56 protein-coding genes, 1 tRNA gene and 2 pseudogenes (1 of these 59 running past the window's edge) are annotated in these 56,075 nt (G+C 70.3%); 45 read left to right on the plus strand and 14 right to left on the minus strand.

Features of this window, described 5'->3' with window-relative positions; translation table 11 throughout:
* The 16 genes and pseudogenes from B2K11_RS16065 to der form a co-directional block, all read left to right on the plus strand.
* A pseudogene (locus tag B2K11_RS16065) lies at window positions 1–1,394 on the plus strand (hypothetical protein); the annotation flags it as partial.
* Window positions 1,394–2,434: an HAD-IIA family hydrolase gene (locus B2K11_RS16070; RefSeq protein ID WP_163619703.1), complete on the plus strand. Its 1,041-nt coding sequence runs from the start codon at window positions 1,394–1,396 to the stop codon at window positions 2,432–2,434. The pseudogene B2K11_RS16065 and the gene B2K11_RS16070, both read left to right, overlap by 1 nt.
* Window positions 2,435–2,491: 57 nt before the next feature.
* Entirely contained in the window at window positions 2,492–2,650 is a 159-nt protein-coding gene (locus B2K11_RS20505; RefSeq protein ID WP_204260159.1) for a hypothetical protein, read from the plus strand.
* Window positions 2,647–3,447, plus strand: coding sequence for a TlyA family RNA methyltransferase (locus B2K11_RS16075; RefSeq protein ID WP_163619705.1), 801 nt, complete (start codon window positions 2,647–2,649; stop codon window positions 3,445–3,447). The genes B2K11_RS20505 and B2K11_RS16075 overlap by 4 nt, the downstream gene beginning before the upstream one ends.
* A complete protein-coding gene (locus tag B2K11_RS16080) occupies window positions 3,444–4,433 on the plus strand; it encodes an NAD kinase (protein ID WP_163619707.1) in 990 nt (329 codons plus the stop codon). Before B2K11_RS16075 ends, B2K11_RS16080 begins: the two co-directional genes overlap by 4 nt.
* The gene (recN, locus tag B2K11_RS16085) at window positions 4,430–6,121 is read left to right on the plus strand and encodes a DNA repair protein RecN (protein WP_163619708.1); all 1,692 of its coding nucleotides are present in this window, start codon (window positions 4,430–4,432) and stop codon (window positions 6,119–6,121) included. Before B2K11_RS16080 ends, recN begins: the two co-directional genes overlap by 4 nt.
* A gap of 77 nt (window positions 6,122–6,198) precedes the next feature.
* Window positions 6,199–7,914 carry a CTP synthase gene (locus B2K11_RS16090; protein ID WP_163619803.1) on the plus strand — a complete coding sequence of 572 codons (1,716 nt, stop codon included), beginning with the start codon at window positions 6,199–6,201 and terminating at the stop codon, window positions 7,912–7,914.
* 1 nt (window position 7,915) lies between these two features.
* Window positions 7,916–8,548 carry an NUDIX hydrolase gene (locus tag B2K11_RS16095; protein ID WP_239526141.1) on the plus strand — a complete coding sequence of 211 codons (633 nt, stop codon included), beginning with the start codon at window positions 7,916–7,918 and terminating at the stop codon, window positions 8,546–8,548.
* A 17-nt stretch (window positions 8,549–8,565) separates the two neighbouring features.
* Window positions 8,566–9,516, plus strand: a complete 951-nt coding sequence (xerD, locus tag B2K11_RS16100) for a site-specific tyrosine recombinase XerD (RefSeq protein WP_163619712.1) — start codon at window positions 8,566–8,568, stop codon at window positions 9,514–9,516.
* Window positions 9,517–9,627: 111 nt separating this feature from the next.
* Window positions 9,628–10,518 (plus strand): ParA family protein, encoded by an 891-nt coding sequence (locus B2K11_RS16105; RefSeq protein ID WP_163619714.1) that lies wholly within the window; start codon window positions 9,628–9,630, stop codon window positions 10,516–10,518.
* A 34-nt stretch (window positions 10,519–10,552) separates the two neighbouring features.
* The gene (locus B2K11_RS16110; protein ID WP_239526142.1) at window positions 10,553–11,359 is read left to right on the plus strand and encodes a ScpA family protein; all 807 of its coding nucleotides are present in this window, start codon (window positions 10,553–10,555) and stop codon (window positions 11,357–11,359) included.
* Entirely contained in the window at window positions 11,349–11,966 is a 618-nt protein-coding gene (scpB, locus tag B2K11_RS16115) for an SMC-Scp complex subunit ScpB (RefSeq protein WP_163619716.1), read from the plus strand. Before B2K11_RS16110 ends, scpB begins: the two co-directional genes overlap by 11 nt.
* Window positions 11,967–12,069: 103 nt before the next feature.
* Window positions 12,070–12,906: a pseudouridine synthase gene (locus B2K11_RS16120; protein WP_239526147.1), complete on the plus strand. Its 837-nt coding sequence runs from the start codon at window positions 12,070–12,072 to the stop codon at window positions 12,904–12,906.
* Between the two features lie 34 nt (window positions 12,907–12,940).
* Entirely contained in the window at window positions 12,941–14,083 is a 1,143-nt protein-coding gene (locus B2K11_RS16125; RefSeq protein WP_163619718.1) for a prephenate dehydrogenase, read from the plus strand.
* Window positions 14,076–14,870, plus strand: a complete 795-nt coding sequence (gene cmk, locus B2K11_RS16130; protein WP_239526148.1) for a (d)CMP kinase — start codon at window positions 14,076–14,078, stop codon at window positions 14,868–14,870. The genes B2K11_RS16125 and cmk overlap by 8 nt, the downstream gene beginning before the upstream one ends.
* Window position 14,871: 1 nt before the next feature.
* On the plus strand, window positions 14,872–16,425 hold the full coding sequence (der, locus tag B2K11_RS16135) for a ribosome biogenesis GTPase Der (protein ID WP_163619719.1): 1,554 nt from the start codon (window positions 14,872–14,874) through the stop codon (window positions 16,423–16,425).
* A gap of 16 nt (window positions 16,426–16,441) precedes the next feature.
* Here the strand turns inward: der and B2K11_RS16140 are convergent, their stop codons facing one another.
* A complete protein-coding gene (locus B2K11_RS16140) occupies window positions 16,442–16,867 on the minus strand; it encodes a GNAT family N-acetyltransferase (protein WP_163619721.1) in 426 nt (141 codons plus the stop codon).
* A 101-nt stretch (window positions 16,868–16,968) separates the two neighbouring features.
* Here B2K11_RS16140 and B2K11_RS16145 point away from each other — a divergent pair, with 101 nt between their 5' ends.
* The 3 genes from B2K11_RS16145 to B2K11_RS20840 all read left to right on the plus strand — a co-directional run bounded on the left by B2K11_RS16145 (window position 16,969) and on the right by B2K11_RS20840 (window position 20,157).
* Window positions 16,969–17,871, plus strand: a complete 903-nt coding sequence (locus B2K11_RS16145; RefSeq protein ID WP_163619723.1) for an NUDIX domain-containing protein — start codon at window positions 16,969–16,971, stop codon at window positions 17,869–17,871.
* Window positions 17,872–18,017: 146 nt separating this feature from the next.
* Window positions 18,018–19,640, plus strand: a complete 1,623-nt coding sequence (locus B2K11_RS16150) for a LuxR family transcriptional regulator (protein WP_163619725.1) — start codon at window positions 18,018–18,020, stop codon at window positions 19,638–19,640.
* A 112-nt stretch (window positions 19,641–19,752) separates the two neighbouring features.
* Window positions 19,753–20,157 carry a hypothetical protein gene (locus tag B2K11_RS20840; RefSeq protein WP_345770790.1) on the plus strand — a complete coding sequence of 135 codons (405 nt, stop codon included), beginning with the start codon at window positions 19,753–19,755 and terminating at the stop codon, window positions 20,155–20,157.
* Here the strand turns inward: B2K11_RS20840 and B2K11_RS16160 are convergent.
* The 3 genes from B2K11_RS16160 to B2K11_RS16170 all read right to left on the minus strand — a co-directional run bounded on the left by B2K11_RS16160 (window position 20,075) and on the right by B2K11_RS16170 (window position 21,784).
* Window positions 20,075–20,452 carry a S4 domain-containing protein gene (locus B2K11_RS16160; protein WP_163619727.1) on the minus strand — a complete coding sequence of 126 codons (378 nt, stop codon included), beginning with the start codon at window positions 20,450–20,452 and terminating at the stop codon, window positions 20,075–20,077. The genes B2K11_RS20840 and B2K11_RS16160 overlap by 83 nt on opposite strands.
* Window positions 20,449–21,123 (minus strand): lysoplasmalogenase, encoded by a 675-nt coding sequence (locus tag B2K11_RS16165; protein ID WP_163619729.1) that lies wholly within the window; start codon window positions 21,121–21,123, stop codon window positions 20,449–20,451. Before B2K11_RS16165 ends, B2K11_RS16160 begins: the two co-directional genes overlap by 4 nt.
* Before the next feature lie 73 nt (window positions 21,124–21,196).
* On the minus strand, window positions 21,197–21,784 hold the full coding sequence (locus B2K11_RS16170; protein WP_163619731.1) for a GNAT family N-acetyltransferase: 588 nt from the start codon (window positions 21,782–21,784) through the stop codon (window positions 21,197–21,199).
* A 127-nt stretch (window positions 21,785–21,911) separates the two neighbouring features.
* Between B2K11_RS16170 and B2K11_RS16175 the strand changes: the two genes are divergently transcribed.
* Window positions 21,912–21,985, plus strand: a tRNA-Pro gene (locus tag B2K11_RS16175).
* A gap of 68 nt (window positions 21,986–22,053) precedes the next feature.
* Here the strand turns inward: B2K11_RS16175 and B2K11_RS16180 are convergent.
* A complete protein-coding gene (locus tag B2K11_RS16180) occupies window positions 22,054–22,851 on the minus strand; it encodes a transglutaminase family protein (protein WP_163619733.1) in 798 nt (265 codons plus the stop codon).
* Between the two features lie 51 nt (window positions 22,852–22,902).
* Window positions 22,903–24,225 carry an NAD(P)/FAD-dependent oxidoreductase gene (locus tag B2K11_RS16185; RefSeq protein WP_163619735.1) on the minus strand — a complete coding sequence of 441 codons (1,323 nt, stop codon included), beginning with the start codon at window positions 24,223–24,225 and terminating at the stop codon, window positions 22,903–22,905.
* A 120-nt stretch (window positions 24,226–24,345) separates the two neighbouring features.
* Here B2K11_RS16185 and B2K11_RS16190 point away from each other — a divergent pair, with 120 nt between their 5' ends.
* From B2K11_RS16190 to B2K11_RS16200, 3 genes are all read left to right on the plus strand, one after another.
* Complete coding sequence (locus B2K11_RS16190) at window positions 24,346–24,816, plus strand: hypothetical protein (RefSeq protein ID WP_163619737.1); 471 nt, start codon at window positions 24,346–24,348, stop codon at window positions 24,814–24,816.
* On the plus strand, window positions 24,803–26,359 hold the full coding sequence (locus B2K11_RS16195; RefSeq protein ID WP_239526157.1) for a multicopper oxidase family protein: 1,557 nt from the start codon (window positions 24,803–24,805) through the stop codon (window positions 26,357–26,359). Before B2K11_RS16190 ends, B2K11_RS16195 begins: the two co-directional genes overlap by 14 nt.
* Before the next feature lie 102 nt (window positions 26,360–26,461).
* On the plus strand, window positions 26,462–27,166 hold the full coding sequence (locus tag B2K11_RS16200; protein ID WP_163619739.1) for a lipoate--protein ligase family protein: 705 nt from the start codon (window positions 26,462–26,464) through the stop codon (window positions 27,164–27,166).
* Between the two features lie 5 nt (window positions 27,167–27,171).
* Here B2K11_RS16200 and B2K11_RS16205 read toward each other — a convergent pair whose 3' ends face one another.
* Window positions 27,172–28,098, minus strand: a complete 927-nt coding sequence (locus B2K11_RS16205; protein ID WP_163619741.1) for an Lrp/AsnC family transcriptional regulator — start codon at window positions 28,096–28,098, stop codon at window positions 27,172–27,174.
* Window positions 28,099–28,314: 216 nt separating this feature from the next.
* On the opposite strand from B2K11_RS16205, the gene B2K11_RS16210 reads away from it, so the two are divergent.
* The 7 genes from B2K11_RS16210 (at window position 28,315) to B2K11_RS16240 (ending at window position 35,669) form a co-directional block, all read left to right on the plus strand.
* Window positions 28,315–29,637, plus strand: a complete 1,323-nt coding sequence (locus B2K11_RS16210; RefSeq protein WP_163619743.1) for an MFS transporter — start codon at window positions 28,315–28,317, stop codon at window positions 29,635–29,637.
* Between the two features lie 59 nt (window positions 29,638–29,696).
* Window positions 29,697–31,367: an amidohydrolase gene (locus B2K11_RS16215; protein ID WP_163619745.1), complete on the plus strand. Its 1,671-nt coding sequence runs from the start codon at window positions 29,697–29,699 to the stop codon at window positions 31,365–31,367.
* A 14-nt stretch (window positions 31,368–31,381) separates the two neighbouring features.
* On the plus strand, window positions 31,382–33,076 hold the full coding sequence (locus B2K11_RS16220) for a thiamine pyrophosphate-dependent enzyme (RefSeq protein ID WP_163619747.1): 1,695 nt from the start codon (window positions 31,382–31,384) through the stop codon (window positions 33,074–33,076).
* Window positions 33,073–34,071, plus strand: coding sequence for an agmatinase (speB, locus tag B2K11_RS16225; protein WP_163619749.1), 999 nt, complete (start codon window positions 33,073–33,075; stop codon window positions 34,069–34,071). Before B2K11_RS16220 ends, speB begins: the two co-directional genes overlap by 4 nt.
* 81 nt (window positions 34,072–34,152) lie before the next feature.
* A complete protein-coding gene (locus B2K11_RS16230) occupies window positions 34,153–34,605 on the plus strand; it encodes a hypothetical protein (RefSeq protein ID WP_163619750.1) in 453 nt (150 codons plus the stop codon).
* Between the two features lie 54 nt (window positions 34,606–34,659).
* Window positions 34,660–35,229: a mismatch-specific DNA-glycosylase gene (locus B2K11_RS16235; protein WP_163619752.1), complete on the plus strand. Its 570-nt coding sequence runs from the start codon at window positions 34,660–34,662 to the stop codon at window positions 35,227–35,229.
* Entirely contained in the window at window positions 35,226–35,669 is a 444-nt protein-coding gene (locus B2K11_RS16240) for a DUF2809 domain-containing protein (protein ID WP_239526160.1), read from the plus strand. Before B2K11_RS16235 ends, B2K11_RS16240 begins: the two co-directional genes overlap by 4 nt.
* Window positions 35,670–35,739: 70 nt before the next feature.
* Here the strand turns inward: B2K11_RS16240 and B2K11_RS16245 are convergent, their stop codons facing one another.
* A complete protein-coding gene (locus B2K11_RS16245) occupies window positions 35,740–36,468 on the minus strand; it encodes an NAD(P)-binding domain-containing protein (protein WP_204260160.1) in 729 nt (242 codons plus the stop codon).
* 62 nt (window positions 36,469–36,530) lie between these two features.
* Between B2K11_RS16245 and B2K11_RS16250 the strand changes: the two genes are divergently transcribed.
* Window positions 36,531–37,532 carry a L,D-transpeptidase gene (locus B2K11_RS16250; RefSeq protein ID WP_239526161.1) on the plus strand — a complete coding sequence of 334 codons (1,002 nt, stop codon included), beginning with the start codon at window positions 36,531–36,533 and terminating at the stop codon, window positions 37,530–37,532.
* 39 nt (window positions 37,533–37,571) lie between these two features.
* On the opposite strand, the gene B2K11_RS16255 is transcribed toward B2K11_RS16250, so the two are convergent.
* Window positions 37,572–38,777, minus strand: a complete 1,206-nt coding sequence (locus B2K11_RS16255; RefSeq protein ID WP_239526162.1) for an FUSC family protein — start codon at window positions 38,775–38,777, stop codon at window positions 37,572–37,574.
* Window positions 38,778–38,826: 49 nt separating this feature from the next.
* Here B2K11_RS16255 and B2K11_RS16260 point away from each other — a divergent pair, with 49 nt between their 5' ends.
* The gene (locus tag B2K11_RS16260) at window positions 38,827–39,834 is read left to right on the plus strand and encodes an aldo/keto reductase (RefSeq protein ID WP_163619754.1); all 1,008 of its coding nucleotides are present in this window, start codon (window positions 38,827–38,829) and stop codon (window positions 39,832–39,834) included.
* Between the two features lie 270 nt (window positions 39,835–40,104).
* Here the strand turns inward: B2K11_RS16260 and B2K11_RS16265 are convergent, their stop codons facing one another.
* The 3 genes from B2K11_RS16265 to B2K11_RS16275 form a co-directional block, all read right to left on the minus strand.
* Complete coding sequence (locus tag B2K11_RS16265) at window positions 40,105–40,506, minus strand: hypothetical protein (RefSeq protein ID WP_163619756.1); 402 nt, start codon at window positions 40,504–40,506, stop codon at window positions 40,105–40,107.
* A 236-nt stretch (window positions 40,507–40,742) separates the two neighbouring features.
* A complete protein-coding gene (locus B2K11_RS16270) occupies window positions 40,743–42,662 on the minus strand; it encodes a glycosyl hydrolase family 28-related protein (RefSeq protein ID WP_163619758.1) in 1,920 nt (639 codons plus the stop codon).
* A gap of 114 nt (window positions 42,663–42,776) precedes the next feature.
* Window positions 42,777–43,367, minus strand: a complete 591-nt coding sequence (locus tag B2K11_RS16275) for a GNAT family N-acetyltransferase (protein ID WP_163619760.1) — start codon at window positions 43,365–43,367, stop codon at window positions 42,777–42,779.
* 50 nt (window positions 43,368–43,417) lie between these two features.
* On the opposite strand from B2K11_RS16275, the gene B2K11_RS16280 reads away from it, so the two are divergent.
* A complete protein-coding gene (locus tag B2K11_RS16280; protein ID WP_239526164.1) occupies window positions 43,418–44,215 on the plus strand; it encodes a glycosyltransferase family A protein in 798 nt (265 codons plus the stop codon).
* A 277-nt stretch (window positions 44,216–44,492) separates the two neighbouring features.
* Here B2K11_RS16280 and B2K11_RS16285 read toward each other — a convergent pair whose 3' ends face one another.
* Window positions 44,493–44,924, minus strand: a complete 432-nt coding sequence (locus tag B2K11_RS16285; protein ID WP_163619762.1) for a DUF1294 domain-containing protein — start codon at window positions 44,922–44,924, stop codon at window positions 44,493–44,495.
* 41 nt (window positions 44,925–44,965) lie between these two features.
* On the opposite strand from B2K11_RS16285, the gene B2K11_RS16290 reads away from it, so the two are divergent.
* The 6 genes and pseudogenes from B2K11_RS16290 (at window position 44,966) to B2K11_RS16310 (ending at window position 48,782) form a co-directional block, all read left to right on the plus strand.
* Window positions 44,966–45,394, plus strand: a complete 429-nt coding sequence (locus B2K11_RS16290; protein WP_163619764.1) for an SRPBCC domain-containing protein — start codon at window positions 44,966–44,968, stop codon at window positions 45,392–45,394.
* Between the two features lie 135 nt (window positions 45,395–45,529).
* The gene (locus tag B2K11_RS20795; protein WP_275576769.1) at window positions 45,530–46,783 is read left to right on the plus strand and encodes a Fic family protein; all 1,254 of its coding nucleotides are present in this window, start codon (window positions 45,530–45,532) and stop codon (window positions 46,781–46,783) included.
* Between the two features lie 66 nt (window positions 46,784–46,849).
* The gene (locus B2K11_RS16300) at window positions 46,850–47,149 is read left to right on the plus strand and encodes a DUF1905 domain-containing protein (RefSeq protein ID WP_163619766.1); all 300 of its coding nucleotides are present in this window, start codon (window positions 46,850–46,852) and stop codon (window positions 47,147–47,149) included.
* A 110-nt stretch (window positions 47,150–47,259) separates the two neighbouring features.
* Window positions 47,260–47,376, plus strand: a pseudogene (locus tag B2K11_RS20690) (DUF2510 domain-containing protein); the annotation flags it as partial.
* 147 nt (window positions 47,377–47,523) lie between these two features.
* Window positions 47,524–48,519, plus strand: a complete 996-nt coding sequence (locus B2K11_RS16305; protein ID WP_239526168.1) for a hypothetical protein — start codon at window positions 47,524–47,526, stop codon at window positions 48,517–48,519.
* Between the two features lie 95 nt (window positions 48,520–48,614).
* A complete protein-coding gene (locus B2K11_RS16310; protein WP_163619701.1) occupies window positions 48,615–48,782 on the plus strand; it encodes a hypothetical protein in 168 nt (55 codons plus the stop codon).
* Window positions 48,783–48,913: 131 nt separating this feature from the next.
* On the opposite strand, the gene B2K11_RS16315 is transcribed toward B2K11_RS16310, so the two are convergent.
* The gene (locus tag B2K11_RS16315) at window positions 48,914–50,299 is read right to left on the minus strand and encodes an HNH endonuclease signature motif containing protein (protein ID WP_163619769.1); all 1,386 of its coding nucleotides are present in this window, start codon (window positions 50,297–50,299) and stop codon (window positions 48,914–48,916) included.
* Window positions 50,300–50,881: 582 nt separating this feature from the next.
* On the opposite strand from B2K11_RS16315, the gene B2K11_RS16320 reads away from it, so the two are divergent.
* The 6 genes from B2K11_RS16320 to B2K11_RS16345 all read left to right on the plus strand — a co-directional run.
* The gene (locus tag B2K11_RS16320) at window positions 50,882–52,345 is read left to right on the plus strand and encodes an O-antigen ligase family protein (protein WP_163619771.1); all 1,464 of its coding nucleotides are present in this window, start codon (window positions 50,882–50,884) and stop codon (window positions 52,343–52,345) included.
* A gap of 213 nt (window positions 52,346–52,558) precedes the next feature.
* Entirely contained in the window at window positions 52,559–52,966 is a 408-nt protein-coding gene (locus B2K11_RS16325) for a type II secretion system protein (protein ID WP_163619773.1), read from the plus strand.
* A gap of 93 nt (window positions 52,967–53,059) precedes the next feature.
* The gene (locus B2K11_RS16330; protein ID WP_275576770.1) at window positions 53,060–53,485 is read left to right on the plus strand and encodes a type II secretion system protein; all 426 of its coding nucleotides are present in this window, start codon (window positions 53,060–53,062) and stop codon (window positions 53,483–53,485) included.
* The gene (locus tag B2K11_RS16335) at window positions 53,473–54,039 is read left to right on the plus strand and encodes a prepilin-type N-terminal cleavage/methylation domain-containing protein (RefSeq protein WP_163619777.1); all 567 of its coding nucleotides are present in this window, start codon (window positions 53,473–53,475) and stop codon (window positions 54,037–54,039) included. Before B2K11_RS16330 ends, B2K11_RS16335 begins: the two co-directional genes overlap by 13 nt.
* Entirely contained in the window at window positions 54,027–55,706 is a 1,680-nt protein-coding gene (locus tag B2K11_RS16340; RefSeq protein ID WP_163619779.1) for a hypothetical protein, read from the plus strand. Before B2K11_RS16335 ends, B2K11_RS16340 begins: the two co-directional genes overlap by 13 nt.
* Window positions 55,703–56,075, plus strand: partial view of an A24 family peptidase gene (locus tag B2K11_RS16345; RefSeq protein ID WP_163619781.1) — the 5' end (the start) only. The gene runs 512 nt beyond the window's last position; the window shows 373 of its 885 coding nt (coding positions 1–373); its start codon is at window positions 55,703–55,705; its stop codon lies off the right edge, out of view. Before B2K11_RS16340 ends, B2K11_RS16345 begins: the two co-directional genes overlap by 4 nt.

Here is a 56,075-nt window from a genome sequence, read left to right on the forward strand (position 1 = left end):
GCGACCGCCCCTACGCGCCGCGCGACGGCGACCGCAAGCCGTACACACCTCGCGAGGGCGGCGACCGCAAGCCGTACCAGAAGCGTGACGGCGACCGTCCCTACGCACCTCGCGACGGCGACCGCAAGCCGTACACACCTCGCGAGGGCGGCGACCGCAAGCCGTACGAGAAGCGTGACGGCGACCGTCCCTACGCACCTCGCGACGGCGACCGCAAGCCGTACGAGCGCAGCGCGCGTCCGACGCGCGGTGGCGCGAATCGTCCCGATCGTGAGGTCCGCGAGGGAGAGATCCGTCCGGTCCGCGCTCGGCACGACGACCCGTTCATCCCGGACGACGTCACCCCGCAAGACCTGCCGACGGCCGCACGCAACGAGCTGAAGACGCTGAGCAAGGAGAACGCCGACGAGGTGGCGCGCCACCTGGCGATGGCATCGGAGCTCATCGACGAGGACCCCGCGCTGGCGCACCAGCATGCGCTGTCGGCGTCCCGACGTGCCGGGCGCATCGCGATCGTCCGGGAGACGCTCGCGATCACCGCCTATGCGACGGGCGATTTCGCTCTCGCGCTGCGTGAGCTGCGCACCTACCGGCGCATCTCCGGACGCGACGACCAGATCGCGCTCATGGTCGACAGCGAACGTGGCGTCGGCCGCGCCGACCGCGCCCTCGAGGTGGGACGCTCGGTGGACCGCGCAACGCTGGACACTTCGGTCCGCGTGGAGCTGGCGATCGCCATGTCGGGGGCACGTCTCGATCTCGGCGAACCCGAGCGCGCGCTGCAGGAGCTCGACATCCCTGAGTTCGACCCCGATCGCGCCTTCGAATGGAGCCCGGGACTGTTCGCCGCGCGAGCCGCCGTGCTCGAGGAGCTGGGCCGCACCGACGAGGCGGCGCAGTGGCAGCATCGCGCCGTCGTCGCCGGAGAGGCGATCGACGCGGCGGCTGGTCTTGACGACCTCGAGACGATGCTCGTCGAGGAGGTCATCGAGGAAGTCATCGACGAAGACGACGAGGACGAGGCGTTCGACGAGGACCAGTCCTACGACGAGGTCGACGAGGAGGAGTCGTTCGAGGACGACGAGGCCGACCAGGACGACGACCAGGACTACGACGACCAGGACGACGAGATCGACCCGGAAGGCCGGGTCGAGGCGTCCGGCGAGGAAGTCCAGAACGGCGAGGATCACCAGGTCGAGACGTCCGACGAGGACGGCGACGTGGCCGAGGCCGAGCTGGAGCTGAGCCCGCAGGAGGAGCTCTCGGTCGCCGCTGAGGTCGCTGAGATCCTCGTCGAGGCCGGCGTCGACACGCCGGAGCCCGGAGCCGGAGCCGAAGCCGACGCAGCCGCGGAAGCGGAGGCGGACGCCGACACCGACGAGGCCCAGCGCTGATGGCACTCTTCGGGCGGCGGGCTGTGACGCCCGCCCCGCTCGACGGTGTGGACGTCGTACTGGCCGACCTCGACGGCGTCGTCTACGCCGGCGCAGGAGCGCTGCCGCACGCGGTGGAGAGCCTGAATCGTGCGAGGGACGGCCGGGCTGCCATCGCCTACATCACCAACAACGCGGCACGCACGGATGCCTCGGTGGCGGCGCACCTGAGCGAGCTCGGCCTGGCGACGGATCCGAGCGATGTCGTGACAAGCCCTCAGGCGGCGATGCGGCTGCTCGCGGAGAAGATCGCCCCGGGTTCGACGATCCTCGTGGTCGGCGGCGACGGACTCGTGGTCGAGGTCGAGAAGGCCGGGTTCGTCGTCACGCGCAGCGCGGACGACGCGCCGGCGGCCGTCGTGCAGGGATTCGCGCCCGAGGTCGGTTGGACGCAGCTCGCCGAGGCCGCGTTCGCCCTCAAGACGCCCGAGGAGGAAGGCGGCATCCCGTGGGTCGCCACGAACACGGACTGGACGATCCCGCAGTCGCGCGGCATCGCTCCTGGCAACGGCACGCTCGTATCCGCCGTGCATACGGCGGTGGGCCGGCTCGCCACCGTGGCAGGTAAGCCCGAGACGCCGATCTTCCAGGAGGCCGTCGCGCGGTTCGGTGCGCAGCATCCGCTCTTCCTGGGTGACCGGCTCGACACCGACATCCTCGGGGCGAACCGCGCCGGCATTGCTTCTGCACTCGTGCTGACGGGGGTCGACCGGCCCAAGCACGTGCTTGCCGCTCCGGAGAATTCGCGGCCGACGTACATCCTGGGCGACCTTCGTGAACTGCACGAGCCATATCCCGAGGTGCAGGTGAAGGACGGCGTCGCCACCGTGCGCGAGGCGCGCGTGGCGATCGACGGCGCCGACGTCCGCATCCTCAGCGAGGGCGATCGCGCGATCGATCTGGTGCGCGCGGGTGCCGCAGCGATCTGGGCGAGCGGTCGGGCGATCTTCGGCTTCCGCGTGCCGGAGCGGCTGTACGCCGACCCGTTCCACCGCCCCTGACCCGTCACGCCGCCTCGAATCCGGACGACTGTCGTGCTGCCCCCGTAGTCTGGATGAATGGACCAGGCCAGCCCGCGTGACGACGAGACAGGCGACCTCCTCTCCACGCTCGAAGTGATCGAGGCGCAGCCGCTGGCCACTCGCGCCGACGCCTACGACTCGCTGCACGACACGCTCGCCCGTCGCCTCGAGGCGACCCCGGGCTCCCCGTCATGACGAGCCGGCTCGACGCCGCTCTCGCCGCCCGCGGTCTCGCGCGCTCCCGCACTCACGCCGCGACACTCATCGCCGAAGGATTCGTGAGCGTCGACGGTCGCCCGGTGGTGAAGGCCTCGACCCCAGTGGGCGACGAGACTCTCATCGAGGTCGCCGGTGCCGATCACTACGTCAGCCGCGCGGCGCACAAGCTGATCGCCGGCCTGGACGCCTTCGACCTCGACGTGCGGGGCCGCGTGGCGCTCGACATGGGGGCTTCCACCGGCGGGTTCACGCAGGTGCTCCGCGAGCGCGGCGCCGAGCCGGTGATCGCGGTGGATGTCGGACACGGCCAGCTCGCGGCATCCGTCGCCGACGACCCCGGCGTCATATCGATCGAGGGGTTCAACGTCCGCTACATGACTCCCGACTCGCTCGCCGAGGCGAGCGGCGTCGCGGAGCCGCCGTCGATCGTGACGGGCGATCTGTCGTTCATCTCGCTGTCGCACGTGCTGCCGGCGGCCCGGGCGGTGGCGGCATCCGATGCGGATCTCGTGCTGCTCGTCAAGCCGCAGTTCGAAGTCGGTCGCACCGCGGTGAAGGGCGGCCTGGTGACCAACCCGGTGCTGCGAGCGGATGCCGTCGCCCGCGTGCTGTGGGCGGCGTGGGACGTAGGGCTCGGCACGTGCGGCCTCGTTTCCTCCCCGATCGCGGGCACGCACGGCAATTCGGAGTTCATCGCGCACCTCGCGCCGGGCCGGGGGAGCAATCCGACAGAATGGTCAGGCACTGTGAACCGACTGGCGGGGAGCCGATGAACAACGCCGACGCACCGCACGACCTGCAGGTTCAGGCGCAGGCCGGGCGCAGCATCCTCGTCGTGGCGCACGCGCATCGCGCCGAGACCGTCACCGCCGCCGAGCGCGTCGTCGACGCCCTTCGCGCCGCGGGTGCGCAGCCGGTGTTCGCGGCGGACGATGCGGAGGAGCTGCTCGCCGCGGGTGCGGCGATCGGTGACGTCGCGCTGCTGGGCGTGGATGCGTCGGTCGGTGAGATCGAGCTGGCGATCGTGCTCGGCGGGGACGGCACCATCCTGCGTGCCGCGGAGCTCGTCAGGGACGGTCGCGCCCCGGTGCTCGGGATCAACATGGGCCACGTCGGCTTCCTCGCCGAGACCGAGCGGGATGACATGGACGAGGCCGTTCGCCGCGTCATCGCCCGCGAATACGAGGTCGAGGAGCGCATGGCGCTCCAGGTGAGGGTGAAGGACACCGCGGACTCCGTCATCTACGAGACGTGGGCCCTCAACGAGGCGACGGTGGAGAAGGCCAGCCGCGAGCGCATGCTGGAGGTCGTCGTCGAGATCGACGGGCGACCGCTGTCGACGTTCGGGTGCGACGGCATGGTCGTGTCGACGCCGACCGGCTCGACCGCCTACAACTTCTCCGCGGGTGGTCCGGTCATCTGGCCGACGGTCGAGGCGATCGCCGTGGTGCCGCTGTCGGCGCACGCGCTCTTCGCCAAGCCCCTCGTCGTCGGCCCGGAGCACTCGGTCGCGATCGAGGTGCTCGAGCGCACGAACGGCACCGGCATCCTGTGGTGCGACGGTCGTCGCTCGCACGACCTGCCTCCCGGCGCCCGCGTGGTGGTGCGGCGCTCCGATCGCCCCGTGCGCCTCGCGCGTCTGCACCCCGCGCAGTTCACCGATCGCCTCGTGCGCAAGTTCCGTCTTCCCGTCGAAGGCTGGCGGGGCCCCGCTGCGATCACCGGCCTCCTGCCGGTCACCTCCGAGGTGGCGCCGTGATCGAGGAGATGCGCCTGCGCGACCTCGGCGTGATCGCCGAGGCGACACTGCCGATCGGCGCGGGGTTCACGGCGATCACGGGGGAGACCGGCGCCGGCAAGACGATGGTGGTCACCGGTCTCGGCCTGCTGCTCGGCCAGCGGGCCGACTCGGGTGCCGTGCGCGCCGGCGCCTCGCAGGCCACGGTGGACGGCGTCTGGATCGTGCCCGAGGACGGGCCCGTCGCCGCGCGCGTACGCGAGGCGGGCGGCGACGTCGAGCCCATCGGCGGTGGCCGAGCCGAGCTGTACATCGGGCGCTCGATCTCGAGCGAAGGACGCGGCCGCGCCTCCGTCGGCGGGCGTGCCGCGCCGGCAGGGGTGCTCGCCGACCTCGCCGACGAGCTCGTGGTGGTGCACGGGCAGTCCGATCAGCTGCGACTGCGCTCAGCCGCGGCGCAGCGCGACGCGCTGGACCGCTTCGGCGGCGAGACCGTCCAGACCGCGCGAGACGCCTACCGGCGATCGTTCGAGCACTGGCGAGCGATCGACCGCGAGCTCTCGCAGCTCACGGACGATCGCGACGCGCGTGCTCGTGAGGCCGACGAACTGCGGTCGCAGCTCGCCGACATCGAGCAGGCCGCTCCGCAGCCCGGAGAGGACGCCGACCTCGCCGCCCGCGCTGAGCGGCTGGCGAATGCCGAGGAGCTGCGGGTTGCCGCCGCGACCGCCCACGACGGCCTCTCGGGTGAAGGCGACGAGCCCGATGCCGCCACACTGCTCGCCGAGTCGCGACGCGTCCTCGAGCGCGTGCACGACCCCGTGCTCGAAGAGCTCGCGGGCCAGCTGGCCGACCTCGGCTATCGTGTCGCCGATATCGCGGCAGCCCTCGCCGGCTATCTCGCCGATCTTGACGAGTCGGGACCGCACGAGCTGGCCGCCGTCGAGGAGCGGCGCGCGGTGCTCGCGGGACTCGTGCGCGCGCACGGCACGCTCGACGCCGCGATCGAGCTGCTCGACACGGGCTCTGCCCGACTCGCCGAGCTCGACGACGACTCCGGTCGCATCGAACGGCTGACCGAGGAGCGGGATGCCGCGGCCGCTGCCCTCGACCAGACCGCAGCCGTGCTGACCGCCGCGCGGACCGAGGCGGCCGCGCGCCTGGGCGCGGCGGTGACGGCCGAGCTGCGCGCCCTCGCGATGCCGGATGCCCGGCTCGAGGTGGCGGTCACCGCAGGAGCCGAGACGGCGTCAGGGCGCGATGACGTCGCGATCCTCCTCGCCCCGCACCCCGGTGCCGAGCCGCGCGCGGTCTCGCGCGGCGCGAGCGGGGGAGAGCTCAGCCGCGTCATGCTCGCCATCGAGGTCGTGATCGCGGCCGTCGACCCGGTGCCGACGTTCGTGTTCGACGAGGTGGATGCCGGCATCGGCGGCGCCGCGGCGATCGAGGTGGGACGGCGCCTCGCCCGTCTGTCCGAGTCGTCGCAGGTGATCGCGGTGACCCACCTCGCGCAGGTCGCGGCGTTCGCCGCCAACCACCTGACTGTCGTGAAGGCGAACGACGGCTCGGTCACGGCATCCGATGTCCGCCGCCTGGAGGGCGCGGACCGCGAGGCCGAGATGGCACGCCTGCTGTCGGGCATGCCCGATTCGGACGCCGCTCTGACACACGCCCGCGAGTTGCTGGGCCTTCGCACCGAAGTCGACTGAGATTCGGCGCCTGCTCCGCGTGTCGCCAGCTTCTGCGAAGCTCATCGAAATACAGCCTGATAGGATAAAAGCCCGTGATGCAGACTTCTGGTTCTTCCCGCGGCGACAATTCGAACGACACCACCAAGCACATCTTCGTGACGGGTGGTGTCGTTTCCTCTTTGGGCAAGGGCCTCACCGCTGCGAGCCTCGGAAACCTTCTGACGGCGCGGGGTCTTCACGTCGTGATGCAGAAGCTCGACCCGTATCTGAACGTGGATCCGGGAACGATGAACCCGTTCCAGCACGGCGAGGTCTTCGTGACCGACGACGGCGCCGAGACGGATCTCGACATCGGCCACTACGAGCGCTTCCTCGACATCGAACTGAGCCAGGCGGCCAACGTCACGACCGGCCAGATCTATTCGCAGGTGATCGCCAAGGAGCGTCGCGGCGAGTACCTCGGCGACACCGTCCAGGTGATCCCGCACATCACCGACGAGATCAAGCGCCGCATGCGCCTGCAGGCCGACGAGTCGCCCAAGCCCGACGTCATCATCACCGAGATCGGCGGGACGGTCGGCGACATCGAGTCGCAGCCGTTCATCGAGTCGGCCCGCCAGATCCGTCACGAGCTCGGCCGCAACAACGTCTTCTTCGTGCACGTGTCGCTCGTCCCGTTCATGGGTGCCTCGGGGGAGCAGAAGACCAAGCCCACGCAGCACTCCGTGGCGACGCTGCGCTCCATCGGCATCCAGCCCGACGCGCTCGTGCTGCGCAGCGATCGCCCGGTCACCGAGGCGAACAAGCGGAAGATCGCGCTGATGTGCGACGTCGACGAAGGCGCCGTGGTGAATGCCGTCGACGTGCCGAGCATCTACGACATCCCGTCGATGCTCAACGAGCAGGGGCTCGACGAGTACATCGTGCGCACCCTCGGCCTGTCGAAGGCCGACGGCGTGGACTGGTCCCGCTGGCAGCGCGTGCTCAACGCGGTGCACAACCCCAAGCACGAGGTCACGATCGGCCTCGTGGGCAAGTACATCGACCTTCCGGATGCCTACCTCTCGGTCACCGAGGCGCTCAAGGCCGGCGGATTCGCGCAGGAGACGCACGTCAACATCCGGTGGATCCCGTCCGACGAGTGCCAGACGCCCGAGGGTGCCGCCAAGGCGCTCGCGCCGCTGGACGGCATCGTCATTCCCGGCGGCTTCGGCATCCGCGGGATCGAGGGCAAGATCGGCGCGCTGAAGTTCGCACGCGAGCAGGGCATCCCGACGCTCGGCATCTGCCTCGGCCTGCAGTGCATCGTCATCGAGTACGCGCGCCACGTCGCCGGCATCGAGGACGCGTCGTCGAGCGAGTTCGATCCCGACACCGAGCACCCCGTGATCGCGACGATGGAGGAGCAGGTCGACATCCTCGACCGCGGCGACATGGGCGGCACGATGCGCCTCGGGCTCTACCCGGCCGAGCTGGCGGAGGGCTCGATCGCCGCCGAGGTCTACGGCTCGAGCCGCGCGTCGGAGCGCCACCGCCACCGCTACGAGGTGAACAACCGCTACCGCGACCGGATCGCCGAGGCGGGCCTGGTGTTCTCGGGCATCAACCCCGATCTCAACCTCGTCGAGTACGTCGAGCTGCCCCGCGACGTTCACCCGTATTACATCGCGACCCAGGCGCACCCCGAGCTGCGCTCGCGCCCCACGGATGCCAACCCGCTGTTCCGCGGACTGGTCGGCGCGGCCCTCGAGCGTCATAGCGCGAGCGAGCTGTTCGAGGTGGAGCCGTTCGACGAGCTCGCGGGCCGCTGACGTGACGGACGAGCGGTCGCAACAGCCTGTCGCTGCCGCGACGCCTGCGCCGGCGCTTCTCGCGGACGAGCCCGTCGCTGCCGCCATCCTCGAGAGCGAGCTGGTCTACGAGGGACGCGTCTGGGATGTGCGCAGCGACACCGTCGCCTACGGCGAAGGTCAGATCGTGCGCCAGTACGTCGACCACCCGGGGGCCGCTGCGGTGGTCGCGGTGGACGACGACGGCCGGGTGCTGCTGATCCAGCAGTACCGGCATCCGATCCGCCTCCGCGACTGGGAGATCCCGGCGGGGCTGCTCGACATCGCCGGCGAGGCGCCGATCGAGACGGCGCGCCGCGAGCTCGCCGAGGAGGTCGACCTGGTCGCCTCCTCGTGGGAGCCGCTGGTGAGCATCTTCACCACGCCCGGTGGAAACGACGAGATCGTCCACCTCTTCCTCGCGCGCGGCCTGTCGCCGGCCGACGACGTCCACGCACGGGAGGACGAGGAGGCCGACATCCGCCTCGAGTGGGTGCCCATCGCCGACGCTGTGGCGGGCATCTTCGCGGGGCGGCTGCGCAACGGCATCCTCGCCGTAGGCGTTCTGGCGGCGGCGGAGCGTCTTCGAGGCGCCGGGGAGAGCTCGGTCGGCTGACATGAAGATCGCCTGACATGGACATCGATCGTGCGGTGGACGCCTACCTGCGCCACGTCGCGATCGAGCGCGGCCTGTCGGAGAACACGGTCGCCGCGTACCGGCGCGATCTCGCCGGTTATGCCGGCTGGCTGCGCGAGCAGGGCATCGGCGAGACCAGCGCGGTCACATCGGTGACCCTCGCCAGCTTCATTGCCGACCGGGCGGCCGGCGACCCTCCGATCGCGGCGTCGTCGCTCGCCCGACTGCAGTCGTCGGTGCGGGGACTGCACCGGTTCCTCGCGCGCGAGGGCATCGAGCAGGCCGATCCGTCGTCGAATCTGCGTCCGCCGAAGCAGGCGCGGCGGCTTCCGAAGGCTCTCACCATCGAGCAGGTGGAGAAGCTGCTGGATGCCTCCGGCCCGGCGCCGTCGACCGATGCCGACGTCTCGGGCACCGGGGGCGGAGCGCCGGGCGACGTGGTCGGCACGCGTGATCGGGCGCTCCTCGAGCTGCTGTACGCGACCGGCGCGCGTGTGTCGGAGATCGTGCAGCTGGACGTCGACGACGTCGCCCACGGGGACGTGCTGCGGGTGCGCGGAAAGGGCTCGAAGGAGCGCATCGTCCCCGTAGGCTCGTACGCCCGCGCCGCCGTCGACGCCTACCTCATCCGCGCCCGACCCGAGCTCTCGCTGCGCGGCCGCGCCACGCCGAAGCTGTTCCTCGGGGCGCGGGGAGCGCCGCTGTCGCGGCAGAGCGCCTGGCTGATCATGCAGTCGGCGGCCGATCGTGCCCACCTCACCGCGCACGTCTCGCCCCACACCCTGCGGCACTCGTTCGCCACACACCTGCTGCAGGGCGGCGCAGATGTGCGCGTCGTGCAGGAGCTGCTCGGGCACGCCTCGGTGGCGACCACGCAGATCTACACGTATGTGTCGGTCGACGCGCTGCGCGACGTGTACGCCACGTCGCACCCGCGCGCGCGGTAGGGGTCTCCGGCGGGTCGACGTGGCGGACATCTCCTGCCGCCGCGGCGCTTTGCTGAAGGATTTCGCCTACGGCCCACTAGGATCGAGCGAGCACGAGGAAGCGGGAGCACGGTGGCTGACAGCACGGCGAAGACCAGATCGGGGAAGGCCTCGGAGTACGAGGTTCCCATCGGGCCGACCGGGCGTCCCTACCAGGGGTTCCCCACGCCGCCGAAGCTCGACGGCCACGGCCCGGCTCGCATCATCGCCCTCTGCAACCAGAAGGGCGGCGTCGGCAAGACGACGACCACCATCAACCTGGCCGCAGCCCTCGCGAGCTACGGACGCAAAGTGCTCGCGGTCGACTTCGACCCGCAGGGCGCGCTGTCGGCGGGTCTCGGCATCCAGACGCACGAGATCCCCACGATCTACGACCTGCTGCTCGACGGCAAGCGCGACCCGCACGAGGTCGTCGTCCACTCGCGAGTCCCGAACCTCGACGTGATCCCGGCGAACATCGACCTCTCGGCCGCCGAGGTGCACCTCGTCAACGAGGTCGCCCGCGAGCAGACGCTCTCTCGCACGCTGCGGAAGGTCAGCCCCGATTACGACGTGGTGCTCATCGACTGCCAGCCGTCGCTGGGCCTGCTCACCGTCAACGCGCTCACCGCCAGCCACGGCGTCGTCATCCCGCTCGAGTGCGAGTTCTTCGCCCTGCGCGGCGTCGCGATGCTGATCGAGACGATCGACAAGGTGCGCGACCGCCTCAACCCGACGATCACGCTCGACGGCGTGCTCGCGACGATGTACGACGCGCGCACTCTGCACTCGCGCGAGGTGCTCGAGCGTGTGGTCGACGCCTTCGGCGACGACGTCCTCGAGACGGTCATCGGCCGTACCGTCAAGTTCCCGGATGCCTCCGTCTCAGGCATGCCGATCACCGAGTTCGCGCCCGAGCACGCTGCCGCGCAGGCCTACCTGCGGCTGGCGCGAGAGCTGGTCGCCCGTGGCGCTGTCGCCTGACCCTTCGACAAGCTCAGGGACCGATGAGGGCTCTGTGGCCGATGAGGGCTCAGCGACCGAGCCGGGGTTCCGGGTCGCGCTGTCGAACTTCGACGGACCCTTCGACCTGCTGTTGACGCTGATCTCCAAGCACGAGCTCGACATCACCGAAGTGTCGCTGTCGCTGGTGACCAACGAGTTCATCGCGTACTTGCGCGAGCTGGGCCCCGACGAGGACCTGGACGAGGCATCCGAGTTCCTCGTCGTCGCCGCGACCCTGCTCGACATGAAGGTCGCGGGGCTCCTTCCGCAGGGCGAGCTGGTCGACGCCGAGTCGGTCGCGCTCCTCGAGGCACGCGACCTGCTGTTCGCGCGCCTGCTGCAATATCGCGCGTTCAAAGAGGTGTCGACGTGGTTCGAGCGCTGCCTCCGGCGCGAGAGCGTGCGGCACACGCGCTCGGTGCGGCTCGACGAGAAGTACCGTCAGGCCGTCCCCGAGCTGGTGTGGTCGCTCAGCCCCGACGATTTCGCCGCACTGGCGCTCGTGGCGATGACGCCGAAGGAGCTTCCGCGCATCGGGTTCGACCACCTGCACGCCCCGCTCATCAGCATTCGCGAGCAGGCCGCGATCGTGGTGACCCTGCTGAGGGATGCCGGGTCCCTGACGTTCCGCGAGCTCATCGCGGGTGTCGCACAGTCCGGTGTGGTCGTCGCGCGGTTCCTCTCGGTGCTCGAGCTGTACCGTCACGCCGCACTGTCCTTCGAACAGCTCGAGCCGCTCGGCGAGCTGACGCTCCGGTGGAGCGCGCAGCGCTGGAGCGACGAGAACCTCGCCACTTTGGGAGCCGACTATGACCGATGATGCTTCGACGAATCGCCTGGACACCACGGACGTCGCGCGGCGGTTGGAGGCGATCCTGCTGATCGTCGAGGAGCCGCAGAGCCTGGTGAGCCTGGCGGCGGCCGTCGGCGCACCCGTGCCCGCGGTGCGCCAGGCGATCGAGTCGCTCGTCGACGACTACGACGGCAAGTCGGGTGGGCCGGTGCGCGGCTTCGAACTGCGCGAGGTCGGCGGTGGCTGGCGCCTGTACGTCCGCGAGGAGCTCGACGACCTGGTCAGCGAGTTCGTCGGCGGGCAGGCGCCGTCGCGGCTGTCGCAGGCGGCACTCGAGACGCTCGCCGTGATCGCGTACAAGCAGCCGGTCACGCGCAGCCAGGTCGCATCCATCCGCGCGGTCAACGTCGACTCGGTCGTGCGCACGCTGCTCGCGCGCGGGCTCATCACCGAGCTGTTCGCGGATGCCGAGACCGGCGCCATCAACTACGGCACCACCGATGCGCTGCTCGTGCATCTGGGCATCAACTCACTGGATGAGCTGCCCCACATCTCCCCGCTCCTGGACGGCGCCGACGAGGTGTCGAGGGCGGATGAGGTCGGCGGCGGCCTGGACGAAGGGATACGGCGATGAGATCGACGGACGCCCGGTCCCCGGCATCCATGTCCCGACCCTTTGTCCATATGTCCCGATTCCGGTCGTTCCCGGCCGCGGGAGCGAACGAAAGTGGGACACGATGACCTCGCACGAGAAGACCGGGACCGGGTCTGGCGGTGACGCCGAGGGCGTGCGCCTGCAGAAGGTCCTCGCGAACGCTGGCGTCGCGTCCCGCCGCGTCGCCGAAGATCTCATCGTCGCGGGCCGGGTGCGCGTCAACGGCGAGGTCGTGACCGAGCTCGGCTCGCGCATCGATCCCGAGAACGACCTGGTCGACGTCGACGGCACGGCCATCCAGCTCGACCAGTCGAAGCGCTACGTCATGCTCAACAAGCCCACCGGCGTCGTGAGCTCCATGAAGGACGACCGCGGTCGGCCCGATCTGCGCCGCTTCACGAAGGACTGGGACGAGCGGCTCTACAACGTGGGGCGATTGGATGCCGAGACCAGCGGCCTGCTCGTGCTCACGAACGACGGCGAGCTCGCGCATGTGCTCGCTCACCCCTCGTTCGGCGTCACCAAGGTGTATATCGCCAAGGTGGAGGGGCGCGTCACACCACAGACCATTCAGAAGCTCGTGCACGGGGTCGACCTCGAGGACGGCCCGATCGCGGCCGACAAGGCCCGGCTGCTGTCATCGTCGGCCGAGGGCGGCGGGTCGCTCGTCGAGCTCACCCTTCACTCCGGGCGCAACCGCATCGTCCGCCGGATGATGGCCGCGGTGGGTCATCCCGTCGTCGAACTCGTCCGCCGGCAGTTCGGGCCGCTCCACCTGGGAACCCTGCCAGCCGGGCGCGCGCGCGAGTTGACTAAAGTGGAGCGGGGCGCTCTGCTGACTCTCGCGCGCAGTGCGACATCTTCCACGCCGGCGGAGGACGCGCCCGATACCCGCGATGGCGATCAGTCCGCGGAGTGAAGATCCCTCCCTGCGGGGCGAACAGGAGACGCAAGTGACCGACACGAGGCCGACCTCGGCGCGCGAGCGCGCCGCAGAGTCCGCGCTCGCTCCGCGCGTGCAGGGCACGGTGCGGATCGTCGGCGCAGGCCTCCTCGGGGCCAGCATCGGTCATGCGCTGACCGCTCGCGGCGTCGACGTCGCACTCGACGACACCTCGCCGTCGCAGCTGCGCCTGGCCGTCGACTACGGGGCCGGTCGTCATGCCGCCGACACCGACGACCCGTCGCTGGTCGTCGTCGCGGTGCCTCCGGACGTCACGGCGGACGTCATCGAGCGCGAGCTCGCCCGCTACCCGGCCGCGGTGGTCACGGATGTCGCGAGCGTGAAGCTCGAGCCTCTCCACATGCTGCGCGAGCGCGGCGTCGACCTCACGCACTACATCGGCTCGCATCCCCTTGCCGGGCGCGAGCGCGGGGGAGCGATCTCGGCGCGCGCCGACATCTTCGTCGGGCGGCCGTGGGTGGTATGCCGCGACGAGGAGACCCCGTCGGCCGATCTCGCCCTCGTCGAGGGCCTCGCGCTGGATCTCGGCGCGACGCCGCTCGAGATGACTCCCGAAGACCACGACCGCGCGGTCGCGCTCGTCTCGCACGTCCCGCAGCTCGTGGCGAGCCTGCTCGCCGGGCGCTTCGTAGACGCGCCCGACGGCTCGCTGCGGCTCGCGGGCCAGGGCGTGCGCGACACGACCCGCATCGCGGCATCCGCCCCCGAACTGTGGGTGCAGATCCTCGGCGCCAACGCTTCGCCCGTCGTGGACGTGCTCGACCTGCTGGCCGCCGACCTGACGGCCGTCGCCGACGCGCTGCGCGCGCCCGACGCCCCCGGCTCTCGTCGCGCCGTCGCCGACACGATCCGCCGCGGCAACGACGGCGTCGAGCGCCTTCCCGGCAAGCACGGACAGAACCGCCGCTTCGAGCAGGTCGTCGTCATGGTGGACGACACCCCCGGCCAGCTGGGCCGGCTGTTCGGCGAGCTCGGCGAGCTCGGCGTCAACGTCGAGGACCTGCGCCTCGAGCACTCGCCGGGCGCCCAGTTCGGCCTCGCCGAGATCAGCGTCGTGCCGAGCGCGGTGCGCCGCGCCGTCGACGGGCTCGAATCGCGCGGCTGGAAGATTGCGAGCACCACCAATGACTGACCCTTCGACCCCTTCGACACGCTCGGAGAGCGGGGCCGCGAACGACGCCGGCAGCGGGCCGGCTGACGCGCCACGGACGATCGTCGTCGCGATCGACGGGCCGGCCGGCAGCGGCAAGTCCAGCGTCTCCAAGCAGGTCGCCCGGCACCTGGGGTACGGCTACCTCGACACCGGCGCCGCGTATCGGGCGCTGGCGTGGCACGCCCTCGAGCACGGCATCGACACGTCGGATGCGGCATCCGTTCTCGACGTCACGAGCGCTTTCGACTACGCGATCTCGCTCGATCCCGATGCGTACTGGGTGCGCGTCGGCGCCGCCGACGTGACGGACGCCATCCGCGAGCCGCGTGTCTCGGATGCCGTCAGCGGCGTCGCCCGCGTGCCCGCCGTGCGCGAGTCGGTGAACCGGCTGTTCCGTGCGCTGGTGGACGCCTCCGGGCGTCCCGGCGTCGTCGTCGAGGGCCGCGACATCACGACGGTTGTCGCCCCCGACGCCCCGGTGCGGATCCTCCTCACGGCGGCACCGGAGGTGCGGGCGGCGCGTCGCAGCGCCGAAGTGACGACGCAGGATGCCGCGGCCGTCGCCGCGGCACTCCACCAGCGCGACGCCTCCGACTCGGCCGTCGTCGACTTCCTCACCGCCGCGCCCGGCGTCGAGGTCGTCGACTCGACCTCCCTCGATTTCGACCAGACTGTGGACGCCGTGCTCGGCGTGATCCGGGCGGCAGAGTCCGTCCCGATGATCCGGAGCACCCCCGCGGTCGACCACCAGCAGACAGGAGCCTGAGATGGCCGCTGACAACACCACCGGCACCCCCGAAGACTTCGACGAGTTCGAAGACACCGGCGCCGACCAGCTCGCCGAGAACCTCGCCGCCGTCGACGACGACCTCGCCGACCAGCGTGCCGCCGCTCTGCGCGCCGGCCTCGAGGACTACGACCTCGACGAGGAGGACGCCGAGCTGCTCGAGGGCCTCGTGCGTGGCGAGGACGGCATCGAGTTCCTCCCGGCGCTTCCCGTCGTCGCGATCGTCGGCCGGCCCAACGTCGGCAAGTCCGCCCTGGTGAACCGCATCCTCGGCCGCCGCGAGGCCGTCGTCGAGGACACCCCCGGTGTGACGCGCGACCGCGTCACCTACAAGGCTGAGTGGATGGATCGCCGCTTCACTATCGTCGACACCGGCGGCTGGGAGCCCGACGCCAAGGGCATCGACCGCTCCGTCGCCCTGCAGGCCGAGGTCGCGATCGATCTGTCCGATGTCGTGATGTTCGTCGTCGACGCGATGGTGGGCGCCACCTCGACCGACGAGCATGTCGTGCGCCTGCTGCGCAAGGCCGGCAAGCCCGTCTTCCTCGTCGCCAACAAGATCGACGATGCTCGGCAGGAGCCCGAAGCAGCCGCACTGTGGAACCTCGGCCTGGGTGAGCCCTACCCGGTCTCGGCGATCCACGGTCGCGGTGTCGCCGACCTGCTGGACGAGGTCGTCAAGGTGCTGCCCGACGTGTCGGCGGTCGCCAAGCACGAGATCGGCGGCCCCCGCCGCGTGGCGATCCTCGGGCGTCCCAACGTCGGCAAGTCGTCGCTGCTCAACAAGGCCGCGGGCGAGGAGCGCGTCGTCGTGAACGAACTCGCCGGCACTACCCGCGACCCCGTGGACGAGATCGTCGAGGTCGGCGGCAAGCTCTGGCGCTTCGTCGACACCGCCGGCATCCGTCGCCGCGTGCACCTGCAGCAGGGCGCGGACTTCTACGCCTCGCTGCGCACGTCGGCTGCGCTCGAGAAGGCGGAGGTCGCCGTCGTGGTGCTCGACGTCACGCAGCCGCTCAGCGAGCAGGACGTCCGCATCATCGACCTCGTGCTCGAGTCGGGGCGCGCGCTCGTGCTGGCGTTCAACAAGTGGGACCGCCTCAACGACGACGACATGGACGGCCAGGACCGCCGTCGCTACCTCGAGCGCGAGATCGAGCAGGACCTCGCGCACGTGGCCTGGGCGCCCCGCGTGAACATCTCGGCGCGGACCGGTCGCCACCTCGACAAGCTGGTGCCGGCGCTCGAGACCGCGCTCGAGTCGTGGGATCAGCGCATCCCCACGGGCAAGTTCAACGCCTTCCTGTCCGAGCTCATCGCCGAGCACCCGCACCCGCTCCGGGGCGGAAAGCAGCCGCGCATCCTGTTCGGCACGCAGGCCTCGACCCGCCCGCCGACCTTCGTGCTGTTCACGACGGGCTTCCTCGACCCGGGCTACCGCCGCTTCATCCAGCGACGCCTGCGCGAGCTCTACGGCTTCGAGGGCACGCCGATCGTCATCAACATGCGGGTGCGCGAGCGCCGCCAGCGCTGATCGCGGGATACCGCCGTCAGCCGCCGGTGCGGTGGGCGAACGCCGGCCGCACCATCGCGGTCGCGTCAGGCTCGGCGAAGCCGAACTGCCGGTAGAGGCCGTGCGCGTCGCCGGTGAACAGCGTCCAGCGCAGGTCGCGGCCGGGACCGTCGTCGATCATGAGCTGCAGCAGCCGCTTGCCGAGACCGTGGCCGCGGTGGGCGTCGAGCACGAAGACGTCGGCGAGGTACGCGAAGGCGACGCCGTCCGACACCGCGCGGGCGAACCCGACCTGCGCGCCGGTGTCGCGGCGATACGCGCCGACGACGCGCCAGGCGTTCCCGATCTGCGTCTCGACGTCGGCGCGCGTGCGCCAGCGTCCCCAATAGGCCTCGGTCGAGAGCCACGTCCACACGACATCGTGCTGGATGCGGGATCGGTCGTCGTCGAGGTCGTAGTCCATGGGCTCTATTGTGGCGAGTCATCGCGTGACGCCCGGCGGTCCGGTCCTCGGCCGGTGGCTCGGTGGTATGACAGGCTGGCGGTGAACGAAAGGCCGGCACAGTGACGATCGAGCCCCCCGCCCCTGGAGAGCCCCGGCGCCCCGATGGGCCGCGCGACCCGGGCGATGCGTGGGTGGTCGCACCCACGGGGGAGCGGTACTGGGGTCGCTTCGGCGCCGCCGGGCTGCTCGCGGTGGACGCGGAGCGGGGAGTGCTGCTGCAGCACCGGGTCTCGTGGAGTCATTTCGGCGACACGTGGGCGCTGCCCGGAGGAGCGCGCCACGAGGGGGAGTCCGCGTCCGGCGGCGCCCTGCGTGAGGCCGCCGAAGAGGCTGGTGTTCCCGAGGCTGCGGTGCAGGCGCGCGTGCTGAGCGTGCTCGACCTCGGTTACTGGACCTACACCACCGTCGTCGGCGATGTCATCCGCCCGTTCGAGCCCGTCATCAGCGATCCCGAGAGTCGAGAGTTGGCGTGGGTCCCCGTCGGCGCGGTCGCCGACTATCCGCTGCATCCGGGCTTCGCCGCGTCGTGGGAGGTGCTGCGCGGTCTTCTCGATGTGCGGCCGGCCGTCATCGTCGACGTCGCCAACGTCATGGGCTCGGTGCCCGACGGCTGGTGGAACGACCGCGCGGGCGCCGCCGCCCGCCTGATCTCGCGGATCGTGGGCCTCGCCGGGCGTGGGGTGCCGGCATCCGCTCTCGACCTGCCCGAGCACACGTGGTACCCCGAATGGACCGCCGTCGTCGAGGGGCAGGCGCGGTCCGTGGCAGACGCCGACGGCGTCGAGGTGGTGCGGGCAGAGGGATCCGGTGACGACGCGATCGTCGCCGCCGCACAGCTGGCGATGGCGCGCGGACGTGTCGTGACGGTGGTCACGAGCGATCGTGGCCTGGCCGGGAGGGCGACGGATGCCGGAGCCGCCGTCCGCGGTGCGCGCTGGCTGCTCGACCTGCTCGACGCCTGACTGGCCTGTCGAGCTTCCCACCCGCGCCGGGCGGAAGGTCTGCGACGCGGCTCGCGCCTTGCGGGGCCGTCTCGGTGGCGGTACGTTTCGCGCAGGATCGGCCGCGTGCCGGCCCAAGGTCGGGACCCGACCGGCGGGGGAGCGACATGATCATCTCCAGCGACCTGGACGCCGGCCGAACGGCGGCGGCGGACCGGCGCTGGGCGGACGCGCTTGAGCTGCTCGCACGTGTCGATGCGCGCGTCGGGCTGGGGGCATCCGACCTGGAGATGCTCGCGACGGCGGCGCTGCTCCGCGGCGAGCCGCGCGTATCCGTCGACGCGCTCTCGCGGGCCTACTCGGCGCACCTCGGCGTGCAGGACACCGCGGGCGCTGCGCGCTCGGCGGGGTGGCTGGCGCTGAACCTCATCGAGCAGGGCGACTTCACCAACAGCGTGATGTGGGCCGCGCGGGCGATGCGGATCGTGGGGGCGATGGCCGAGCCCGGCGCGCTGGCGGGCTTCGTCCGGCTGGCGCCGGCCGTCGGGCAGCTCGGCAGCGGAAACGCCGCCGAGGCGGTCCACTCCTTCGAGGAGATCCTCGATGTCGCCGAGCGCGCGGGTGATCGGGAGCTCGCGGCCTTCACGAGACTCGGCCTCGGCAAGTCGCTGATCGAGGCGGGGTCGCTGGCCGAGGGCTTCGCATGCCTGGACCTGGCGATGGCCGCCGTCGCAGCCGGCGATGTCCCGCCGCTGCCGAGCGGCGTGATCGCCTGTGCCTCGATCCCGGACGCGCTGCTGGCCTTCGACCTGGAGCGCGCGGACGCGTGGACCGCGGTGCTGGATCGGTGGTGCGGCGAGCAGCCGCAGCTGGTCGCCTTCAGCGGGCAGTGTCACGCGCTCGAGGCGGCGCTCCTCCTCGTGCGGGGCGCGTGGGCCGAGGCGTCGACGGCCGTCGATCTCGCCCTGGCGCGCTTCCGAGCGGGGGACTACCGGGCGATCTGGGGCGCGCCCTACCAGTCGGCGGAGCTCGCTCGGCTGCGCGGAGCCTTCCACTCCGCCGAGGAGTCGTACCGCCGCGCGGCGAACTCCGGATGGGAAGCGCAGCCCGGCCTCTCGCTTCTCCACCTTGCGCTCGGACGCACGGCGCGGGCGCAGGAGGAGATCCGCCGAAGCGCGGCCGGCGCCGACCCGGTCACCCGGCGGTCCCTCCTGCCCGCGCTCATCGAGATCGAGGTCGCGGCGGGCGATCCCGCATCCGCGCGTCGCGCGCTGGAGGAGCTGCGTCACGCGAGCGCTGACACGGCCACCCCGATGCTCGACGCCACCGTCGCCACGGCGGACGCGAGGGTGCTGCTCGGGGAGGGACGCGCAGCAGACGCCCTCGAGTCGGCACGAGCCGCCGCGCACGGGTGGGGCGCCCTCGGGGCGCCGTACGAGGCCGCCCGCAGCCGGATGCTGGCGGGGCGTGCGCTTCGCTTGCTGGGCGAGGCCGGGGACGCAAGAGAGACGTTCGAGGCCGCACGCGCGGTGTTCTTCGAGCTCGGTGCAGAACCGGCGCTCGCCGACCTCGCCGCGCTGATGGGCGATCGGCGCGCCGGCGCCCTCACCCCGCGTGAGCTCGAGGTGCTGCGGCTCGTGTCCACGGGCCTCACGAACCGGGGCATCGGCGCGAAGCTGTCCCTGAGCGAGAAGACGGTCGCGCGGCACCTCGCCAACATCTTCGGCAAGCTCGGCATCTCCACCCGCGCCGCGGCGACCGCCTACGCGTACGAGAACGGGCTGGTCTGACCGGTGGGGCCTCGGCAGCGCGGTCTACACACAATGACCCATGCGTGGCGCCCAGCGAGGATGGGCTCTTCGCCCGACGCGGCGCGCGGACCCCTGCACTTACCGTGGCGATATGGACATCCCGCTGATCGCAGGCACGGTCTCGACCGTCGTGTTCGCGGTCAGCAACCTGCCCATGCTCCGCAAGGCTCTGCGCACGGGCGACGTCTCGTCGTACAGCCTGGCGAGCATCGCGATGATCAACGTCGCGAACGTCGTCTACTCGCTCTACGTGTTCAGCCTGCCGCTCGGCCCGATCTGGGCTCTGCACACGTTCTACCTCGTCTCGTGCGCCATCATGCTGGTGCTGTGCCTCGCGAAGAGCCGTGCCGCGCGGAGGAGCGAGGTGCCGCGCCGCGTGTCGGTGATCTCCATCACGGAGGGTCTGGAGCCGGTCACTCGCGGCCGCGGAGCCGGTCGATCTCCCGCCGCTCGCGCTTCGTCGGACGGCCGGCGCCGCGGTCGCGCTGCGCCATGATCGGCGTCGGGTCGCGTGGCGGGGTACGGTCCTCCATGGCCGTGGCGACCAGCGGGGCGCCGACGCGCTTGGAGATCGGCTGCTTCACGACGAGCATCCGGTCGAAGCCGTCGATGCGCACGCGGATCTCGTCGCCGATCCGCACGGCCTGCGCAGCCTTCGCGCGCTCGCCGCCGACGCGCACGTGCCCGGCTCGGCACGCGGTCGTGGCCGCCGAGCGGGTCTTGTAGATGCGCACCGCCCAGAGCCAGGCATCCACCCGCACGGCCTTGCCGGCGGCCGCCGGATCTGTCATGCCGTCACCGGCGTCACGGCCGCGTGCCGTGCGCGAACGCTGACCAGCACGCCCGCGGCGATGAGTCCCTGGCCGAGGCAGTACGTGAACATCACGAGCGGGCTCGTCCAGCCTGGCATGGCCTCCGGCATGAAGAGGCGGAAAGCGAGCACGGAGTCGGATGCCAGGAAGAACACGCTGCCCCACACGACGAGCGGATGGCACCGGGATGCCGCGACCGCTGTGCCGCCGAGCACCAGCCCATAGGCGGCCACGGCGACGGCGAGCCCGCCGAGGTAGGGCCAGAGGACGACGAGCAGCGCGATCCACCAGACGGCGTAGATCGCCGCCCATCGGGGTACCCGGCGTGCGGCGAGCTTCCGCCAGAACAGCCAGATATAGCAGAGGTGCGCGAGTCCGAAGAAGAGCAGCATCATCGGCACGGTGGGCAGCCACGGCACGAAGACGCCCGCGCCGTCCCCGAGCCAGGAGAGCGCGATCGCAGCGACGAGGAGCGTGTGCGGCGCCGTCCATCGGGTCCCTCGCGCGCCCCATGCGACGGCGACCAGCAGCAGAGGCATGAGCGCGAGCTTGGTCGGTGCGGCGATGGCGGGGGAGTCGGCGGCGAGCGCCGACACGTGGACGACCGACACCACGATGTACGGCACGAAGCCGATCCACAGCCGATGCATGATCCTCCTCGAAACGCAGGCAGACACCATCGTCGCACGACGGCGCCGCACGCCCCGCCGGGGTCGGCGTCGGTCAGGCCGCGAGATCGAGCGAGACGATCGCGACGTGGGGCTTGGGTCGTGCGACCTCGCGGAACCCGGCCTCTTGGAAGGTCGACAACACGCCGTGGTAGAGGTCGTTCGTGGGGATCTTCCTGCCCGCGCCGGGGTCGAGCGGGTAGGCCTCGATCACACGCGCCCCGCTCGCTCGGGCGTACTCGATCGCGGCGTCGAGCAGGCGCGCATTGAGCCCCTGCCGGCGATGCTCCCGGCGGACGACGAAGCAGCTCACCGTCCAGACCGACTCGTCGTCCCACGGCTCTTCCGAGTCCGTCGCATAATTGCGCGTGCGTGCGAGACGAATCTGCCGCATGCGCGGTCCGACCCTCACCCAGCCGGCCGCCTCGCCGTCGACGTAAGCGACGAGCGCGGGCGGGGGACCTGCGTCGATCTCGTCGCGGAGCATGCCCTCGCGCTGCTCTCTCGACGTCGTCTGCCACTCGCTGTTCGGCATCATCCACCACTGGCACTGGCAGCCGTATCCATCGCCGCCGCCGCTCAGCGCGTGCTGGGCGTCGTCGAAGCGATCTGCGGTGGCCGGTTCGATGGTGATGGTGGTCATGCCGCGACGCTACTGGCCCCCGCAGACACCGGCAAAGGACGGATGCCACGCCCGGGCGCACGCCGGTTCGCGACGCCACCGCCGAGCGGGTAGGATGGGGGAGTTGTCCACGCGTCAGCGGGGCCAACGGGATGTGGCGCAGCTTGGTAGCGCACTTGACTGGGGGTCAAGGGGTCGCAGGTTCAAATCCTGTCATCCCGACGGAAAAGCCCTGATGAGGATTCGCTCCTCATCAGGGCTTCGTCGTTTCCGGCACCCGTCCGGCGCGGTCAGAGCACGCTGACCAGCTGGTCGAGGTCGTCGTTCGGCAGTTCGTCGGCGACGGCGGTGACCGAGATGTTCACGAGTTCGGCCCTGCCCGAGAGGACGTTGAGGAACGCCGTGTCGGCGGCATCCCTGCCGGTGGCGATCCGCACGAGCGTCGAGCGGGGAGCGAGAGCGCTGGCGTCGACCGCCCGCCACGCACCATCCACCCACGCCTCGGCGACGGCGTGGAAGTCCATCGGGTCCAGCCCGGGCGCGTACACGGCCACAGATCTGGCCGGCACCCCTTGTGCGCGAAGCAGCGCCACGCAGAGGTGCGAGTAGTCGCGGCACACGCCGCGGCGGGCGAGGAGGGTCCGCACCGCGCCGTCAGTCGGGAGGGAGGAGCCCGGAATGTAGCTCAGGCGCGTGCCGACCCACGATGACACGGCCGTGAGCAGCTCGGCGGCACCCCGGATGCCGCGGAACTCGGCTGCGGAGGTCTCGGCGAGCGCGTCCGACTCGGCGTATCTGCTGGGACGCAGGTACGTCAGCAGTTCGACGTCGTCGCGTGCCGTCGGCGATGCCGCGCCCTCGATGGTGGCGTCATAGCTCATCACCAGCTGGCCGAGTCCGCTCTGCACCCGATGCAGTCGCGTGGCGTGGACGTCGGTCAGCTCGGCTATCGAGACGGGCGCGCCGTCCAGGGTCGCGGTCACGTGTTCCGTGCTGAAGTCGTAGTCGCCGGCCGCCGCGATCGAGAAGACCAGGTCGGCGGGTTCGGTGATGTTGAGGACGATGGTGCTGCTGACCGTGCGCTGCATTGCCCAAGCCTGCCCTGTACGCGGCGAGAAAGCGAAAGCTTGGGCGAACGCTCAGGTCCAGGCGGTCTCGATCGGGATGTCGTGCCCCAGCACTCTGGAGGCCGCGCGGTGGCCGGAGCACATCGCGGCGGTCACGGTTGCCGGGTCGTCGGTCCACGTCGCCTCACCCGCGAGATGCAGGACACCGCCGATCGGCGTGGCGAGGTCGTCGTGGTCGGCGGTCGTCGATCCGACGGTCATGTAGGCGTATGAGCCGTGCGACCACGGGTCGTCCTGCCAGTCGGTGACATGCACGTGCGTCGGCCGCTCCACGCGATCGCCGTACAGGCGACGCAGCTGCGCAAGCACCGAGTCGACGATCTCCTCCTCGGTCCAGTCGCGGGTGTCGATGGCGGCCGGCCCCGCGGCGAACGTCAGCAGGGTCGGCGTATCGTGCAGCGCCGAGAGGTCGTACCACGAGTGCCACCAGCGGCTCTCGGGGCCCTGCTGCCGGATCGCGTACACGCCGTCGTCCCAGAACTTCGTGGGAAACCGCAGGAACACCTTCTCGAAGGCGTTCATGCTCAGCCGGGCCAGGGCTCCGGCGACCGGCTCGGGCAGGGCCGGCTCGATGACGAAGTCCTCGGACTGGAGCACGCCGACCGGCACCGTGACGATCGCACTGTCGGCGGCGAAAGCGCCATGGTCGGTCGTGACGACGACGCCTTCGGCCGACCACTGCACGCGGGAGACGACATGGATGAGGCGGATGTCGAGCCCCTCGGCGAGTCGCCGGGGGAGTCGGTCGTACCCGCCCGGGAACACCACCTCGTCACCCTCGACGACGTCATCGTCGAGGCCGTGGGCGGCGAGGTCCTCGATCCACACGCCGTACTGCTCCTCGGACCGGTGCTCGAAGTACTCCCGCACGCGCTCGGTCCGCCCAGCGTCCCAGCCCTGCGCGGCGAGCGCCACCTCGGTGACGTCGCGGTACGAGGCGTCCGGAGCGGATGCGGCGACCGCCTCGAGCAGCGCGGCATCGGCGGCGTGGATGTCGGCGATGAACGCCTGGGCTGAGGCATCCGTCAATCGCATCCCATCGGGCCCGTAGTAGGCGATCGGCCGGCTGTCGGGCTGATACCCGCCGACGGTGAACTCGACCGCGGGCATGCCGAACGCCTCGGCCGCGGCGGCGACGGGGGAGTCGTTGATGCCGTGGATCCAGGACGCACCCATGTCGGTGACGAGGCCGAAGCGCCGGTCGGTCGACACGCGCCCGCCGACGCGGTCGCGGGCCTCCAGCACGACCACATCGCGCCCGGCCTCGACGAGCAGCCTGGCCGCGGTGAGCCCCGCCACCCCGGCGCCGACGACGATCGTGTCGAAGTGATCCATGTGCACCGTCCTCCTGCGCGCAGCACCGCGCGCTCCGACGCTATCGCAGCGGTGCGGATGTATCACCGTGCCGTCGGCGTGCTCTGGAGGGTCATCGCACCTGAAAACTCTGGGGGAATCATGCGCCTCGCATACCGCATCATCTCGTTCACCATCTGCGCGCTCGTCGCGCTGCAGGCGGCGTCCCACGCGTGGGCGTCCGCCGGACTCGGCCTCTACATCGCCGAAGGCGGAGTGGTCGACGCGTCGGCCCAGGAGGGCCCGCCGCCGTTCCCCGAGGTCATGGGCTTCATGATCCACGGCATGAACGGCATGTTCGTCATCCCGCTCCTCGCGCTGGCGCTCTTGATCGTCTCGTTCTTCGCCAAGGTTCCGCGCGGCGTCGCGTTCGCGGCCGCCGTGCTCGTGCTCGTCCTGCTGCAGGTGACGCTCGGCCTGCTCGGCCACGGCATCCCGTTCCTCGGATTCCTGCACGGCATGAACGCGCTGCTGCTGTTCGCGGCCGCGCTCATCGCGGGGTTGCGCGCGTCGAAGAACCGGGTGGCCTCCGCCACGGCGGCGACCACCACCACTGCCGGTGCCGCCGTCTAGAACGGCCCCGGCGGCGAGCCGGTGGGCGTGGTTCGCCCGCCGGCTCGCCGTGGTGGTCGCGGCGATCGCGCTTGCCTTCGTCGGCTGGACGTGGTGGTCGAGCATCCTGCCGGGGACGTACTCCGCGATGGACATGGGCGTGCCGGAGTACGGCGGCGGACCCGGGTCGGCCGCGGTGCACGCCGGAACGCACGGCGACTCGGCGGTCGATGCCGATACAACCGCGGCGGCCACCGGATCCGCGGGCGACCCGACGACCAGCGTGACCGACCTCGTCGCCGACCCCGGCCGACCGGTGGACGTCCGCGTCGAGCTGGTCGCTCGCGCGGAACGCATCACACCCGCCGGCGGCGAGCCGTTCGACGGCTTTACGCTGAACGGCCTCTCGCCCGGTCCAGACATCCGCGCGACGCAGGGCGAGCTGATCGAGGTCGTGCTCCGCAACGACGATGTGCCCGACGGCGTCACGTTGCACTGGCACGGCGTCGACGTGCCGGCCGCGATGGACGGTGTCGCCGGCGTCACGCAGGACGCCGTGCGGGCGGGGGAGAGCTTCACATACCGGTTCGTCGCCGAGCAGTCGGGCACGTTCTGGTATCACTCGCACCAGACCTCGCATCCGCAGGTGGTCGGCGGACTGTTCGGCGCGCTGATCCTCGAACCCGCGGCCGAGATCGATGCCACGGCCGACGCGGTCGCGGCGATCCACACGTACCCGGGCGGGCAGCGCACGATCAACGGTGCCACCGGCGATGGGCACGTCCGGGCGGAGGCCGGTGCGACGGTGCGCGTGCGTCTGATAAACACCGACAGCACGCCGACATCGGCGTGGGTGACCGGCGCGACCTTCCGCGTGCTCGCTATCGACGGGGAGGACCTCCACAGTCCGGGCGAGGTGGAGGAGCGGGCGGTCGGGCTCACCGCGGGCGCGCGCGCCGACCTCGAAGTGGTAGTGCCCCGCCGGGGCGCGGTGCGCGTGCAGGTGCCGGGCGCGTCGCTGGTCATCGGACCCGACGGGGCCGAGGCCGACACGTCGTCCGCGCCGGGCGAGACGGTCGACCTCCTCACGTACGGCGAGCCGGCCGACCCGGGCCTGGATCCCGCCGACGCCGATCGCACATTCAGTTACGACATCGGACGACTGCCGGGATTCCTCGACGGGCTGCCGGGCTACTGGTGGACGATCAACGGCGGCATCCTGCCCGCCGTCCCGATGTACATGGTCGACGAAGGCGACACCGTCGTGATGCGCATCGTGAACAACAGCGGCGAGGTGCATCCGATGCATCTGCACGGCCACCACTTGCTCGTGGTGTCGAGGGACGGGCAGCCGTCGACAGGCAGCCCCTGGTGGGTGGACTCCCTGGACGTCGCGCACGGAGAGTCGTACGAGGTGGCGTTCGTCGCCGACAATCCCGGCATCTGGATGGACCACTGCCACAACCTGCCCCACGCGGCGGAGGGCCTGATGACACACCTGGCGTACACCGGCGTCACGACGCCGTTCCGCCTCGGTCGCGACTCGGGAAACGACCCCGAATGAGCCCGATCGACACGGGCACGCACGCGCGGGCCTCGGGACACCGAGGAACGGGCGGACCGCGCTGAGGTCACCGCCGCGCGAGACCGTGAGAGTGTGGTGCCCGTGGCATCGCCGGCTCCGCTCCCGTCGCATGGCCCGGCTCTCGTCATCCGCCAGGAGGAGCGAGCGGATGCCGAGGCCGACCTGGAGCGATCCGTCGAGCTCCTGCGGGCCGTCGCCACAGGCGTGATCGCGCACGATCGCGTGGTGCGGCTGTACGCCCCCGCGGCCACCGTCGCGATGAGCCGGCGCGAGAGCCGCCTGCCCGGCATCGCGACCGCGCGCCGGGCGTCGAGAGCGCTGGGCTTCGCGCCGGTCATCCGTCCCACCGGCGGCCGCGCCGTCGCCTACGACGAGACGTGCATCGTGTTCGACGTGATCGCTCGCGAGGAGGACGGCGCCATCGACCAGGTGCGGTTCTTCCGGCAGATCGGCGAGGCGCTCGCCGCAGCGCTGCGCGGGCTCGGAGTCGACGCACGGGTCGGCGACGTGCCGGGGGAGTACTGCCCGGGCGAGTTCAGCATCAACGCGCGCGGCGCGGTCAAGCTGATCGGCACCTCGCAGCGCGCGGTTCGGGGCGCGCGGCTGCTCAGCGGGATGCTGCCGCTCGCCGGAGTCGAGCGCTTCACCGACGTGCTCCTCGCAGTCAACGCGGCCCTCGGACTGGACTGGGATCCGGCGACCTTCGGCAGCCTCGGCGCCGAGACGGCGGTCATCCCGCGCGCCGCCGCGGAGGACGCGCTGATCGCCGCACTCGCCGGGGGCTGATCGGCTCAGCCGCCGGTGGATCCGAGCGGCTGCGGGATGCCGCCTCCCGCGGGCCGCAGGGTGCGCGCGTAGTCCTCCTTGAGTACGGCGAGGTGGAACCAGGCCTCGACGTTCGCCACGCCGGGGATCGCGCGGATGCGCTCGAGGCTCGCGTACAGGGAGCCCGCGGAGGGCTCCACGAGTGTCGTGACGACGTCGAAGCGCCCGAGGGTGCGCGCGGCGAAGTCCACGCCGCGCCAGGTGCGCAGGGCCTCCGTCACGCGATCGTCCGCCCCGGCGAGATTGAGCCCGACGCCCATGGAGAGCTGCCGGTGCGCGAGGCCGCGGGCCTCGACGGCGCTGATCTTGATGACGCCGCCGGTGACGAGTCGCTGCACCCGCGTCGTCACGGCAGAGGGCGAGAGCCGCACGGCCTCGCCGAGCGCGCGATAACTCGTGCGTCCATCCCGCTGCAGCTGTTCGATGAGCGCGGTGTCGATGGCGTCGATGGTGACGTCGCCGTGGTACTCCGAGACGAAGAACCCCTTGACCACGTCGGTGTAGATGAGCGTGTTGATGTCGGCGACCCCGGGAAGCGCGCGGATCTCGGCCAGCAGGTCGTGCAGGGCCGGCATCGAGCCGAGCCGCACCTCGGTGACGAGGTCGTGGGCCCCGCCGACGGCTGACACCAGCACCGTCTCACTGAGGCCGCGCAGGTGCTGCGCGACGGGCTCGACCCCGCCGCGGGTGCGGATGGACACGTGTGCCAGCACATGCTGCCCCAGGAACACCGGGTCGACGGCGGCAACCACTCGCACCGTGCCGTCGGCCAGCATCGCGTTGAGGCGCCCCGAGACCGCGGCGCGCGACTGACCCAGCCGGCCTGCGAGCGCATGGATGCTGGCCCGGCCGTCGATCTGCAGCTCACGGATCAGCTCTGCGTCGAAATCCATCGCGATCCTCGATTCGGCGATTTTCCCGCGAACGCACGCGGTCGCATGCAGAAGTCGAGTTTAGGTCGCGTTCAGCCGGATGTCACGTGGTGATTTGCGTAGCACCGTGTTCAAAACGCCAGTTGGATGCGTCGATGGCTGGAGTTCTGCCCTTGCCTGCGGCATCCGTCGTCCCTAGCATCGCTCCCATCCCGACACATCCGCAAAGGAGCGGTCATGACAACCACCAGCAGCAGGGCGAGGCGCGCCGGCATCGCCGCGTTCGTGGGGACCACCATCGAGTGGTACGACTTCTACGTCTACGCGACCGCCGCGGCGCTCGTGTTCGGACCGCTGTTCTTCCCGAGCGGCGATCCCCTCGCCGAGACCGCCGCGGCGTTCGCGACCTTCGCGGTGGCGTTCCTCGTCCGTCCGCTCGGCGGCATCATCTTCGGCCACATCGGCGACAAGCTCGGTCGCCGCGTCTCTCTGGTGATCACGCTGCTGCTGATGGGCGTCTCGACGGTGCTCGTCGGTCTGCTTCCGACGTACGAGACGATCGGCATCGTCGCCCCGATCCTGCTGATCCTGCTGCGGGCGATGCAGGGCCTCGCCGTCGGCGGCGAGTGGGGCGGTGCGGTGCTGATGAGCGTCGAGCACGCGCCCGCCGGCAAGAAGACGTTCTACGGCGGCTTCACGCAGCTGGGCAACCCCGCCGGCGCGCTGCTGGCCTCCGGCATCTTCGCGATCATGTCGCGCTTCGGCGACGACTTCATCATGAACGGCGGCTGGCGCATCCCGTTCCTCCTGTCGATCGTGCTCATCGCCGTCGGCTTCTGGGTGCGCTACCGCGTCGAGGAGTCACCGGTGTTCGAGCAGAAGGTCGAGGGCCGCAAGCAGAGTATGCCGCTCGCCTTCGCGCTGCGCGTCAACTGGAAGCCGATCCTCCTCGGCATCGGCCTGCTGCCGATCTCGACCGGCGGCTACTACCTCGCGACGACGTTCGCGACGGCGTACGCGACCGGCGATCAGATCGGCATGAGCTCGCAGCTGATCCTCGACGCCATGACGATCGCGTCGTTCATCGAGTTCGTGGTGACCTTGCCGGTGGCGTGGCTGGGCGACAAGTGGGGCCGCAAGAACGTCATGTACATCGGACTGGTGACGTCGGTGCTGACCTTCGTGCCGTTCATGCTCCTCCTGCCCGGCAAGATCGAGCCGGTCATCTTCCTCATGGCATCGCTGGTGCGTATCGCGATGAGCTTCACCTACGCGCCGATCGCCGCCATCCTGGCGCAGATGTTCCGCCCGCAGGCCCGCTACACCTCCATCGCGCTGTCGTACGGCGTCGGCGCGGCGATCTGGGCCGGCTTCTCGCCCTGGTTCGCGACGCAGCTGATCGCGTGGACGGGCAGCGTCTGGTCGGTGCTCGCGATGTTCACCGGCATGGCCCTTCTCGCCGGGCTCTGCACGTGGCTCGCACCGCAGCACTCCGACGAGGCGCCGGTGACGGACTCGTTCACGCCGCGCACGGACACCACGGCGTCCCGCACCGCCTGAGGGCGGCGCCGCGGCGCCCTTCAACCCCCGTCCGGCACGACCCGACCACTGAGGAAGACATGCGCAAGCTCGCCCCATTCGACCGCCCCGCGCAGCAGACGCCGCGTCTGCTGACGGCGGCCGCGATCCACACCGTCGACGCGCTCGATCGCACGGCGACCGCGATGCTCACCGATCGGGGCCGGATCGTCGCGGTCGGCACGCCGGACGAGGTGCGGGATGCCGCGGCGGCCGCGGGGCTGGACCCCGAAGTGGTCGACCTCGGCGACGCGGTGGTGGTGCCCGGATTCGTCGACGCGCACGCGCACCCGCTCATGTACGGGCAACTCATGACGTGGGTGGACTGCGGGCCCGAGAAGGCTGGCAGCATCCCCGAGATCGTCGCCCTGCTGCGAGCGGCCGCGGTCGACCTGCCGGCGGGGCGGCCCGTGCGCGGGTACGGCTACGAGCACCGCAACCTGGCCGAGCAGCGGCATCCGACCCGGTTCGAGCTCGATGAGGTCGCCGGCGACCGCGAGGTGTACCTCATGAACGCGTCGGGCCACGGCGGTGTGGTGAACTCGTACACGTTCGCGCAGAACGCCGTCGACCGCGACACCCCGAACCCCGAGGGCGGCGAGTACTTCCGGGACGCGGACGGCGAGCTGACCGGCGAGATCTCGGATGCCGCGTGCAACATGCTCACGGGCGTGCACGGCGTGAAGATCGGCCACCACGGCCCGAACTTCCATCTCGCCGACGAGCCGGAGGAGCACCTGCGGCAGCTGGATGCCGCGACGCAGCGCTTCCTCGCCGGGGGAGTGACGACGCTCGGCGACGCGCAGGTGTCGCGGCGCGAGTTCGACATGTACCTGCGGCTCGCCGAGGCCGGGCGCCTGGAGCTGCGGGTCTCGATGTACCTGCTGTCGCACCTGCTCGACGAGGCGCTCGAGATGGGCCTCGTCGGCCAGTTCGGCAACGCGCATCTGAGCTTCGCCGGCATCAAGCTCTACGCCGACGGCACCCTCGGCGGCTGGACGGCGTACTTCCCCGACGGCTACGTCGGCGACCCGTGCCGCACCGGTCAGCTCTACCACGAGCCCGCCGAGTACGCCGAGCTGATCCGCAAGGCGCACGCGACGGGGCTGCAGACGGCCACGCACGCGCAGTCGCCGACCGCGATCGAGATGGTGGTCTCGGCGATCGAGGCGGCGCTCGCCGAGCGGCCCGACGATGACGCGCGCCACCGCATCGAGCACTGCGGGCTGCCGACACCGGAGCAGATCCGGCGGATGGCGGCAGCCGGCATCCGTCCCGTGAACCAGACCCAGCACTACTTCAACTGGGGCGAGGGCGTGGAGCAGGCGATCGGCACGCCGGGGGAGCGGTTCAACCCGCTCGGCGAGTTCGAGGCGGCGGGCGTGCCCTTCACCATCTCGTCGGACGCGCCGGTCGCCGAGCCGATCCCGCTCGAGGCGATCCAGACGGCGGTCACGCGGGTCACCCGCCGCGGACACACTCTCGGGCCGGACGACCTGCGGGTCTCGCCGCGCGCCGCGCTGCGCGCGCACACCATCGAAGGCGCCGTGTCGCTCGGCCGCGAGGACGACCTCGGCTCGCTCGAGGCCGGCAAGTACGCCGACTTCGCGGTGCTCGGCGGCGACCCGCTCGCGGTCGACGCGGCTGCGATCTCGCATATCCCGGTGCTGGAGACCTGGGTCGGCGGCGAGCGCCGGTTCGCGGCATCCTGAGGCGAGGGGGAGACATGCATGTGACTGACACCGACGCACAGGGCCCGCGGGTCGACGACGACATCGCCGCGCAGTACGCCGACACGACCGGCCGGGCGGTGCTCGAGACGGTGCGCAACTACGGCGTGACGGCCGTCTTCGGCATTCCCGGCACGCACAACCTCGAGCTGTACCGGCCGCTCGCCGACCTCGGCATCCGCGCCGTCACCAACAGGCACGAACAGGGATCGGGGTACGGCGCCGACGGGTGGGCGCAGCAGACCGGACTGCCGGGCGTGGTGATCACCACGTCCGGGCCGGGGCTGCAGAACGCGATGAGCGCGATCGGCACGGCGTTCTGCGAGTCGCGGCCGCTCTTGGTGATCTCGCCCGGTGTGGCGCTCGGCGCCGAGTTCCGCGACGTCGGCACGCTCCACGAGACGAAGGACGCCACCGCCATGGTCGGCGCGATCGCGGAGTGGTCACGTCGCGTGACGAGCGGGGCGGATGCCGTCGACGCGGTGCACGACGCGTTCGCGCTGTTCCGCACCGGGCGACCGCGGCCGGTGCACATCGAGATCCCGCTGGACGTTCTCGAGTCTGCGGCGGACGTGCCCGCCGCCGCCCGCGCGGCCCGGCCCGAGCCGGCTCCCGCGCGCGGCGATGCGGCGGCGGTGCGGGCGGCCGCCGCGCTGCTCGCCGGTGCCGAGCGCCCCGTGATCGTCGCCGGCGGCGGCGCGACGCGCGCCGGGCGCGCCGTCACGGCGCTCGCCGAGCGGCTGGGTGCTCCTGTTCTCACGACGCTCAACGGCAAGGCCACGGTGGACGAGCACCATCCGCTGTCGCTGGGATCGAATCTGCGCCTGGAGGCGGCACGGGCGGTCGCCGAGGACGCCGACGTGCTCCTCGTGCTCGGGTCGAAGCTGGGCGAGGCGGAGCTGTGGGCGCCGGCGCTCGCCGCGCGCGGCGCCGTCGTCCGCGTCGACATCTCGGTGGCGCAGCTGCACAAGAACCTCGACGCGGCCGTGGGCATCGTGGGCGACTGCGGCGCGGTCGTCGAGGACCTGCTGGCCGCGCTGCCCGCCACGGGCCGGCCGTCGCGTGACCTCGAGTCGGAGCGCGCCGCGATCGCCGCCGAGACGCGGACCATCCTGCCCGAGACCGTTGCGCTCGCCGAGACGATCGCGGCGGCGCTGCCGCGCGACGCCATCGTGGCCGGCGACTCCTCGCAGATCGTCTACATGGCGCTGGCCAACGTGCTGCGCCAGTCGCGTCCGCACTCGCTCCTGTACACGCCGACCTACGCCACCCTCGGCTATGGCCTTCCCGCTGCGATCGGCGCGCGTGTCGCCCAGCCCGCCGGCGCGGGGCGCCACGTCGTCGCGGTCGTCGGCGACGGCGCGCTCATGTTCTGCGTCAACGAGCTGGCGACGGCGGTCGAGCAGCGCCTCGACCTCACCGTGGTGTGCGTCGACAACGGCGGATACGCCGAGATCAAGCAGAACGAGGTGGACCGCGGCATCCGTCCCATCGGCGTCGATCTCGTGCAGCCCGACTGGGTCGCACTCGCGAACGCGTTCGGGGCGACCGGGCGGCGCGCCGAGACGCCGGACGAGATCGAACCTGCGCTCGTCGCGGCGATCGCGGCCGGCGGCGTGCAGCTGGTGCACCTTCCTCAGACCATCGGCGCCCAGAGCGCCGCCCCCGCCACGCCGAGAGGTGAGTCATGACCGAGCACGACCCGAACCCGCAGCCCCACGAGCCGGTCGGTCCGGTCGACGCCTCGGTGAACCCGCGCTACGCGGGCATCGCGACGTTCGCGCGCCTGCCCCGCATCGAGGACGTGCCGCGTGCCGACGTCGCGATCGTCGGCATCCCGTTCGACACCGGCGTGAGCTACCGGCCCGGCGCACGGTTCGGCCCCTCGCACGTGCGCGAGTCGTCACGGCTGCTGCGCCCGTACAATCCGGCGCAGGACGTGTCGCCGTTCGCCGAGGCGCAGGTCGTCGACGCGGGCGACATCCCGGCGAACCCGTTCGACATCGGCGAGGCGGTCGCCGACATCGAGACCGCGGCGACGGCACTCGGCGCCCGCGTCGACCGCATCGTCAGCGTCGGCGGCGACCACACCATCGCGCTCCCGCTGCTGCGGGCCTTGACGAAGAAGCACGGCCCGGTCGCGGTGCTGCACTTCGACGCGCACCTGGACACGTGGGACACCTACTTCGGCGCGCCCATCACGCATGGCACACCCTTCCGGCGCGCGAGCGAGGAGGGACTGATCGACCTCACCGCGAGCTGCCATGTCGGCACGCGCGGCCCGCTGTACTCCAAGCAGGACCTCGATGACGACGAGCGCCTGGGGTTCTCGATCGTCTCGAGCGTCGACATCGAGGAGCGCGGGGTCGAAGCGGCGATCGAGCGGGTGCGGCGCCGTGTCGGCGATCGGCCGCTGTACATCTCCATCGACATCGACGTGCTCGACCCCGCGCACGCCCCGGGCACCGGAACACCCGAGGCGGGCGGCATGACGAGCCGGGAGCTGCTCCGGATGCTGCGAGCCCTGAGCGATCTCGACGTCGTCGGCGCGGACGTGGTCGAGGTGTCGCCCGCGTACGACCACGCACAGCTGACCGGCATCGCGGCGAGTCACGTCGTCTACGAGCTGGTCACCCTGATGGCGGCCCGGATCGGAGCCGGCCGGCGCGGCGGCACGCAGGGCTAGCGTGCTCGTTCCTCGTCTGCAACCCCCTGCACACGCCGCGGCGCCGGTCACAGGGTGGAAGCACATGCAGAGGAGGGCGCTATGAGCGGCTATGCAGAGGATGCGCGGAACTCGGAGCAGACGATGGGCGTCGGCGACGCGAGGACCGGCGCGACGACAGACGCGACCACGGGTGTGACGCGAGACCCGGCCAGTGGTGTCACGCCCGGTGAGACGCCGAGTGCGATGACAGGCGCGTCGACGGAGGCCCACGAGTACGCCGCGACGACGGATCACGAGCTGATCCGCAGGTGGGCCGAAGATCGGCATGCAACACCGGCGACGGTCGGCGGCGAGGAGGGCGACGGCGTCACCGGCGAGCTCCGTCTGGACTTCGACTTCGGCAACGATCTCGAAGACCTGCGCGAGGTCACCTGGGACGAGTGGTTCCGGGCCTTCGACGAGCGCGGAGTGGAGTTCGTCTACCAGGACACCACGCGCGCCGACGGGTCACGCTCGAACGACTTCCACCTCGAGCAGCGCCGCGCCGTCTGAGCAGCACGGGGCGGTGCGTGCGAGCGCGCCGTCCCTATAGGCGACACTGGGCGAATGGGTTTCACGCGCGCCGAGCTGCAGACGTACCAGGGGCGCAGCATCCCTGATCTGATGCCCGAGTACCCGCGACTCGTGTTCGCGGGGATCAACCCGGGCCTCTGGACCGCGGCGACGGGCGTGCCTTTCGCGTACCCGGGCAATCGCTTCTACCCGGCGCTGGTCGCGGCGGGCATCATTCCGCGGATGCCGCAGATCGACGCCGACGGCATGGCTGAGGCCGACCGCCGGATGATCCTCGACGCGGGCATCGGGATCACGAGCGTCGTACGCCGCGCCACGGCACGGGCCGACGAGCTCAGCCGGGCCGAACTGCGCGAGGGCGCCGAGCGGCTTGCCCGTGACGTCGCCGGATGGCAGGCCCGCGTCGTGGCGATCGCCGGACTCACCGCGTACCGGCAGGGGTTCGCGCGCCCGCGCGCGGTGGCCGGCCGTCAGACGGAGCGCCTGGGCGGCGCCGAGCTCTGGGTCGTTCCCAACCCGAGCGGCCTGAACGCCCACGCCACCGTCGCCACGCTGGCCGCCGCGTATGCCGAACCCGCCCGCGCGGCCGGAGTCATCGCGTGAGCACCGACATCGGTGAGGGCAGGACACCCGAAAGGGCCTCGCGCCCGCGGCCGGGCATCCGCCGCCGTGCGATCGCGGGCGTGCTGCTGATCGCCACCATCGGCGCCGGACTCCTCGTGTACCGTGCACTGCCCGGTACCGCGGCCACCGACATCGCGGGCGACGCGCTGTACGCGGTCGCCGCCTACCTCGCGGTGGTGCTGGTCGCCCCGCGGCTGCCGCCGCTCGTCGTCGGCGGGATCGCGGCAGCCTGGTGCACGGCGGTCGAGCTGTTCCAGCTGACCGGTCTGCCGCTCGTCTGGGGCGCGCAGTTCGCACCCGTTACGCTCGTGCTCGGCACCGTGTTCGATACGCGGGACCTCGTCGTGTATCTCGTGACCATCGCCCTGGCCACAGCGCTCGACGCCGGTCTCCACGCGGTCCGGCACGCCCGCCGCTGAGTGCTCCCGCGAGGGCGCGGTCGGGTGGTTGCGAGCGTGTGTGGTGCGGTGAGCGGGCGGATGCCGCGGCTCAGGGGGCAGCATCCGTCCCGGTGGGTGCGGCGCGGGCGCGTGCGACGACGATCCCGCGCTGCGACGTCGGGAACCGGTCGAGCATCGCGCGCAGCTCTGCCGCGTCGACATCCGCCCCGAACGCCTCGGCGCCCGGCTCGAGCATGATGCCGGCGGAGAGAGGGCCCGCGAGCACGGGGTCGAAACCCAGGTCGTCCACGAGGCGCATGACCGCGGCGACGCCGGCGGGGTCGTCGCCGGCGATCGCGATCGCCTTGCGGCCCGGTGTTCCGGCCGGCCGGGCCTCGTCGTCGAGGTCGCGGTAGCCCATGTGGTTGAACGCCTTCACCACCCGCGAGTCCGGCAGAGAACGCTGCACGGTCTCGCTGGTCGACGTGCGCAGGTCGCCGAAGTCGGACCGGAGGCCGTCGACCTCCCACCAGTAGTTCATGGCATCGATGACGAGGGCGCCCCGCAGCGCTTCGACGGGGAGGGTGTGGTGCTGGGGGAGGGGCAGCGCGAGGACGACCGCATCGGCGTCGCGCGCGACGACGGATGCCGCGGCCGCGGTCGCGCCGGGAGCAGCGGCCGCGAGGGTGGCGGTGATCCGGGCCGGGTCTCCGGATCCGGCGACGAGCACCCGGTATCCCGCGGCGGTCGCGAGGCGCGCGAGCACCAGACCGACACGTCCCGCCCCGATGATGCCCAGGACGCGGATCGTGCGCTCCCCGCCGTCGTCAGTGCTCACCGGCTCAGGCTAACCAAAGGCGCGCGGTTGCGGCATCCGTCATCGCGACCGACCATGGGGGAATGGGGGATGCCGAGACAGACGACCCGGCTGCGGTCGGGCCCGTTCCGCCGCGGGTGGAGTCGCAAGCGCCGCCGACGCGCTCGCGCCGCCCGGTGCGCGTCTGGCTGCTCGCCGCGCTCGCCGCGGTGGTGGTCGCCGGCGGGCTGGCGGCCGTGTGGCTGCTGCAGCCGCCCGTGACCGAGGCATCCGCTCCACCCGTGCCGTCGGCGACGGCCACGGCGACGGCGGATCCCCGCCCGACTCCGACGCCCACGCCGACGCCGACCCCCACACCGACGCCCGCCGGCTTCGCGGCGAACACCGCGTCGTACGACGTGACGACCCTGCCGCAGGTGAACGTGTTCGCCGTCGTCCCGGGGCTGCCCGTCGACGATGCCGCGTTCGCGGGCCCACTGCCCGCGCAGGCGACGGCGCACGGACTCGGCGCGCCGATCTGGGCCGATCCCTCCGGGCAGCCGGTGGCCTACCTGCCGCACGAGTTCCCGTACGGCGGCACCGCCGTGCCCGTCGTCGAGGAGCAGGAGCACTGGGTGAAGGTGCTGCTGACCGGGCGCCAGGCCGTGCCGTCGCAGGGCAACCCCGCGCAGATCAGCGGGTGGCTGCGCAAGAGCGACGTGCAGCTCGCCCCGAGCGACACGAGCGTCGTGGTGAGCATCTCGGGCCGCACGATCGACATCGTCCGCGCCGGGGTGGCCGAGCGGGTCGCGACCGACTTCGCCTGGGGCACGGAGCGCACGCCGACCCCCCTCGGGCGCGCGTTCATCATGACCACCCGGGTCGTGCCCGAATACGGGTACACGCGCGGGCACCCCATCGTGTACCTGTCGGTGCAGTCGCCGACCCTCGACGGCTTCGGCGGGGCGGATGTCGCGGTGACGGCGTTCCACTACCACGACGACCGTTCGGGGCCGATCTCGAACGGGTGTCTCCGCGTCGACCCCACGGCGATCACCAAGCTTTCGGAGTTGCCCCTCGGGACGCCGGTGATCGTCAATCCGTGAGCGGACGGTCCCAGATCGGTGAGAGCGTCGGCACCCCGATCAGACGAACGGTCGCGTGACGTCGATGATTCGGCGCAGGCACAGCTCGACCGCAGCGCCCGCCGCCAGCTCGGTGCGGCTTCCTGCCGTCGGGGTGCCCAGTGCGCTCTGATACTCGGCAAGCGCTTCGCTCGCGCCTCGGAACCGATCGGACGCCGCCGGGTCGCCGAGCGGAGTGGCGACGAGGTCCGCGGATTCCCGGATCGCGTGGGCGAGGCGGTCGCGCACGGCATCGGTCAGCGTGACGTCTGCGGACGCGTGCAGTTCGACCAGCAGGTCGATGAGCTCGCGGGTGAGGAACGCCGTGCGCTCGAGTGCGGCCATGCGGCGCGCGTTCTCCTCACGCTCCTCCTGGTGGCGCCGGCGGCGAGGATTCGCGCGAGCGCTCTCGTCCGCTTCGTCGACCACTTCGGTCACCGCCGACCGCGTGACGCTGAGATCGTCCAGAGCAGCGCGGAAGCGGTCCGGATCCAGCCGGTCGTCCGCCACTGCCTCCGCGGCGTCCCGCAGCAGCGTCGTGACGGCGTCGCGCAGCGCCGAGAGCCGCTCGCTCGCGCGGCGGAGGTACAGCGGAGGCACGACGATGAGATTCACCGCGATGCCCACCACGACGCCGAACGCCGTCGTGCCGAGGTAGGAGATCGAGAAGCCCTCGGGATCGCCACCCGCGGCCAGCAGCACGAAGAGCGCCGCAAGCGCCACCCAGTCGGCGCCGGCGCCGAGCAGCCGCCATCCGCCGAGCAGCACGCCGACGCCGAGCACGACGCCGAGCACGACGCCGCCGGGAACCCCCAGCCGGAGCGCGGCGATGCCGCACAGGCTGAGCGCGATGCCCATCGCGAGTCCCATCAGCACCTGCACGCCCACCTGAGCGGAGCGCGCGATCGTCGGGTGCATGGTCACGAGCGCGCCGAGCGGGGCGTAGTAGGAGTACTGGTCCTCCGTGAACGGGATGAGCGGCGCCAGATACCACGCCAGCACCGCCGCCAAAGAGGTCTTGATCGCCAGCAGCAGGCGTGGCTGATCGGCGAGTCGCGCCGTGTAAGAGACGGCGCGGCGCAGCGGCCGGGTGTGCTCGGCGATGGCGGCCTCCTGAGGTGGGTCGCAGGCAAACGTACTCGCTGCCTCGATCTGCGTACCGGACTTGCGCCCATCAGCGCCCGGAGGTAGCCAGTCGAGTGCGTCGCCGCCCGGCTCGATCCCCACGCGCCGTGGGATGCTGGAGTCGCCCCATACCGCACCTCGGAGGATCCTCATGCAGCAGCGCGCACTCGGCCGCACCGGACGCTCGGTCTCGGCCATCGGCCTCGGCACCTGGCAGCTCGGCGCCGACTGGGGCGCGGTGTCGGAGGAGGACGCGACCGAGGTGCTCGCGGCATCCGCCGACAACGGCGTCACCCTGTTCGACACGGCCGATGTCTACGGCGACGGGCGGAGCGAGTCGATCATCGGCCGGTTCCTCGCCGCACGGCCGGGTCACGGCATCACCGTCGCCACCAAGATGGGCCGGCGCCTGGCGCAGGAGCCCGAGAACTACACGCCCGAGAATTTCCGTGCGTGGACGGACCGCTCGCGCCGCAACCTCGGCGCCGAAACGCTCGATCTCGTGCAGCTGCACTGCCCGCCCACCGCGGTGATCGACGACGAGGCGACCTACGACGCCCTCGACGAGCTCGTCGCGAGCGGTGCGATCGCCGCGTACGGTGTGTCGGTCGAGACGTGCGCACAGGCGCTCGCCGCGATCTCGCGACCGAACGTCACCAACGTGCAGATCATCTTCAACCCGTTCCGGCTCAAGCCGCTCGATGAGGTGCTGCCGGCGGCAGGGCGGGCGGGCGTCGCGGTCTTCGCCCGCGTGCCGCTCGCATCGGGACTCCTGTCGGGCAAGTACACGGCGCAGACGACGTTCGCCGCCGACGACCACCGCACCTACAACCGCCACGGCGAGGCGTTCGACCGCGGCGAGACGTTCTCGGGGGTCGACTTCGAGGCCGGTGTCGCCGACGCGGCCGAGCTCGCGGGCGCCCTGCCCGACGGCGTCACGCTCCCCGCCGCGACCCTCGCGTGGATCGCCGCGCAGCCGGGCGTGACGAGCGTCATCCCCGGCGCGCGCAACGTGCGGCAGGCGTCATCGAACGCCGATGCCGCCGCGCTCCTCGACGGCTCCGGTGCCGACACCGGCTTCGACGTCGCCGCCTTCGACCGAGTGGTCCGCGACGTGTACGACCGCGACCTCCGGGAAGCCATCCACCCGCTCTGGTGAGTTCGGGACGTTTCGTCTCGCTTCGCTCGCTCAACGACCGGATCTAGCGGTCGCACGCGGGCCCGGCCGTTGAGCGAGCGAGGAACGAGCGAGACGAAACGCGCCGGACCCGGCCCATGACGGCTGTGAAGTCACGGGTCGAATCAGCGGCCCGGTCGTTGAGCGAGTGAGGAACGAGCGAGACGAAACGCGCCGGACCCGGCCCATGACGGCTGTGAGGTCGTTCGTCGCGCTTCTCGCTCTCCGTCGCCCTACGGTCTTGCCCGCGCGTCAGGTGCGCTTCAGTTCCCGGCCGTGGACGATCAGCGCGAAGATCACGATGATGTCGAGCAGGATCATGATGAGGGACCACAGGGGCTGCACGGCGAGGAGTCCCAGCTGACTGATGGCGTTGATCGAGACCAGCACGACACCGACGATCCGCGCCCAGGTGGCGCCCCGCAGCACGAAGATGCCGACCAAGACGATGGCGGCGCCGATGATCAGGTGCCACCAGCCCCAGCCCGCCGCATCGAGCAGGATCACGGCTTCATCCGTGAGGAACAGGTACTCGTTCGAAGGCAGCAGGATCGCCGTCAATCCCAGGAGGGCGTCGATCGCGCCCGCGATGATCATGACGATCCCGCCGAACATCACCCATCCGGTCCAGCTCTGCTCTTCCACATCGGTCATGGCGTTCTCCGTTCCCGAAGGCCCGCGCGACTGTGCGTGGGCGGTTGCTCGAATGCTAGATCCGAACCGCCGCCGCGCACAGGAAGACGGATGCCCCGACCCCCGCGTGTCGCGTGGGCCGAGGCACCCGTTCCGGTCGTTGAGCGAGCGAGGAACGAGCGAGACGAAACGCCCAGGGCTTGCGAGAGGGTCTTGCCGCGTTTCGTCTCGCTTCGCTCGCTCAACGACCGAGAGGGTCACGGCAGCGGGTAGTCCACCACGAACTGCGGGGTGCCCGTGTTCGTGTTGTCGGCCTGCCCGCCGATGCCGTTGACGACGTGCTGGACCGTGCCCGCCGACAGGTTCACCGTCATGATGTGGTGCAGCTGCACGCCGGGCGTCTCGGGCACCTCGAACCCGTTCGCCGTCAGGATCGACGGGTTGTTCTGGTTGAACACGTAGACGCCGGCGCCGTCGAGGCGGTGCGTGGTGACGTCGTCTGCGACCTTGTACCCGGGGTAGCCGAGCGTGCCGTTCGGCTGCGTCCAGTCGGCCTGCGTCGGCGGGTCGTACGGCAGCTCGTTCTGGTACAGCACGACGCGGCCGTTCTCGCCGTTCCAGAGCGTGTTGTACGTCTGGAAGTGCTCGACGAAGAGCCCGGTCGCGGTGACGTCGTCGCCGTTGACGATGACGCCGACGGTGCCGGTGTTGGTCGCCCAGCGCTGGTTGTCGCCGTTGACGCCGTCGTTCGGGTCGAAGCCCTCGATCCCGTGGTCGCCGCGCCACACCCACGTGTGGTCGATGAGCACGTTGTCGGCGTTCACCTCGAGCGCGGTGGTCGTCTTGCCGATGTGCGGCCCGCCGACGCGGAAGTACACGTCGCTGAGCGTGATCGGGTTCGCCGGGTCGAGCACCTTGTCGCTGTCGGCCGCGCCGACGCGCAGCAGCACCGGCGAGAGCTCGGTGCCGGCGTCGATGGTGACTCCCGCGACGACGATGCCGTCGGCATCCTTCACCTCCAGCGGAACCGCACCGCCCACGGCTGTGAGCGTCGCGTGGCCGAGGCCGAGCACCACCGTGTTCGCGCGCTTGACCTGGATCGACTGGGCGACGTCGTACACGCCGGGCGTGAGGATCAGGTGCCGGCCACGCGCGAGCGCGTTGTTGATGGCCTTCACCGAGTCGTCGGGCGTCGCGATGAAGAACTCGGTGATCGGGATGCTGCGGCCCGCGGTCTCGCCGTCGGCCCAGGTGACTCCGCGCGAGTCCTGCTGCGCGGCGGGCACCCGCACGTTGTAGCGGCCCTCGTCGTCGACGTACAGGTACGGCTTCTCGCGGCTGAGCGGAGTCTCATCGAGCGTCGTGTACGGCGGGTCGGGGAAGGCCCCGTCGTCGGGTGCGCCGACGACGCCCGAGAACACCTGGTTCCAGACGGCGTTGGACCAGCCGGCCACCTCGCTGTTGCGGATGAGCCACTGCTGCTGCGAGCCGTTGATCACGTTGGGCAGCCGCGAGTCGGCGATGAAGCCGCCGCTCGCGTACTGCGGGCCTGCGGTGCAGTAGTCCATCAGCGACAGGTTGCCGCCCGCGACGTCGAGGCGGCGCATCGACACCGCCTGCGACACGGCCCAGAAGTCCGTGCCGGTGCGGCAGCCGCGGTCCGCCGCCTGGATGTCGATCGACAGGTTCGAGATCGTCCGCCAGAAGTTGACGAGGGCCAGGCAGTTGCCCGTGCCGCCGTCGGCGAGGCAGCGGTTGTAGACCTCCACCGCGCCGTTGATCGTGACGTCCTCGGGCGAGGCGCCGAGGCCCGCGATCTCGGTGTAGTAGCCGACCTTCACCTGCAGCGGATCGGCGGCCGAGCCGTACTCGCCCGGAAGGAAGTACACCGCCTGGCGCTCCGTGCTCATCTCGGCATCGACCTGCTGCGCGTGCAGGGCGTCGAGTTCGGCACGGATGTCGGCGACCGGTGTGTCGGGGGAGTAGATCGTGACGTTGGGGCCGAAGTCCGGGTCGAAGGGATCGACCGTGCGTGGTGGCGCAGCGGTCGCAGGCGCGGCCAGCAGTGCGCTCGCGATGAGCGCGGTGCCGGTAACCACCGCGGCGATGCGCAGGGTTCGCGCGGTTCGCGCGGTGCGTGCGATCGGCGCCGCGGGGCGGGGAACGGGTGCGGGCATGAGAAGTCCTCTCCGTTGAGGGATGACCGCGGCGGATGCCGCTTACTTACCGGACTGTAACCAAACGTGGGAGCGGTCTCAACCACCAATTTCGGGAGAGCGGTTGCTGGATCGTCAGAAGTCGAGGCGCATGACGAGTCGCCGCTTCGTCGGATGAGACACCTCGCGGAAGCCGGCAGCGAGGAACGGGCCGACGGGTCCGACGTTGAGCTCGTCCCACGTGATGTCGGCGCCCCCGGTCAGCAGCGGGTAGCCCTCGACGGCCGATGCGCCGCGAGAACGGGCGTGCTCAGCTGCCGCCGCGACCAGCGGATACGTGAGACCCTCGCGGCGATGACCCTTGCGAACGACCAGGCACGTGATGGCCCAGACGGTCTCGTCGTCGGGGTCTTCGTCACGTCCCTGCCAGGGCACGGGCGACCCCCGCAGGCGTCCGTACACGCCGCGTCGGTCGACCGCGCCCCAGGCGACCGGCTCGTCGTCCTGGTAGGCGACGATGCCGATGGTGTCGGTCGCCCGCGGGTCGTCGCAGTGAGTCTCTGCGCGCAGGATCGCGGCGCGTTCCGATGCGGGCATGTACCACCAGTCGTGGTCTCCGAGGCGCTGGCGCTGACATTGGCAGCGTCCCGCGGCGCCCGTGAGAATCGCCTGCAGGTCATCCCACGACGCCTCGTTCGCGGGAGCGAAACGCAGTCCGCTGCTCATGTCGGCAGAGTAGCGCCGGGCGCCGACAGCCCGGGAGTAGGGTGGCGCTTGTGCCCCTCGCCCCTCGCGTCGCCGTGGTCATTCCGTGCCGGAATGACGCGGCTTACCTCGACGCGTGCCTGACCGCCCTCGCCGCCCAGACCCACCAGGCGGATGTCGTGATCGTCGTCGACAACGCCAGCACGGATGCCTCCGCCGCTGTCGCCCGCGTGCACGACGCCGTCGTCGTGCACGAGTCGTCGATCGGCATCTGGCCTGCGGCAGCGCACGGTTACGACGAGGCGCTGGGCGGTGCCGACATCATCGCGCGGCTCGACGCCGACTCGCGTCCGCACCCCGACTGGGTCGCGAAGCTCGTGCGCGCGTTCGTCTCCGACCCCTCGCTCGGGGTGCTGACCGGTGGCGCGGAGTTCTACGGCGGCACGCCGCTGCAGAACTACCTCGGCGAGCACTGGTACATCGGGGGTGGGCACTACTGGATCAAGAAGTGGCTCGGCATCCCGCTCGTGTTCGGATCGAACTTCGCGATGCGCGCAAGGGTGTGGGAGCGGGTGCGCGAGCAGGTCGATCGCGACAACGCCCGCATCCATGACGACCTCGACCTGACCATCCGCCTGCGGCCTTCCGACGGCGTGCGATACGACCCTCAGCTCCGCATGCCGGTGTCGGCGCGTCCCGTGCAGACCGTGTCGGGTCTGTCGCGACGGGTGTTCAAGGTCGCGTCGACCTTCGCTGTCAGCTGGCCGGAGGGCGCGGCGTGGCGTCGTACCCAGCCTTCGGCAGGCTCCGCATCCTCCGATGAATGGGCTCCCGGCGGCGACGACTGGGCGCCGGGGTACGGACGCTGACGCAGCCGAGTACGCACTGACGCCGCGGTCGAGTACCGCAGCTGACGTCGTCGCACCGGTCTGTGTCATGCGGTGCTCCGAGCGCGGTCGGCGCACACTTGTCAACCCCCAGTCGTCGCGGCTCGGCGCGGTCGTAGCCTTCCATGTGGGAGGGGTGTTCGGCGTTGACGAATCCACCCCGACGCGAGAGAACGGCGACCCGAGGGCGGAGCAACCCGAATACTCCGCCCCCGGGTCGCGTCTCGTGACGTCGCGGAGAAGCGCTCGCGCAGTGGGGTCAGAACGGGGACGTGCCGGCGGCGACGTACACGGCAGCCGCGAGCACGAGCACGTTCACTCCGACCGTGCCCCAGAACGCGCGGCGGAACGACCGCTTGCGGGTCTTGTGGCGGAACAGCTGCTGCGCGACCAGTGCTCCCGGCCAGCCGCCGACGAGTCCCAGCAGGAGCAGCGTCTGCTCCGAGATGCGTGTGGCACCGCGTCGGGCCGCCGACTTGTCGATGCCGTAGGCCGCGAACGCGACGAGGCTCGCGGCGCCATACAGAACGGGCACCCACCACGCGAGGCCGAACACGAGGTACGCGACGGCGAATCCGACGGCGAAGACGAGCAGCGTGATCCAGCTGAGTGCCGGCGGCAGCGGCTTCGAGAGGTCTCGACCCGGCCGGTCAGGCGTCGCGAGGGATGGCCGGGGGCGCGCGTTCGACATGCGCTCGATCTTATGGCGAGGCCCCGGCGTACCGTGTGAGCATGCATGAGCTCACCGAAGAGGCGCTGGTGGCGGCATCCGTCGACGTGGTGTGGCGCGAGTTCACGGTGGCACACCGGCTCGCGGAGTGGTTCTGGCCGTCGCACTTCGAGACCGCCGCGGTCATCGAGTTGCGCGAGCTGGGCCGCTGGGAGGTGCGGTCGCTCGCGGCGGACCTCGCCGTGGAGGCGAAGGTGCTCACGCTCGAGCCGCCGCGCGCCCTGCGGCTCTCCTGGCGGTGGGAGGGGGAGGAGCACGCGACCGACGTCGAGATCGAACTGCAATCGGCAGCGGAGGCCGCGACCCGTGTGATCGTGCGCCAGTCGGGCTTCGCGAGCGCCGAGGAGCGGGATCAGCACGTCGACGGCTGGTCGACCTGCCTGCAACGCCTGGTGGACCGGCATGGTGGGGCTCCGGGCGAGCACCTGTGACCCATGCCGCAGGCCGCGCGTGCCCGCCCGAGGGTGGAGTCGGCTGAGGGCTGCCCTGTGCGCCGACCATGCAAAGCGATAACAAGGTTCAGTCTTAGTATCAGTTACTGACTTATATGATGATAATCTGGCGGTGTGACTGCAGATGCTCGACCGCGAGAGGGCCAGACGCCGATCGAGGTCGCTCCTGTGCAGTGGCAACGCCACGACTGGCGGCCGCGTGCTCCTGAGATCTTCTCGAAGACTGAGGTTGCTCGTCAGACCGGGGTCTACGAATCGGCCGTCACGGGATCGCTCGCGTTGTGGTCTCCTCGGGTGGGCGCAGAAGATGCCGCCGACTTCGAGGACGCGACGCTGGCCATCCACGAGTTCGATCGATACGCACTTGGGCGGCTGGGTTCGAGCGACCCGGCGTTCGCGCCGATGTCGGCGATTCTGCTGCGGACCGAGAGCGCCTCGAGCAGTCAGATCGAACAGCTCACGACATCCGCGAAACAGCTGGCGCTCGCCGAGATCGACGAGGGCGACAAAGCGAACGCGCTGACGGTCGTCGGCAACGTCCGCTCGATGGAAGCCGCGCTGCGCCTGGCCGACAAGCTCGATGAGGCCAGTGTGCTCACCATGCATCGCGAGCTGATGTCGAAGCAGGTCGGCATGGAACAGGAGGCAGGGCGCTTCCGGCGTGAACTGGTGTGGATCGGGGGGCGGGACAATGCCGGCCCGATCGGCGCCGACTTCATCGCCCCTCAGCACGACCTCGTACCCTCCGCCGTGCGCGATGTTCTCGCATTCGCGCAGCGCGCCGACGTGCCGATCCTCGCGCAGATCGCCGTGGCCCACGCGCAATTCGAGACCATTCACCCGTTCGTGGACGGCAATGGCCGGACGGGACGAGCGCTGGCGCAGGCGATGCTCCGTGCGAAGGGACTGTCGGCGCATACGACGATCCCGATCTCGGCCGGCCTGCTCACGGACCTCTCCGGATACTTCCGCGCCCTCACCGCCTTTCGTGACGGAGACGCCGGCCCGATCATCCGGCGATTCGCCGACGCATCCCGTTTCGCCGCGGCCACCGGCCGCGTGCTCGTCGACGGCCTGGTGGACCAGGTGGCGTCGTCACGCGAGAAGCTCGCGGGTGTGCGTGCCGATTCCACGGTGTGGAGAGTGCTCCCGCGACTTGTGGGCCAGCCGATTGTGAACACCAAGTACCTGGTGTCGGCCTTGGGGATCAGCCGTCTTGCGGCGCTGCGCGCGGTCGACACCCTCGTCGAGCGGGGTGTGGTGAGTGAGCGCACCGGGCGTGCTCGCAACCGCATCTGGCAGCACGACGGCGTCCTCGGCGTGCTCGATGAGTACGCCGCGACGATTCGACGCAGCATGCACCGCTGAAGAGGCCGAGCTCGGGCGGCGAAGTACTGGCCCCTGCTCGTCGGTGGCCGGCGCTAACGTCGGAGCGTGATCATCGAGTTCGACAGCGACGTGTTCCGCTGGGCGGCGAGGGAGGACTCCTCCTGGTTCTTCACCGCCGTTCCGCCCGAGCTGGGCGCGGAGATCCGCGAGATTCCGCGGCCGTATCGGGGGTTCGGGTCGGTTCGCGTTCGCGCGCGTGTCGGTGGCAGCGAGTGGACCACGTCGATCTTCCCGCTGGCGGAGACGGATTCGTACGTGCTGCCGCTCAAGAAGGCGGTGAGGGATGCCGAGCAGCTCGTTGACGGCGGCCCGGTGACCGTCCGACTCGAGGTGCTCGACGGCTGAGTTCGGCCGCGTGCGCTCACCCGCAGCGTGCGAGCGTCTGCCGTGATACTGCCAGTTCCATCGGTCCGGTAAGTTGGGCCCCGGCGAGAATCATTCTGCTGGGGAGCATGATGTCGGACGGGTCTCAGGGGGGACCACCGCCGGGCTGGTACAGGGACGCATCGCGCGCCGACCGCCTGCGGTGGTGGGACGGTGCTGCCTGGACGGAGGACTTCCGTCCGGCAATGACGGATGCCGCAGCCGCCGTCGAGGGTCTGCCCGATCACGCTGGGCCCGATTCGGTTGGGCCCGATTCGGTTGTGCCTGATTCCCTCGCGACGCCGACCGCGCCGCCGACAAGGCGGGTGCGGCGCGGCGCTTCGCAGACTGCCGCGGTGACGACGGACGCTGCGGACGCGGGCACGGGTACGGCGGATGCCGCTGGAGTACCCGCGGACGCTGCCGCGGATGCGGATGCGGATGCGGATGCGGAGACGGGTACGGCGGATGCCGCCGCAGCGCCGGCGAACGCTGCGGCGACGGCGGAGGCCGCCCCGGTGCGGGCGGAGGCTGGGACGGAGCGCGAGGCGGTGGTGCCGACGAGCGACGCGGACCAGGGGGTGCCATACCGACGCGACGGCCGGATGCACCCGGCCGCCAGTGAGGCGGAGCCGACCCTCGCGGGCGAGGCGGTCGACGTCGTCGAGGCGGGCCCGGGGGAGTCGGGGCGCGCGCATGAGCGTGGCACGAACGACGTCGCGCCGGGCGCCGAGGATCGTCCTGCTGCCCACGCCTGGCCCGCTCCCTCGTCGTTGGCTCTTCCCGCCGGTGCGGGCGAGCCGTCTGACGGCGCGCCTGACGCTGCGATGCCGGCATCCGCATCTCCTCCGACTGACGCTCCTCTTGCGGCATCCGAATCTCCGTCATCCGGCGCACCGGCGGCGGAGCCGCACGCGGCGAGCGTCGGACCCATCCCTGACCAGATCGTGCCGCGCCGGCCGCCGCCGGCGGTGGAGCGCCCGCCGACGCCGATCGTTTATCAGCCGGTCGCGAGTTCGTACATCGGCGCGATGCGGCCGCCGCTTCCCGAGGCGACTCCGCGGAACGTGCCGGCGATCGCGTCGATCGTGCTGCTGGCGCTGGCCGTGATCGGCGGGCTGGCAGTCGTGATGTGGCTGGCGGGCTGGGATCAGACGATCGCCGGGCTGGTGAGTCTGGTGAGCGTCGCGTTCGCTGCGGGTGCGTTCTTCCTCGCGGTCGGCGGGCTGATCGTGGCGGGCCAGCGGCGCACCGGCAAGGTGATGTCGGCGGTGGCCCTCGCGGTGTCCGTCGTGCTCGTCGCCTGGCTCGTGATCGTCGCCACGGAGCAGGCGCTCGCGATTCTCGCTTGACGGCCCGCCGCGTCCCGCCTGCGGCGATCGCTCGTCGAGGCGCCACGGGACGTCGATATCGCCGTACGCTGTGTGTGTTCGAAGGGAGGACCCGAGTGTTGATTCCCCGCGAGGATCCGTCCGCCCCTCATGTGCCCGAGCCTGGTGAGTCGAGCATTCCTGAGCTCGAGGACGACGAGACCATCCCACCTCGCCCGGAAGAGGAGATCGCTGACCTCAACCGTGCGCAGCCCGACGTCGAAGACCACGGCCATCCCGCATGACCCGCGAGGTCGTCCGTGTGGGCGACAACGTCGACATGGAGCGCGCGCTCGCGACCGCTGCCCTACCGCGTAGCGCCGGCCGCACTTGAGACCTCACCCGACAGCGCGTGGGCGCGGCGGTCGGCGTTCTCTTACCAGGGCGCAGGCTCGATGGGCAGGTCGAGCGCGGTGGGTGTGACCCACCAGGTCGCACCCGTCATCTCGTCGCGGTAGAGCGTCCATCTGCTCTTGGACTTGATGACATGGTGTGGCTCGCAGAGCGGCCCGAGGTTGGTGTCGGCTGTCGCTCCGCCGTATTGCCAATCGATTCGATGATCGATGTCGCAGGTCCGAGCGGGGCGAGTGCACCCCGGGCCGATGCAGACGGGGTCGCGCACGCCGAGCCATCTTCGCAGCGCCTTCGGGACGCGGTAGGTGGTGCGGTCGACGTCGAGGACGGTGCCGCTGATCGGGTGGGTAAGGATCCGCACCCAGCTGGTGGCCTCTCCGGCGAGCCGGCGGGCCGTCTCGCTGTCGATGGGGCCGTAGCCGTCGAGCGTGGCGGGCTCGTCGTCGAGGCCGAGCAGCGTCATCACGGGGACGGTGATCGCGACGGATGGCCGGCGACGACGTGTCTCCGCCTCGTCGATCGTTCCGGTCGTCATCAGATCGAGCAGCACGTCGGCGCGGAGTTGCGCAAGCGTGCGCTCCTCGCCCGGCTGCGCTCGCAGATGCCGGGCTTGGGCGTCGGCGCGATCGTGTGCGGCGAGGACCTTTTCGACGGGCCCGAACACGGTGAGCGTCGCCATGCCGTCATGGTCTGCCTGGAACCACGCGTTGCGATCTTCGGCTGCCCGCTGGTGGCGCAGCTCGACAGACTCAGGGTGGACGCGCTCGCGCGCGACGCGCGCGCGCACTCGGAACTTGCCGGGCGAGAGCGTCCGCGCCGCCGTCGCGACGGCCTCGTCGAACCGCGCCCATGCCTCGGGGGCGTCGTCGGGAAACGATGCCGCCTGCTGCGCCACGGTCGTCGCGTTCTGAGCGGACACGAGTCCGGCACGGAAAGCGTTCCAGACCCGCGGGCATCGTTCGCGCAGGGTGTCGGCGTGCGAGGCCCGCGTGCGCACGGCGAACTCCGACATCCCCAGCCGCACTGCTATGTCGAGCGCCGCCGCGCGGACAGCGATGTTCCGCCGCTCCGCGCGAACCTTGACGGCCGGACGGCCCTGAGGGTCGCGCCAGGCCGGATCCTGAGTCGGATCGGGCCCAACCCACGGGTCAGGGCAGGCCGCGGCATCCGTCATTATCGTCGCGATGGCGGCGTACTCGTCGGCGATCAGCACTCGAGCGCGAATGCTGAGGCCTTCGAGCGCGGTGACCGCGACGGTATGCGCTTCGCCGCTGCTTTCGAGCGCGGCCACCGCGACATCGGGGTGAGTCAGCTCATCGTCCGACGAGTCATCCGCCGGCAGGAAGTAGGGGTCGGCAAGGTCAGCGCGCCACTCCAGATCGGCTTCCATGTTCGCTGAGATGCTCACATATCAACACTATCCAAGTTCACAGACATTCGAAAGTAAATACGATAACGGTCGATGGGCACAGGATACAGCGTCGACTGGTCAGATCGGATCGCTGGCGTTGATCACGGCAAGAGTCAGGAGCGCGCCAACCAACGACGGGAGCACAGGGTCGACGGTGACGGAGAACAGGTCACCCACTCGAGGAAAGGCAGGCGCATCGCCTGATCCATTCGCGTCGGGCAGCCAGATCGTGATCGCGATTCCCCCCCACATCGAGCGCGGCGACAAGACCGGCCCCAAGGAGTTTGACCCCGCGTCTGGTCGCTCGCCGATAGACATCGGATCGCAACAGGTCGCGCGCACGAGATACGAATATCCGCTGCTTCGTCGGTTGCTTCGCCACGCGCGCGTGGTAGGGGAGCGCAACGACATCATCGGCGGGGGAACGGATGCCGCCGGCTGCAGTTCCCCAGCGCGGTCGCGGTCGCGGCGAGCGGATGTGGCCGCGCGGCCGTTCCTGTGCTCAAGAAACGCTCAGGGATCCGCGGGATCCGACCGGATCGCTCGGGTCGGCGCCGGGCTCACCATAGAATCCGGCGAATGGGGACCGATACATCGGTGGGGACCGATCAACTCAAGGGTGCGTTCGGCTTGCCGCGCACGGCCGACGGCGCGGTCGATGCGCGTGAACTGCTCATGCGCATCGGGCGCGGCGCGCCGGCGTTCATCGCGCTGTGGGGCTTGTTCTGGCTGACCGGCCGGGGGATCGCCACTGAGCGGCTCGACGTCGGGCTGGCGGTTGCGACCGCGATCCCGCTATGGGTCGCATCTCACGCGTGGCGTCTGCCGTGGTGGTTGCATGCCGGTGCGGCATCCTTCCCGCTGTCGATCGCGATCGTCGCCCTCGCGCACGGGGACGCGACGGGAACCGTTCGAGGGTCGAAGCTCGCGTACGGAGCGATCCTGTTCCTCGCGATCGCCGCATGGGCGCGTACGGCGCGGCGCCGGATGATTGTCGGACTACTCGTCGCCGGACTTGGCGCAGGCGCATTCGTGCTGTCGTGGTCGGCGTGGATGACCGTCCAGCCGAGGCCGTGGAACCTCATGAAGGGCACGCTCGACTGGCACAACCAGTTCGCCATGGAGATGATTTTCGGACTTGCGGCCGGCATCTTCGTCGCGGTGCTCGGCCGAGGTGTCTGGTCGATCTTCGCCGCCCTCTGCGCTGCGATCTGCGGTGCCGGCGTGGTGCTGTCCGGTTCGCGGTACGGTTTCGCACTCGCGTGCGGAGTGGTGGTTGCCGCGCTGGCGGCTGCGCTCATCGTCGGGCTTCGCGAGAAACAGAGGTCGCCTGTCGTTCGATGGTTGCTCGTCATCGCGGGGGTGGTGTTGCTGCCGCTGATCCTGCGGAGTCCGCTTTTCTTCCCAGGTACTTCGGCCGGGCTCAACCCGCTCGGCACCATGACGCAGCGTGGTGGGTTTCACTCTCTCGGCGGCGCTCGCATCGACTGGTGGATCGCGGCATGGCGCATCGGCGCGGATCACCCGCTGACCGGCACGGGACTGCTGACGTTCGCCGATGAGGCGGTCTGCTACGACGCCGTCGCGCAATGGCACCCCCACAACGAGTGGGCCTACGCGTGGGCCGAAGGTGGAATCGTCGGGCTCCTGCCGATGCTGCTGCTCGTGGTGGGCGTCGTGGTGCTGGTCGTGCGGTCATTGCGACCGATGCCAGACGCCCCGGCGCTGCGCGCCGATCCGATGCGATGGGGGGCCGTTGCCGCGACGGTCGCAGCCGTGGGACACCTCGTAGTCGAGTACGACCTGTACTACACGATGCTCGTGGGGCTGATGGCGACGGTCGGAGGGACGGCAGTGGCGCCGGTCGCAGCGCTGGCGAGGCGGAGCAGTCGGGCATTGACGGTCGTTGCGTGGACGGGAGTGGCGAGTGCGGTTGTCGTGGTCCTCCTGGCGATAGTGGGCGATCCGTCGTTCACGACATGGCCGTGGCCGGTTGCCGAAGGCTACTCCCATTCCTGCATCGGATCATCACGGACCACTTGAGCCAAACCTTGCAAAATCGTGAGCGTCTTCGCGATGCATGCATGAGCATGTTCCAGCATGATTGTCGGCGGGGAGGGGCATCGCGGTTCAAGCCGCGGTTCTTCATCCGGCCCTGACGGGTCCGGACATGCAAGCGACTGGGATAATCGCCGTGCGTGTGTGGCTGGTCACGTTCTGGGCACTCAACGGAAACTGACACTGGGGAGACCGCACATGCGTGCATCCATCAAGAACTACCTCGAGGCCGCGAAGCGTCGCGAGGAAGACGGCGAGAAGGGCTTCTCGCTCATCGAGCTCATCATCGTCGTTGTGATCCTCGGCATCCTCGTCGCGATCGCTGTGCCGATCTTCTTCAACATCCAGGACACAGCAGCACAGAACGCCGTCGACGCTGCTGCGGCCAACGGCGCCACTGCGGTTGCTGCAAAGCTGGCCAACCCGGATGACACGGCTACCGTGGAAGCCGCGGCCGCCTCTGGTGGGACGCCAGGCAAGATCACGGTGACCCCCGTCACAGGCAAGAACACTGAGGTCTCGAACGTCTGCGTCAACGCGACTGACGGTGACGGCCATGCGGCCGTCGCAGGCCCTGGGTGCACGGGCGTTAGCGCTACTCCGTAAGGCCCAATTCCACTGGCACGAGGGCCGGGGACGATTCCCTGGCCCTCGTGGCATGATGTCCGTGGGGATTCTGCCACTTGGGGAGGTGAGCGGATGAGGGGTCGTAGCGAGGACGCTGCGGGGTTCAGCCTTGTCGAAGTCGTGATTGCGATGTTCATACTGGGAGTCATCGCGATCGCGCTGTTGCCTGCACTCATCAACGGCATCCAGTACTCGTCGCAGCAATCGACGGTGGCAACGGCGACTCGTCAACTCAACGCGATCGTCGAAGACGTGCGACAGGGTCAGCCCACATGCGATGACCTGGTCGACGCGAGTGCGACACAGATCTTCCAGGACGGTGCAGGGCGGGACTTCACTACCGCCGGCTCCTCGGGCGACTGCACCTCGTGCCCGATCGATGGTGGCGCTGCCATCTCGCTCGACCTGACGGCGGAGCAGGGCGGGCGGACGCTCGCGACCGTCTCTGCGCTGGTCTATGTCCAGGGTGCCAAGGCGGCAACAGCATGCTCCCCGTAGAAGATGGACGGCTCAACGACCGCGGGCTCGGGCTCATCGAACTGATCGTGGCGATCCTCGTATCGACGATCGTGCTCGCCGGCATCGCAACCGTGTTGATCAACTCGTGGCTGACGCAGAATGATGTGCTATCCACCAGCGAGGCGACGAACCGCGGCCAACTGGTCAGTTCAGCCATCGAGCGCGCGGTGCGGAACGCGACGGAGTTCAAGACGCAGGACGGCGATACCCAACTGTGGGTGCACACCGTCTACGACGACCCGACGGGCGCTGATCCACGTACGTGCCAGGCATTCGATCTCGGTGAAGGGAAGGCGCAGATGAAGCGTGCTGCCACTGACCTGGCTGCGGCCTCGCCGAGTGTTTGGATCGACGACTCCCAACAACGGTGGGTCGTCGAAGTGGAGCCAGCCGACGGACTGCCAATGTTCCAGAAGGACGGACAGGTCCTCACGTATACGTTCGAGATCGCCACGGATTCAGCGCCGGTGCGGTTTCAAGGCGAAGTGTCGATGCGCGTCGGAGGGACCGGAGGGACACCATGCTGGCCTTAATTCAGCGGATGCGGCACCACAATCGCGACGACAGCGGGGCTGTCCTAGTGACGGTGGTTGTCGTCATGCTGGTTGGCTTCGTCATCGCGGTGACGATTGCTGCGAGCGTGTTCTTCACCATCGGAGCGAACCAGGGGAACAAGAGCAGCACTCAGGCATTCATCGCCGCAGAGTCCGGCCGCGACGCGATCATCGCGGCAGTTTCGGACCCCGCCGCGTGCAGTTCGCTGGAAAAGACAGCCGACATGAAGTCGTTCCGCGCGTACAACCTGGAATCAGAATCAGGTTACGACGCAACGAAACCAACGTACGATGTGACGGCCCAGACTGGCCAGGACCTCGCGTCGCTGTCGGCTGCGTGCCCGGACGCGACCACGACAGTAATCCAGGTGACGTCTACTGGATCCGGAGCGGACTCATCGTCGACCACGATCGAATCGGACTACGCCTGGTTGGTGACGCAGAAGCAACCCGGTGGGGTCATGACCTACTTCTCTGGCGAATTCAAGGCAACAAAGGCTGATTACAAGGGCGACCTTGTTATTCGGCCGGACCCCGACACAGGTATCGGCAACTTCGACTGCAACAGTGGTGGCGGTACGACTATTGACGGCAATCTGTGGGTGCTCGCCGGATATGTAGACCTCAATAACGACTGCACAATTACCGGAACCATCTTTGCGAGCGGCAGGGTGACGATCGCTTCAGCGAAGTCCACAATCGGTGGAGATATTCGTGCTGTGGGCGATGTCAGCATCACCGCGAACGATTCGAGTGTTGCAGGCAACGTGTACACCGATGGCACTTTCACCATCGGGAAGAATGCCGCTGGTATCGGCGGCAAGTATGAGTCCGGCGGAATCTCCACGATCGACAAGCCCGCGCAAGTCGGCAATCTCACTCAATCGGTTCAGAGATGCGCAACCACTCCTGACCCCGCAACACCGGGTCTGTGCATTAGCGACACTCCCGGCACCACGATGATCGACCCGTCACTGGCTCAAGTCCTGCTCATGACTCAGTGGATGGACATCTCAGCCAGCAGGAACAGCTGGGGCAGCGACGTCTATTGGCTTCCGGCTGCTCCCTGCGATGGGACAGACGTCCGTCCGGCCGCGATGGCCGCGATCGACCCCACATACACAAAGGTCGGGGTCGACTACACGAGCTGCACGGGTGATGTGACTATCAAGCTCGGAAACGGTGCGATCACGCGGGATGTGGTGTTCCTCGTCAAGCCGACTGTCAACATGGACATCGACATCGACACAATTACTACGACGGCAACGCCGCCCGACACACCGCAGTTGGTTTTCATCCACGGGGACGCGGGACCACTGACCAATCACATACCTCAGTGCGGCGTTACGCCGTCCGCGAGCGATTCGATCGACATCGCAACGGCAACGGACGTCCGCATGATGATGTACACGCCGTGCGGGATCGGGATGGCCAATCACACCGAGTTCACCGGACAGTACTACTCGAACGATGACGGCAACGTCCGCTGGGTGCAGCCGGTATTCAAATGTGCAGACATGACATGGGGCCCGATCGATCTGGGGTGCGCTGTGGTCGCTGAGGCCGCAACGGGTGGGGGAACTCCTCCGCCTCCGACGCTGAGTCTCGGACCGCTCACTCGGCAGATCGAGAATCCGGCGCCGTGACGGCATTCATCACCTTCCTCGTCGTCGTCTCTGGGATCTTCGGCCTCCTCATCGGGTCGTTCCTCAACGTCGTCGCCTACCGCGTGCCGGCGAAGATCTCGCTGATGCGAGAGAGCCGCTGCCCGCACTGCGACGCGGTCATCAAGCCGTGGCACAACGTCCCGGTGATCGGATGGCTCGCCCTACGCGGCAAATGCGCGAACTGCAAAGCGCCGATCGCGGCGCGCTATCCGATCGTCGAAGCCTTGACGGCAATCGCATTCGCGGTCGTCACGTGGTGGGGGCTCGCGGTCTACCAGGGGCTCCTCGGGTCGACGCTGCCGACATACCTCGAATCACCCGCGTGGGACGGCATCGTGTACCCCGCCG

It is taken from the genome of Microbacterium sp. B35-30 (genome assembly GCF_010634855.1).
GTDB lineage: Bacteria > Actinomycetota > Actinomycetes > Actinomycetales > Microbacteriaceae > Microbacterium.

Bases quoted from the DNA above. Each gene is read 5' to 3' on its own strand.
- cmk (WP_239526148.1), top strand. From the start codon at position 14,076: ATGACTGACCCTTCGACCCCTTCGACACGCTCGGAGAGCGGGGCCGCG.
- B2K11_RS16250 (WP_239526161.1), top strand. From the start codon at position 36,531: ATGGGGGATGCCGAGACAGACGACCCGGCTGCGGTCGGGCCCGTTCCG.
- B2K11_RS16270 (WP_163619758.1), bottom strand. From the start codon at position 42,662: ATGCCCGCACCCGTTCCCCGCCCCGCGGCGCCGATCGCACGCACCGCG.
- B2K11_RS16320 (WP_163619771.1), top strand. From the start codon at position 50,882: ATGGGGACCGATACATCGGTGGGGACCGATCAACTCAAGGGTGCGTTC.
- B2K11_RS16180 (WP_163619733.1), bottom strand. From the start codon at position 22,851: ATGCAGCGCACGGTCAGCAGCACCATCGTCCTCAACATCACCGAACCC.
- B2K11_RS16340 (WP_163619779.1), top strand. From the start codon at position 54,027: ATGCTGGCCTTAATTCAGCGGATGCGGCACCACAATCGCGACGACAGC.
- B2K11_RS16150 (WP_163619725.1), top strand. From the start codon at position 18,018: ATGATCATCTCCAGCGACCTGGACGCCGGCCGAACGGCGGCGGCGGAC.
- B2K11_RS16275 (WP_163619760.1), bottom strand. From the start codon at position 43,367: ATGAGCAGCGGACTGCGTTTCGCTCCCGCGAACGAGGCGTCGTGGGAT.
- B2K11_RS16190 (WP_163619737.1), top strand. From the start codon at position 24,346: ATGCGCCTCGCATACCGCATCATCTCGTTCACCATCTGCGCGCTCGTC.
- B2K11_RS16120 (WP_239526147.1), top strand. From the start codon at position 12,070: ATGACCTCGCACGAGAAGACCGGGACCGGGTCTGGCGGTGACGCCGAG.
- B2K11_RS16335 (WP_163619777.1), top strand. From the start codon at position 53,473: ATGCTCCCCGTAGAAGATGGACGGCTCAACGACCGCGGGCTCGGGCTC.
- B2K11_RS16330 (WP_275576770.1), top strand. From the start codon at position 53,060: ATGAGGGGTCGTAGCGAGGACGCTGCGGGGTTCAGCCTTGTCGAAGTC.
- xerD (WP_163619712.1), top strand. From the start codon at position 8,566: ATGGACATCGATCGTGCGGTGGACGCCTACCTGCGCCACGTCGCGATC.
- B2K11_RS16165 (WP_163619729.1), bottom strand. From the start codon at position 21,123: ATGCATCGGCTGTGGATCGGCTTCGTGCCGTACATCGTGGTGTCGGTC.
- B2K11_RS16230 (WP_163619750.1), top strand. From the start codon at position 34,153: ATGAGCGGCTATGCAGAGGATGCGCGGAACTCGGAGCAGACGATGGGC.
- B2K11_RS16160 (WP_163619727.1), bottom strand. From the start codon at position 20,452: ATGACAGATCCGGCGGCCGCCGGCAAGGCCGTGCGGGTGGATGCCTGG.
- B2K11_RS16220 (WP_163619747.1), top strand. From the start codon at position 31,382: ATGCATGTGACTGACACCGACGCACAGGGCCCGCGGGTCGACGACGAC.
- scpB (WP_163619716.1), top strand. From the start codon at position 11,349: ATGACCGATGATGCTTCGACGAATCGCCTGGACACCACGGACGTCGCG.
- B2K11_RS16080 (WP_163619707.1), top strand. From the start codon at position 3,444: ATGAACAACGCCGACGCACCGCACGACCTGCAGGTTCAGGCGCAGGCC.
- B2K11_RS20840 (WP_345770790.1), top strand. From the start codon at position 19,753: ATGGACATCCCGCTGATCGCAGGCACGGTCTCGACCGTCGTGTTCGCG.
- B2K11_RS16170 (WP_163619731.1), bottom strand. From the start codon at position 21,784: ATGACCACCATCACCATCGAACCGGCCACCGCAGATCGCTTCGACGAC.
- B2K11_RS16215 (WP_163619745.1), top strand. From the start codon at position 29,697: ATGCGCAAGCTCGCCCCATTCGACCGCCCCGCGCAGCAGACGCCGCGT.
- B2K11_RS16290 (WP_163619764.1), top strand. From the start codon at position 44,966: ATGCATGAGCTCACCGAAGAGGCGCTGGTGGCGGCATCCGTCGACGTG.
- der (WP_163619719.1), top strand. From the start codon at position 14,872: ATGGCCGCTGACAACACCACCGGCACCCCCGAAGACTTCGACGAGTTC.
- B2K11_RS16140 (WP_163619721.1), bottom strand. From the start codon at position 16,867: ATGGACTACGACCTCGACGACGACCGATCCCGCATCCAGCACGATGTC.
- B2K11_RS20505 (WP_204260159.1), top strand. From the start codon at position 2,492: ATGGACCAGGCCAGCCCGCGTGACGACGAGACAGGCGACCTCCTCTCC.
- B2K11_RS16285 (WP_163619762.1), bottom strand. From the start codon at position 44,924: ATGTCGAACGCGCGCCCCCGGCCATCCCTCGCGACGCCTGACCGGCCG.
- B2K11_RS16070 (WP_163619703.1), top strand. From the start codon at position 1,394: ATGGCACTCTTCGGGCGGCGGGCTGTGACGCCCGCCCCGCTCGACGGT.
- B2K11_RS16265 (WP_163619756.1), bottom strand. From the start codon at position 40,506: ATGACCGATGTGGAAGAGCAGAGCTGGACCGGATGGGTGATGTTCGGC.
- B2K11_RS16260 (WP_163619754.1), top strand. From the start codon at position 38,827: ATGCAGCAGCGCGCACTCGGCCGCACCGGACGCTCGGTCTCGGCCATC.
- B2K11_RS16235 (WP_163619752.1), top strand. From the start codon at position 34,660: ATGGGTTTCACGCGCGCCGAGCTGCAGACGTACCAGGGGCGCAGCATC.
- B2K11_RS16205 (WP_163619741.1), bottom strand. From the start codon at position 28,098: ATGGATTTCGACGCAGAGCTGATCCGTGAGCTGCAGATCGACGGCCGG.
- B2K11_RS16075 (WP_163619705.1), top strand. From the start codon at position 2,647: ATGACGAGCCGGCTCGACGCCGCTCTCGCCGCCCGCGGTCTCGCGCGC.
- B2K11_RS16325 (WP_163619773.1), top strand. From the start codon at position 52,559: ATGCGTGCATCCATCAAGAACTACCTCGAGGCCGCGAAGCGTCGCGAG.
- speB (WP_163619749.1), top strand. From the start codon at position 33,073: ATGACCGAGCACGACCCGAACCCGCAGCCCCACGAGCCGGTCGGTCCG.
- B2K11_RS16090 (WP_163619803.1), top strand. From the start codon at position 6,199: ATGCAGACTTCTGGTTCTTCCCGCGGCGACAATTCGAACGACACCACC.
- B2K11_RS16210 (WP_163619743.1), top strand. From the start codon at position 28,315: ATGACAACCACCAGCAGCAGGGCGAGGCGCGCCGGCATCGCCGCGTTC.
- B2K11_RS16185 (WP_163619735.1), bottom strand. From the start codon at position 24,225: ATGGATCACTTCGACACGATCGTCGTCGGCGCCGGGGTGGCGGGGCTC.